The organism is Ruegeria sp. HU-ET01832, from assembly GCF_040371315.1.
GTDB lineage: Bacteria > Pseudomonadota > Alphaproteobacteria > Rhodobacterales > Rhodobacteraceae > Ruegeria > Ruegeria lacuscaerulensis_A.
The window spans coordinates 958,985-1,015,692 of sequence record NZ_BAABWL010000001.1 but is presented as its reverse complement, the minus strand read 5'-3'; the positions used below and the strand labels follow the sequence as shown (position 1 = coordinate 1,015,692).

At 57.7% G+C, this 56,708-nt stretch carries 54 protein-coding genes and 1 riboswitch (1 of these 55 cut by a window edge); of the genes, 28 read left to right on the top strand and 26 right to left on the bottom strand.

Annotated elements, in window-relative coordinates:
• Window positions 1-137 precede the first annotated feature (137 nt).
• On the top strand, window positions 138-3,134 hold the full coding sequence (locus ABWV79_RS05095) for a cyclic nucleotide-binding domain-containing protein (protein ID WP_502949849.1): 2,997 nt from the start codon (window positions 138-140) through the stop codon (window positions 3,132-3,134).
• Here ABWV79_RS05095 and ABWV79_RS05090 read toward each other — a convergent pair.
• The 9 genes from ABWV79_RS05090 to ABWV79_RS05050 all read right to left on the bottom strand — a co-directional run bounded on the left by ABWV79_RS05090 (window position 3,131) and on the right by ABWV79_RS05050 (window position 11,296).
• Window positions 3,131-3,418 carry an ArsR/SmtB family transcription factor gene (locus ABWV79_RS05090; protein ID WP_170355056.1) on the bottom strand — a complete coding sequence of 96 codons (288 nt, stop codon included), beginning with the start codon at window positions 3,416-3,418 and terminating at the stop codon, window positions 3,131-3,133. The genes ABWV79_RS05095 and ABWV79_RS05090 overlap by 4 nt on opposite strands.
• Window positions 3,419-3,527: 109 nt before the next feature.
• Window positions 3,528-4,760: a mandelate racemase/muconate lactonizing enzyme family protein gene (locus ABWV79_RS05085; protein WP_353390720.1), complete on the bottom strand. Its 1,233-nt coding sequence runs from the start codon at window positions 4,758-4,760 to the stop codon at window positions 3,528-3,530.
• A 23-nt stretch (window positions 4,761-4,783) separates the two neighbouring features.
• Complete coding sequence (locus ABWV79_RS05080; RefSeq protein WP_353390719.1) at window positions 4,784-5,878, bottom strand: Zn-dependent alcohol dehydrogenase; 1,095 nt, start codon at window positions 5,876-5,878, stop codon at window positions 4,784-4,786.
• An 81-nt stretch (window positions 5,879-5,959) separates the two neighbouring features.
• Entirely contained in the window at window positions 5,960-7,159 is a 1,200-nt protein-coding gene (locus ABWV79_RS05075) for a TCR/Tet family MFS transporter (RefSeq protein WP_353390718.1), read from the bottom strand.
• Window positions 7,160-7,219: 60 nt separating this feature from the next.
• Complete coding sequence (locus tag ABWV79_RS05070) at window positions 7,220-7,951, bottom strand: alpha/beta fold hydrolase (protein WP_353390717.1); 732 nt, start codon at window positions 7,949-7,951, stop codon at window positions 7,220-7,222.
• A gap of 12 nt (window positions 7,952-7,963) precedes the next feature.
• Complete coding sequence (gene pcaD / locus ABWV79_RS05065) at window positions 7,964-8,752, bottom strand: 3-oxoadipate enol-lactonase (RefSeq protein ID WP_353390715.1); 789 nt, start codon at window positions 8,750-8,752, stop codon at window positions 7,964-7,966.
• 59 nt (window positions 8,753-8,811) lie between these two features.
• Entirely contained in the window at window positions 8,812-9,786 is a 975-nt protein-coding gene (locus tag ABWV79_RS05060; protein WP_353390714.1) for a threonine ammonia-lyase, read from the bottom strand.
• The gene (locus ABWV79_RS05055) at window positions 9,783-10,610 is read right to left on the bottom strand and encodes an alpha/beta fold hydrolase (RefSeq protein ID WP_353390713.1); all 828 of its coding nucleotides are present in this window, start codon (window positions 10,608-10,610) and stop codon (window positions 9,783-9,785) included. Before ABWV79_RS05055 ends, ABWV79_RS05060 begins: the two co-directional genes overlap by 4 nt.
• Window positions 10,610-11,296 (bottom strand): haloacid dehalogenase type II, encoded by a 687-nt coding sequence (locus tag ABWV79_RS05050; protein WP_353390712.1) that lies wholly within the window; start codon window positions 11,294-11,296, stop codon window positions 10,610-10,612. Before ABWV79_RS05050 ends, ABWV79_RS05055 begins: the two co-directional genes overlap by 1 nt.
• A gap of 126 nt (window positions 11,297-11,422) precedes the next feature.
• Between ABWV79_RS05050 and ABWV79_RS05045 the strand changes: the two genes are divergently transcribed.
• Entirely contained in the window at window positions 11,423-11,851 is a 429-nt protein-coding gene (locus ABWV79_RS05045) for an FKBP-type peptidyl-prolyl cis-trans isomerase (RefSeq protein ID WP_170354841.1), read from the top strand.
• 270 nt (window positions 11,852-12,121) lie between these two features.
• On the opposite strand, the gene ABWV79_RS05040 is transcribed toward ABWV79_RS05045, so the two are convergent.
• The 3 genes from ABWV79_RS05040 to fabA are packed head-to-tail and all read right to left on the bottom strand — an operon-like array spanning window position 12,122 to window position 14,689.
• Window positions 12,122-12,913: an enoyl-ACP reductase FabI gene (locus ABWV79_RS05040; RefSeq protein WP_353390711.1), complete on the bottom strand. Its 792-nt coding sequence runs from the start codon at window positions 12,911-12,913 to the stop codon at window positions 12,122-12,124.
• Window positions 12,914-12,918: 5 nt separating this feature from the next.
• Window positions 12,919-14,148: a beta-ketoacyl-ACP synthase I gene (fabB, locus tag ABWV79_RS05035; RefSeq protein WP_170354844.1), complete on the bottom strand. Its 1,230-nt coding sequence runs from the start codon at window positions 14,146-14,148 to the stop codon at window positions 12,919-12,921.
• 31 nt (window positions 14,149-14,179) lie between these two features.
• The gene (fabA, locus tag ABWV79_RS05030) at window positions 14,180-14,689 is read right to left on the bottom strand and encodes a bifunctional 3-hydroxydecanoyl-ACP dehydratase/trans-2-decenoyl-ACP isomerase (RefSeq protein ID WP_170326986.1); all 510 of its coding nucleotides are present in this window, start codon (window positions 14,687-14,689) and stop codon (window positions 14,180-14,182) included.
• Between the two features lie 189 nt (window positions 14,690-14,878).
• Between fabA and irrA the strand changes: the two genes are divergently transcribed.
• On the top strand, window positions 14,879-15,295 hold the full coding sequence (gene irrA, locus ABWV79_RS05025) for an iron response transcriptional regulator IrrA (RefSeq protein WP_170354845.1): 417 nt from the start codon (window positions 14,879-14,881) through the stop codon (window positions 15,293-15,295).
• Between the two features lie 2 nt (window positions 15,296-15,297).
• Here irrA and ABWV79_RS05020 read toward each other — a convergent pair whose 3' ends face one another.
• Both ABWV79_RS05020 and ABWV79_RS05015 read right to left on the bottom strand, forming a co-directional pair.
• Window positions 15,298-15,966, bottom strand: coding sequence for a LysR substrate-binding domain-containing protein (locus ABWV79_RS05020; protein ID WP_353390710.1), 669 nt, complete (start codon window positions 15,964-15,966; stop codon window positions 15,298-15,300).
• Window positions 15,967-15,975: 9 nt separating this feature from the next.
• On the bottom strand, window positions 15,976-16,188 hold the full coding sequence (locus ABWV79_RS05015; RefSeq protein ID WP_353390709.1) for a LysR family transcriptional regulator: 213 nt from the start codon (window positions 16,186-16,188) through the stop codon (window positions 15,976-15,978).
• Window positions 16,189-16,274: 86 nt separating this feature from the next.
• On the opposite strand from ABWV79_RS05015, the gene ABWV79_RS05010 reads away from it, so the two are divergent.
• Window positions 16,275-17,072 carry a phytanoyl-CoA dioxygenase family protein gene (locus ABWV79_RS05010; RefSeq protein WP_353390708.1) on the top strand — a complete coding sequence of 266 codons (798 nt, stop codon included), beginning with the start codon at window positions 16,275-16,277 and terminating at the stop codon, window positions 17,070-17,072.
• A 68-nt stretch (window positions 17,073-17,140) separates the two neighbouring features.
• Here ABWV79_RS05010 and ABWV79_RS05005 read toward each other — a convergent pair whose 3' ends face one another.
• On the bottom strand, window positions 17,141-18,064 hold the full coding sequence (locus tag ABWV79_RS05005; RefSeq protein WP_502949844.1) for a hypothetical protein: 924 nt from the start codon (window positions 18,062-18,064) through the stop codon (window positions 17,141-17,143).
• Between the two features lie 60 nt (window positions 18,065-18,124).
• Here ABWV79_RS05005 and miaB point away from each other — a divergent pair, with 60 nt between their 5' ends.
• The 10 genes from miaB (at window position 18,125) to cmk (ending at window position 28,658) form a co-directional block, all read left to right on the top strand.
• Window positions 18,125-19,444 carry a tRNA (N6-isopentenyl adenosine(37)-C2)-methylthiotransferase MiaB gene (gene miaB, locus ABWV79_RS05000; RefSeq protein WP_353390706.1) on the top strand — a complete coding sequence of 440 codons (1,320 nt, stop codon included), beginning with the start codon at window positions 18,125-18,127 and terminating at the stop codon, window positions 19,442-19,444.
• A 182-nt stretch (window positions 19,445-19,626) separates the two neighbouring features.
• A complete protein-coding gene (locus ABWV79_RS04995) occupies window positions 19,627-20,388 on the top strand; it encodes an outer membrane protein (RefSeq protein ID WP_353390704.1) in 762 nt (253 codons plus the stop codon).
• Between the two features lie 159 nt (window positions 20,389-20,547).
• Window positions 20,548-21,567 (top strand): PhoH family protein, encoded by a 1,020-nt coding sequence (locus ABWV79_RS04990; RefSeq protein WP_353390702.1) that lies wholly within the window; start codon window positions 20,548-20,550, stop codon window positions 21,565-21,567.
• Between the two features lie 41 nt (window positions 21,568-21,608).
• Window positions 21,609-22,100: an rRNA maturation RNase YbeY gene (gene ybeY, locus ABWV79_RS04985; RefSeq protein WP_353390701.1), complete on the top strand. Its 492-nt coding sequence runs from the start codon at window positions 21,609-21,611 to the stop codon at window positions 22,098-22,100.
• Between the two features lie 36 nt (window positions 22,101-22,136).
• The gene (locus tag ABWV79_RS04980; RefSeq protein WP_209193982.1) at window positions 22,137-23,024 is read left to right on the top strand and encodes a hemolysin family protein; all 888 of its coding nucleotides are present in this window, start codon (window positions 22,137-22,139) and stop codon (window positions 23,022-23,024) included.
• Between the two features lie 26 nt (window positions 23,025-23,050).
• Window positions 23,051-24,511, top strand: a complete 1,461-nt coding sequence (lnt, locus tag ABWV79_RS04975; protein ID WP_353390700.1) for an apolipoprotein N-acyltransferase — start codon at window positions 23,051-23,053, stop codon at window positions 24,509-24,511.
• 47 nt (window positions 24,512-24,558) lie between these two features.
• Window positions 24,559-24,607, top strand: a riboswitch (SAM-SAH riboswitch).
• Between the two features lie 5 nt (window positions 24,608-24,612).
• Window positions 24,613-25,794: a methionine adenosyltransferase gene (gene metK, locus ABWV79_RS04970; RefSeq protein ID WP_353390699.1), complete on the top strand. Its 1,182-nt coding sequence runs from the start codon at window positions 24,613-24,615 to the stop codon at window positions 25,792-25,794.
• Between the two features lie 123 nt (window positions 25,795-25,917).
• Window positions 25,918-26,628 (top strand): tRNA (guanine(46)-N(7))-methyltransferase TrmB, encoded by a 711-nt coding sequence (gene trmB / locus ABWV79_RS04965; RefSeq protein ID WP_353390801.1) that lies wholly within the window; start codon window positions 25,918-25,920, stop codon window positions 26,626-26,628.
• A 69-nt stretch (window positions 26,629-26,697) separates the two neighbouring features.
• The gene (gene aroA / locus ABWV79_RS04960; protein ID WP_353390698.1) at window positions 26,698-28,044 is read left to right on the top strand and encodes a 3-phosphoshikimate 1-carboxyvinyltransferase; all 1,347 of its coding nucleotides are present in this window, start codon (window positions 26,698-26,700) and stop codon (window positions 28,042-28,044) included.
• Window positions 28,041-28,658 carry a (d)CMP kinase gene (gene cmk, locus ABWV79_RS04955; RefSeq protein ID WP_353390697.1) on the top strand — a complete coding sequence of 206 codons (618 nt, stop codon included), beginning with the start codon at window positions 28,041-28,043 and terminating at the stop codon, window positions 28,656-28,658. Before aroA ends, cmk begins: the two co-directional genes overlap by 4 nt.
• Window positions 28,659-28,685: 27 nt before the next feature.
• Here cmk and ABWV79_RS04950 read toward each other — a convergent pair whose 3' ends face one another.
• A complete protein-coding gene (locus tag ABWV79_RS04950; RefSeq protein ID WP_353390695.1) occupies window positions 28,686-29,165 on the bottom strand; it encodes a YHS domain-containing (seleno)protein in 480 nt (159 codons plus the stop codon).
• Window positions 29,166-29,383: 218 nt separating this feature from the next.
• Between ABWV79_RS04950 and ABWV79_RS04945 the strand changes: the two genes are divergently transcribed.
• From ABWV79_RS04945 to trpB, 8 genes are all read left to right on the top strand, one after another.
• The gene (locus ABWV79_RS04945; protein ID WP_170354858.1) at window positions 29,384-29,917 is read left to right on the top strand and encodes a hypothetical protein; all 534 of its coding nucleotides are present in this window, start codon (window positions 29,384-29,386) and stop codon (window positions 29,915-29,917) included.
• A gap of 137 nt (window positions 29,918-30,054) precedes the next feature.
• The gene (locus ABWV79_RS04940) at window positions 30,055-31,734 is read left to right on the top strand and encodes a tryptophan halogenase family protein (protein WP_353390694.1); all 1,680 of its coding nucleotides are present in this window, start codon (window positions 30,055-30,057) and stop codon (window positions 31,732-31,734) included.
• A gap of 126 nt (window positions 31,735-31,860) precedes the next feature.
• A complete protein-coding gene (locus tag ABWV79_RS04935) occupies window positions 31,861-32,181 on the top strand; it encodes a DUF6525 family protein (RefSeq protein WP_269149597.1) in 321 nt (106 codons plus the stop codon).
• Between the two features lie 237 nt (window positions 32,182-32,418).
• Window positions 32,419-34,095, top strand: a complete 1,677-nt coding sequence (rpsA, locus tag ABWV79_RS04930) for a 30S ribosomal protein S1 (protein WP_170354861.1) — start codon at window positions 32,419-32,421, stop codon at window positions 34,093-34,095.
• Window positions 34,096-34,365: 270 nt separating this feature from the next.
• Entirely contained in the window at window positions 34,366-34,650 is a 285-nt protein-coding gene (gene ihfB / locus ABWV79_RS04925) for an integration host factor subunit beta (protein ID WP_170354862.1), read from the top strand.
• Between the two features lie 6 nt (window positions 34,651-34,656).
• Window positions 34,657-35,007 (top strand): lipopolysaccharide assembly protein LapA domain-containing protein, encoded by a 351-nt coding sequence (locus tag ABWV79_RS04920; protein ID WP_353390799.1) that lies wholly within the window; start codon window positions 34,657-34,659, stop codon window positions 35,005-35,007.
• Window positions 35,008-35,013: 6 nt separating this feature from the next.
• On the top strand, window positions 35,014-35,664 hold the full coding sequence (locus tag ABWV79_RS04915; protein ID WP_353390691.1) for a phosphoribosylanthranilate isomerase: 651 nt from the start codon (window positions 35,014-35,016) through the stop codon (window positions 35,662-35,664).
• Window positions 35,665-35,756: 92 nt separating this feature from the next.
• Window positions 35,757-37,004: a tryptophan synthase subunit beta gene (trpB, locus tag ABWV79_RS04910; RefSeq protein WP_353390689.1), complete on the top strand. Its 1,248-nt coding sequence runs from the start codon at window positions 35,757-35,759 to the stop codon at window positions 37,002-37,004.
• A 65-nt stretch (window positions 37,005-37,069) separates the two neighbouring features.
• Here trpB and ABWV79_RS04905 read toward each other — a convergent pair whose 3' ends face one another.
• From ABWV79_RS04905 to ABWV79_RS04875, 7 genes are all read right to left on the bottom strand, one after another.
• Window positions 37,070-37,444, bottom strand: a complete 375-nt coding sequence (locus ABWV79_RS04905; protein WP_353390687.1) for a DUF2237 family protein — start codon at window positions 37,442-37,444, stop codon at window positions 37,070-37,072.
• A gap of 9 nt (window positions 37,445-37,453) precedes the next feature.
• Entirely contained in the window at window positions 37,454-38,617 is a 1,164-nt protein-coding gene (locus tag ABWV79_RS04900; RefSeq protein WP_353390685.1) for a serine hydrolase domain-containing protein, read from the bottom strand.
• Window positions 38,618-38,699: 82 nt separating this feature from the next.
• Complete coding sequence (gene pth / locus ABWV79_RS04895; protein ID WP_353390683.1) at window positions 38,700-39,377, bottom strand: aminoacyl-tRNA hydrolase; 678 nt, start codon at window positions 39,375-39,377, stop codon at window positions 38,700-38,702.
• 129 nt (window positions 39,378-39,506) lie between these two features.
• On the bottom strand, window positions 39,507-40,154 hold the full coding sequence (locus tag ABWV79_RS04890; RefSeq protein WP_170354868.1) for a 50S ribosomal protein L25/general stress protein Ctc: 648 nt from the start codon (window positions 40,152-40,154) through the stop codon (window positions 39,507-39,509).
• A gap of 191 nt (window positions 40,155-40,345) precedes the next feature.
• Complete coding sequence (locus ABWV79_RS04885; RefSeq protein ID WP_170354869.1) at window positions 40,346-41,512, bottom strand: alpha-hydroxy acid oxidase; 1,167 nt, start codon at window positions 41,510-41,512, stop codon at window positions 40,346-40,348.
• Between the two features lie 160 nt (window positions 41,513-41,672).
• On the bottom strand, window positions 41,673-42,464 hold the full coding sequence (trpA, locus tag ABWV79_RS04880) for a tryptophan synthase subunit alpha (RefSeq protein ID WP_170753947.1): 792 nt from the start codon (window positions 42,462-42,464) through the stop codon (window positions 41,673-41,675).
• A gap of 78 nt (window positions 42,465-42,542) precedes the next feature.
• A complete protein-coding gene (locus ABWV79_RS04875; RefSeq protein WP_353390680.1) occupies window positions 42,543-43,028 on the bottom strand; it encodes an acyloxyacyl hydrolase in 486 nt (161 codons plus the stop codon).
• A gap of 193 nt (window positions 43,029-43,221) precedes the next feature.
• Between ABWV79_RS04875 and ychF the strand changes: the two genes are divergently transcribed.
• Window positions 43,222-44,319, top strand: a complete 1,098-nt coding sequence (gene ychF, locus ABWV79_RS04870) for a redox-regulated ATPase YchF (protein ID WP_170354871.1) — start codon at window positions 43,222-43,224, stop codon at window positions 44,317-44,319.
• Between the two features lie 22 nt (window positions 44,320-44,341).
• Here the strand turns inward: ychF and ABWV79_RS04865 are convergent, their stop codons facing one another.
• A complete protein-coding gene (locus tag ABWV79_RS04865) occupies window positions 44,342-44,698 on the bottom strand; it encodes a YybH family protein (protein ID WP_353390677.1) in 357 nt (118 codons plus the stop codon).
• A 156-nt stretch (window positions 44,699-44,854) separates the two neighbouring features.
• On the opposite strand from ABWV79_RS04865, the gene ABWV79_RS04860 reads away from it, so the two are divergent.
• The 5 genes from ABWV79_RS04860 (at window position 44,855) to ABWV79_RS04840 (ending at window position 51,725) form a co-directional block, all read left to right on the top strand.
• The gene (locus ABWV79_RS04860) at window positions 44,855-45,736 is read left to right on the top strand and encodes a LysR family transcriptional regulator (RefSeq protein WP_353390676.1); all 882 of its coding nucleotides are present in this window, start codon (window positions 44,855-44,857) and stop codon (window positions 45,734-45,736) included.
• Between the two features lie 85 nt (window positions 45,737-45,821).
• The gene (locus tag ABWV79_RS04855; protein WP_353390674.1) at window positions 45,822-47,525 is read left to right on the top strand and encodes an NAD(P)H-dependent oxidoreductase subunit E; all 1,704 of its coding nucleotides are present in this window, start codon (window positions 45,822-45,824) and stop codon (window positions 47,523-47,525) included.
• 14 nt (window positions 47,526-47,539) lie between these two features.
• The gene (fdhF, locus tag ABWV79_RS04850; protein WP_353390673.1) at window positions 47,540-50,323 is read left to right on the top strand and encodes a formate dehydrogenase subunit alpha; all 2,784 of its coding nucleotides are present in this window, start codon (window positions 47,540-47,542) and stop codon (window positions 50,321-50,323) included.
• Between the two features lie 111 nt (window positions 50,324-50,434).
• A complete protein-coding gene (locus ABWV79_RS04845) occupies window positions 50,435-51,223 on the top strand; it encodes a cyclase family protein (protein ID WP_353390672.1) in 789 nt (262 codons plus the stop codon).
• Complete coding sequence (locus tag ABWV79_RS04840) at window positions 51,216-51,725, top strand: thioesterase family protein (RefSeq protein WP_353390670.1); 510 nt, start codon at window positions 51,216-51,218, stop codon at window positions 51,723-51,725. Before ABWV79_RS04845 ends, ABWV79_RS04840 begins: the two co-directional genes overlap by 8 nt.
• On the opposite strand, the gene ABWV79_RS04835 is transcribed toward ABWV79_RS04840, so the two are convergent.
• Entirely contained in the window at window positions 51,719-55,801 is a 4,083-nt protein-coding gene (locus ABWV79_RS04835; protein ID WP_353390669.1) for a translocation/assembly module TamB domain-containing protein, read from the bottom strand. The two genes, ABWV79_RS04840 and ABWV79_RS04835, sit on opposite strands and share 7 nt — an antisense overlap.
• A protein-coding gene (locus ABWV79_RS04830; protein ID WP_353390668.1) for an autotransporter assembly complex protein TamA crosses the window boundary here: on the bottom strand, window positions 55,798-56,708 show its 3' portion. Its footprint extends 895 nt past the window's final position; 911 of the gene's 1,806 nt are visible here — the last part of the coding sequence; the start codon falls outside the window, past its right edge — the gene reads right to left on this strand; the stop codon is at window positions 55,798-55,800. The genes ABWV79_RS04835 and ABWV79_RS04830 overlap by 4 nt, the downstream gene beginning before the upstream one ends.

Below are 56,708 nucleotides of genomic sequence, written 5' to 3'. Positions count from 1 at the left end.
GGCGAAAATCTGATCAAATTGGAAACTGTTTGCGTCGCTGGCTACGATTGCGGTAAATTCAAACCATTGGATTTGCGACAATGTCGCCAAGATCGGGTCAGTGATCCGCAACAGGGGCAGGTTCCATAGAACGCACGATTTTCCGCTTTATTTGGAAATACTCCAAACGCGATCAGTTGATCTTGCTGGCCGTGACTGCGACGCTGTTTCCTCTGCTTTACCTGACGCTGGAATTGCCAAAACGGATCATCAACGATGCGATCGGGGCCGGAAGCTCGGTGGTGAACGTGATGGGCTATCAGTTGCCGCAGACCACCTTCCTGATCATCCTGTGTTTCGCGTTTCTGGCTGCGGTTCTGGCCCACGGCCTGATGAAAATGCGGATCAACACGATGAAAGGCGTTCTGAGCGAGCGGATGCTGCGTCGTTTCCGGTATCAACTAATCAGTCGCGCGCTGCGCTTTCCCCAACCTTATTTCGAGCGCGTCAGCCAGGGTGAGATGGTCTCGATGATCACTGCCGAAAGCGAGCCGATGGGTGGGCTGATGGGGGACGCGATTAGCCAACCCGTGCTGCAGGCCGGGCAGATGATCACCATCCTGTCTTTCCTGTTTCTGCAAAGTGTCTGGTTCGGCCTTGCCGCGGTTGCCTTAATCCCGGTGCAGGCCTGGTTGATCCCCAAGCTGCAACGCCAGATCAACCTGTTAAACAAAAGCCGGATTCAAGAAGTTCGTATTCTGGCCGCCCAAATCGGGGAAAACGCGGCGGGCGCGTCGACGCTGCGCACGAATGGGGGGTGGCGGTATCGTCGTGCGATGATCTCGGACCAGCTGGGGCGGCTGTTCAGCATCCGTTTCGAGATTTACCAGAAAAAGTTCTTTATGAAGTTCATCAACAACTTCATTTCGCAACTGACGCCGTTCTTGTTTTATCTGGTCGGCGGTTTGCTGGTTCTACAGGGCTCGGTCTCGCTGGGTGCGCTTGTCGCGGCGCTGGCGGCCTACAAGGACCTGAGCTCTCCGTGGAAAGAGCTGCTGACCTACTACAATCAGACTCAGGACATGTCATTGCGCTGGGACGTAGTGGTTGAACGGTTTGCACCCGCGGGGATGGTTGACGAAAAACTGTTTGAAGGCGAACCAGACAGCACGCCGCGCCTGAACGGCGATATAGCACTGGATCACGTCTCGGTCCGGGATATGGACGGCAATCAGGTTCTTGATGACCTGAACCTGACCTTTCCCGGTGGAAAAACCATCGGCGTCGCAGCCCCCAGCGAAGAAGATCGGCGCGCCCTGGCAGAATTGCTGACGCGCGAGATCATGCCTTCGTCCGGGCGGGTTGAAATCGGGGCGGAAAACATGGCCGACCTGCACCAAGGCGTCGTTGCTGCACGAGTTGGATACGCGTCTTCGCGTCCGGTGATGTTTCAAGGCTCGTTGGGCGACAACGTTATGATGCCGATGAGGTTCAAGCCGGTGACAGGCGGGGTCGAAGATCATGACTTTGCAGAGACCCGGCGGGCAGGGAATAGCGACGATCCCTACAGAGCCGAATGGCTTGACCCTTCGCGGGCTGGTGTTGAAAACGCCGAATCTCTGCGCGACTGGTGGCTGCATCTGATCGACGGCATGGGCTCGGGCGCGGCGCTTTTCCAACGTGGTGCAGAACAGGTCTTTGAACCGGACGAACATCAGGATCTGGCCCGGAAGCTTATTGAATTGCGACCCCTCGTACAGCAGGCGGTGCGAGATGCCGGGCTTGAACAGCAGGCCCTGATCTTCGACTGGTGCTGCTACAATCCTGCCTTACCCGTTGCCGAAAACCTGCTGTTCGCGACCCCGCGTGTGCCTGTGACGCAGGACTTGCTGGCCCGCCAACCTGTCTTTTTGGGAGAGCTGCGAGAACTGGGCCTGGACGAGACACTGGTCAACCTGACGCGCGATGTGGTGGATATGCTGCGGCAGATCTTTGGTCTGGACGGCACAGACCATCCGCTGTTTCGAAAGCTGGGCCTTGAAGCACAGACTTATGAAAGCGCGATAGAATTGCTGGAGCAGACGCGGGATGAGGGGGTCTCGGGTCTGAATGACGAACAGCTTGCTAACCTGCTTGCCGTTCCCGTTGTGATTTCGGCCGAGCAAATCGGTCCGGCATTTTCAGATGAACTGAAAAACCGCATCCTTGAACTGCGTCACAGTCATTCGCATAAACTGCTTGAGGCTTTGCACGACGTGTTTGTGCCACTGAATGCCGAAGAATTTGCGCCCGGCCTGACGGTGATGGAGAATGCGCTGTTCGGCAAGGTCAGCCAGATTGGGGGTGCGCGTTCAGATGAGGTGCGCAAACTGATCGTGGATGTTCTTGACCGCAACGGGGCACGGCCACAGGTGGTCGAATTGATCTATGACGTTCCGGTGGCCCTGGGTGGTCAGAATCTGCCGGCGGTTTTTGCCGAGCCGCTCTCGTTCACGCGCGCGACGATAAAGAAACCGGATATCCTGATTTTGGACAATGCGCTGGCCAGCTATGACATGGCCACGCAGGTGGCGGTCTATAAGAATATACGCTCTTTGCTGCCGGAGACGACCGTCATTTATCTGAACGATCAGTATGACAATCCGGATGTATTCGACATGTATGTCGAAATCCGGCAAGGTCGGGTGGTTTCAGATGAAGGACCTGCAGACGTGGAAGAAGACAGTGCAGCCTCGGCCGACTTGGCGCGCAAGCTGCGCGCTCTTGAGCAGACGCCGCTGTTTTCGGGTCTTGACCGTCGTCAGCTGCGCCTTTTGGCCTTTGGTGCCCGCTGGTTTGATGCCAAGCCTGGCGAGGTTGTGTTCCTCAAGGACGACCAACCCACAGATGGGGCCTATGTGGTGTTGGAAGGCGAGGCGGGTCTGTATCTGCCACAACCTGACGGACCGGATCAGTTGATCACAAAAGTTGGTGCAGGAGCGCTGGTCGGAGAGCTGGGCCTGATCCGCAAAGAGCCGCGCGCACTGAGCATGCTTGCCGAGACGAACCTGTCCTGCCTGCGGATCGGGGAAGAAGAGTTCTTGGCCGTTGTCGAAAACGATGCCGCCACGGCCTTTAAGCTGATGCAGGTGATTGCAGGGTATGTGTCAAACTAGTCTTGCGGTTTACAGAACAGGTCGTAAAGCAAACCAATCATTTGGGCTGTGTTTCCGTCCTGCAACGAATAGTAGATCGTTTTCCCCTCGCGCCGGGTCGACACCAGCCCCTCGCCGCGCAATCGCGCCAGCATCTGGCTGACGGCGGCTTGTCGGATATTCAGCAGGTTCTCAAGCTCACCTACTGATTTCTCACCTTCGCCCAAATGGCAAAGGATCATCAGGCGGCCTTCATGGGCCAGAATTTTCAAGAACGCAGCGGCATGCGCGGCGCTCTCTTGCATATCTGAAAGGGCGCTGTCCTGATCCTGAGCGTCTTTTTCCTTAAGTGTCACGTGGGGGCCTGCTTGCGATAGGGGGTCAAGGTAATATGCCCCAAACCGCAGCAGTTTGTCACCCCTCGGTTGCAGGGGCACCGCCCTGAAACGCATTGCCGTCGACGTAATTGCAGGGCTCTTCCTGCATCTGAAGGTGTAATCCGTCACCTGTGAAAGGATGCGCCCGCGCCAAGTCTTCGTCGACATCGATGCCCAAGCCTGCAGCCGTAGGTGCCGTTACAAAGCCGTTTTCAACGCGCAACTTGCTTTTGATCAGGGCGTCGTGAAATGGGGTCTCGATCGTTTCCAGCAAAAGCAGATTTGGGATCGAAGCCGCCAGATGAATATTCGCGGCCCATTCCACCGGCCCCGCGTATAAGTGCGGAGCCATTTGTACGTTAAAGACCTCGGCCATTGCAGCGACTTTCTTCATTTCCCAGATGCCACCGGCACGGCCCAGTGCAGGTTGAAGAATCTCGGCTGCGCCAGCGCGCAGGACGGCTCCGAATTCGGCCTTCGTGGTCATCCGTTCGCCTGTTGCCACAGGAATTCGGACATTGCGGGCAACGCGGGCCATGTCCTCGATCATGTCGGGGGGTGTGGGTTCTTCGAACCACAGTGGCGAATATGTCTCTAGCGCCTGACCCAGGCGGATCGCACCGGCGGTGTTGAATTGGCCATGGGTTCCGAACAGCAGATCTGCCTTGTCGCCCACGGCCTCACGGATGGCCTTGCAGAAGGCGACAGACATCGAGATATCGGACATTGCAGGCATATGCCCGCCGCGTATTGTATAAGGCCCGGCAGGGTCGAACTTGACCGCTGTAAAGCCGCGTCGAACCATTTCAGCAGCGCATTCAGCTGCCTGATCAGGTGCAGTCCAAAAGTCGTTAAGATTATGCTGGGGTAGGGGGTACAGATAGGTATAGGCGCGGATCCGATCATTCACCAGCCCACCCAGCAGAGCGTAGACGGGACGGTCGCGATCTTTGCCCAGAATGTCCCAGCACGCGATCTCGAGCCCCGAAAACGCGCCCATAACTGTCAGATCGGGTCGTTGTGTAAAGCCGCTGGAATAGGCGCGGCGGAACATAAGCTCGATGTTTTCGGGGTTTTCGCCCTGCATGTGACGCTCAAAGACGTCCCGAATGACGTGGCGCATAGCATCAGGGCCTACAGATGAAGCATAGCATTCGCCCCAACCGGTTATGCCTGTGTCGGTCGTGACTTTGACCAATATCCAATAGCGCCCGCCCCAACCGGGTGCCGGCGGAGCGGTCACAATGATGTCGAGGTCCTGCAGCTTCATGGCGTCTCCTCCGGTCGTTTGCCTCAGGCTTTGTCGAACATGATCACGTTTCGCTTGGCCGAACCGGTTTTGGTGTCTGCGATCGCCTCGTTGATCTGCGACAACGACCACCGGCCTGAGATCAGCTCGTCCAGTTTCAGCCGCCCCTGTTCATACAAGTCAATCATCCAGGGAATATCGCGCTGTATGACCACGTCGCCCATCTTCGATCCGATCAGGCCTTGCCCTAGCGCTGCAAGGATAACGGGTTCATAGCTTGACTGATCACCTGAATGAGGCATCCCGATCATGACAGCCTTCCCACCGGGTCCAAGATAGCGGGGTGCCTGATCGTAGGCTGGGATGGCGCCCACCGTGATCAGCACGGCGTCGGCCCCACGCCCGCCCAAGGCTTTGTAGGCGTCCTTCCATGGTGACTTCGACGTCGCCAAGACACCATGCGTCGCACCGAACTCTGCAGCGATGTCCAACTTATCTTCGGTCATGTCGACGGCCACAATGCGCCGCGCTCCGGCGATACGCGCGCCTTGAATGGCGTTTAGCCCCACGCCGCCAGCACCGATCACGACCACGTCCTGCCCTGGACGCAAACCGGCGGCGTTCACCGCGGCACCCACGCCGGTGATCACACCGCAGGACAATAGGCTAGCTACATCCTTGGGCATGTCTGACGGGATTTTCACGATCTGACGGTGGCTGACCACAACTTTTTCGGCAAAGGCACCGCAGGCCATGGCCTGTTCCAGCGGTCCACCGTCGGCTGTGCGCAGCGGCCCTTTAACGGTGTCATATGGCGTTTCGCAAATCGTTGGGTTGCCGCCTGCACAAGACGGGCAGGATCCGCAGGCGCGGATGAGGGTGACGACAACCGGGTCGCCGATGGCAAAGCCCCCAACTGCCGGACCAACCGCAGTAATGACGCCCGCGGCCTCGTGCCCATAAACGGCAGGCAGGAACCCACCCCAAGCACCGCTTGCGTAGGATATATCCGAGTGGCAGATCGCGACCGCGTCCAGAGTGACTTCGACCTCGCCCGTTTGAGGTGGCGCGATTTGGATGTCCTCGATGACCAAGGGGTCACCGAAGGCCCGGCAGACGGCGGCTTTGATTGTTTGCATCTCTTCCCTCATTTCCTTTGGGTCACGGTGGCGCGCCGGATTGCAGGCTGCAAGGTGGAATCCGTCACAGCGGTGTCGCTGTTACACTTTTTTGGGTTTTGCTTTCAGAAAGGCTGCAAAGCCGACGACCATCAAGACCATGGCCAGCAAGAAAGGGGCACCCGGCAGATAAAGTCCCGTATCTGGTCTGGCAAACTGCGCAAAGACGCTGGTCATCAGCAAGGGGGAAATCACCATCGATAGGGCATGCAGTGAGGTAAGGACGCCCTGCAACTCGCCTTGCTGGCTGTCCGGCGTAGCCTTGGACATCATCGCTTGCAAGGCGGGGGTCACAACCGCACCCAACGCGGTGAGAGGGATCATCAGCAATGCGATCAGACCACTTGTCAGAAACGCCAGAATAGCGAAGCTGATAATCTCGATGACCATGCCGTAGATGATCGTTCCTCTTTCGCCCAGATACCGGGTAGCTGGCCGGATCAACCCGCCTTGAACGGCAGCCATGCCAATTCCATAAACACCAAGGGACAAGCCGATCATCTGGGGGGACCACCCAAACCGTTCAGTGGTGAAATAAGCCCAGATGGCAGGGTATACGTAAATTGAGATCGAATAGAGGAAATAGACCCACAGCATCGGGCGAATGCCGGGCAATCCCGCAATGGCGCGGAGGGAATTAATCGGGTTTGCGCGGCGCAGATTGAAAGCTCTGCGCGTTTTGTCGGTCACGGTTTCGGGCATTACGAAAAGACCAATTGCAAAGGTCACCAATGATAATGCAGCGGCTGCCCAGAAGGGCGCACGGGTCCCGTATTCGCTCAGCAGGCCGCCGATCACGGGGCCCAAAACGAACCCGACGCCGAAAGCTGCGCCGAGCAGACCGAAATTGGCCGCCTTTTCTGCGGGTTTGGAAACATCTGCCATAAAGGCTGCTGCAGTGGCGTGGGTGGCCGCTGTGACTCCGCCGACAATCCGCCCAACCAATAGCAGCCAAATACTGCCCGCCAATGCCATCACCACATAGTCCAACGACATAACGAACAATGACACCAGCAGAACTGCCCTGCGCCCATAGGCGTCTGAAAGATTGCCGAGGATGGGGCCGAAGACGAATTGCATTGCCGCAAAGGCAGTGCTGAGAACACCTCCCCAAACTGCTGCACCGGCCAGCGTACCGCCCTGAACTTCGACGATGAGTTCGGGCATGATCGGCAGAACCAGCCCAATGCCCATTGCGTCGATCATGACTGTGAGCAGGACAAAGAGAAAGGGAAGACGCATGGAAACCGCTGAGTGAATACTCCGGCACTCTAGCCACAGAGTTTATCGCTGAAAAGTGGCTTACGTCCCGCCCTCGTGGGGCAAGTCAATTGCGATACTGTCCAATATTTCGGCCAGCTGACCCGGATGGGAAAAGAACGGAGAGTGAGAGCTGTCGATGCTATGCCGCATGGCTTCGGGAACGCCGAAACTCATCTGCTTTTGATACTCGGGCGGGATCGTGCGGTCGTCGGTGGCTTGGATATAAGCCTTGGATACGCGCGCGAATGCATCGCTGAGCGGCAGGGGCGCATCTTGCGGCGCAATGGCCTGAGGACATAGCCGCGAAAGCGCATAGGGTACGGTTTCAGCCGGGCAGTCGTGATAAAACAGATCCTGAACCCGCTCGGGCTTGACCGTGTAGGATAGACCATCTGCCGATTTATCCACTGCATCTCCGATGGTCTGACGAGGGGACTGTCGGCGCATCTCGATCATCGACATCCCGTCCTTGGGAAGGTAGGCGCACAAATACACCAAGGCGCGCATCCTTGTCGGCTGGGCCTCGGCCGCGGCGCTGATCGGGTAGCCGCCCCATGAATGCCCGACGACAATCGTCTGCGGCGAACACGCCTTGAGTACCGCGTCGCGGCATCCCTGCAATGTCACCTCGGAAACCGGTGTCGGATCCGCACCGTGGCTAGGCATGTCGATTGCGCGTGCCGTATGCCCCAAGGCGGCAAGTTCGGGGATCAGATCGCGCCAGCACCACGCACCGTGGCATGAGCCATGGACCAAAAGGAAATCTGCCAATGCTGTTCTCCTTCAGATATGCCCGATATCCGCCAGGAAACGGCTTAGAATCGCTGCGTATTCCTGGGGTTGCTCGACACAGGGCAGATGCCCGGCTCGGCGCATTAGTTCAAAACGAGAGCCGGGGACAAGATCAATGGTTTCTCGTACCAGATCAGGCGGAGTTGAGCCATCCTCGCTGCCGGCAATGCCCAGTGTAGGCAACCTTAAGCCGCTGGTTGGCGTATAGAAATCCGTGCCTGAAATCGCCGCGCAGCATCCCAAATATCCGTCCTCGGGTTGTCGCGCCATCATGTTGCGCCATAACAGGTGATCTGGCGTCGCCCGAAAGCCTTTTGAGAACCAGCGTTCCATTGTGGCGTCTGCCAGCGCTTCGATCCCACCTTCACGAATAACGTCCATACGCTGGTGCCACATCGCTGGTGTGCCGATTTTGGCCGCGGTGTTCGACAAGACCAAGCCCCGGATCAAGTCCAACCGTTTGACGGCCAAGCCTTGTGCGATCAGCCCGCCAATCGAAAGGCCCACGAACACACAGTCCCGGATTTCGAGGTGATCCAGCAGGGATTCTGCATCTCGAACCAGCGCCCCCATAGAATACGGAGCGGGTGGTGCAGAAGACAGCCCGTGCCCCCGTTTGTCATACCGGATCAGACGAAGCCCGGCCGGCAGATGAGGCAATACGGCGTCCCAAAGCCGCATATCCGTGCCCAGCGAATTGGCGAATACGACCGGTGGCCCGCTTGGATCGCCATCCTCGCGGTAGTGGAGCTTTATGTCCCCGAAATCTGCAATTTGCATGACATAATCCCCGTTCGTCATACGTTAAGCCAGCACCTTGCCTTATCGGTCCTGTGTTGTCAGGTCAGGAATTCCAGCGCTTTTCCAAAGACTTCCGGGTCAGCGTTGCCGCCAGATGCCACTACGATAACAGAGTCGCCTTCAATTTCGGTACCACGGTACAAAGCGGCAGCCAACGACACAGCGCCGCCTGGCTCCAACACTATTTTCAATCGCAAAAATGCTAGGGCCATGGCGCGAAGGGCTTCCTCTTCCGTGACCGAAAGGCCCGGACCGCACAAACGGTTCAGGATGGGAAAGGTGAGGTCGCCGGGCTGCGGTGTAAGGATCGCATCGCAAAGATTGCCGGATGTCGCCTTGTTCGTCTGAATATGCCCGGTCGCCAATGAGCGTTTCACATCGTCAAATCCTTCGGGCTCACACGGGCGGGGGCGAAGCCCCGGAGCGTGACCCTCCAATGCCAGCGCGATTCCAGACGTCAGCCCGCCTCCGCCGCAGCAGACAAGAACGTCGGCTTGGGTGACACCAAGGGCAGTGGCTTGCCGGGCGATCTCCAATCCCGTCGTGCCCTGACCCGCTATAACCTGTGGTTCGTCATAGGGTCGGATCAGCGTCAAGCCACGCTCGGCTGCAAGGGCTTCGCCGATCTCTTCACGGCTTTCATTGGCACGATCGTACAACACCACTTCTCCGCCCAAAGCGCGGGTGTTGTTGATTTTCAACTGCGGCGCGTCCGAGGGCATGATGATGACGGAGGATATGCCGTGTTGTGCGGCGGCATACGCTACCCCCTGTGCGTGGTTGCCCGACGAATAGGCGATCACACCGCTCTCGCGCTCGGCTTCACCCAATGCGGAGATGGCCGACCAAGCCCCCCGAACCTTGAAACTGCCCGTGTGCTGCAGGCATTCGGGTTTAACCAGAACCCGACGGCCAGCAAGTTCATCAATGAACGGAGAGGATAGCAGTGGCGTTTCCCGCACATGTCCTTTCAGCCGTTCAGCGGCAGCTTCGATCATTTGCAATGTGCTCATAGGGCGTCCAGTGTTTTTCGGATCAGATCAAGCGATTCAGGTTCATCCAGAAAAGGCGCATGGCCCCGGTCTGGAACCGAGACAGAGACCAGCCCCGGATGTCGATCATGCATCTCGGCCAGGGTCTGCTCGCTTAGCACGTCCGAGTTTTCGCCGCGAATAACACCGGTCGGGATGTTTCGCAGAGCTTCAAAGAACAGCCACATGTCCGGTATCGCGCCTGCCGCTGCCTGATCCAGAAGAGCGGTGCGCAGGTTTGGGTCGTAGCGCAGTTTCAAACCTTGCGGGGTTTCCTCGTTCTGGAATTCAGCCATTTGTCGCCACCTTTGCAGTGGGACACCGGGAAAATGCGCCTGCATCATGTGCTGAAGGGCACGCGCCGCGTCGTCATAGGTCTTTGATACGGGTTGTATGCCGACATAGTCCATGATCTTGGCGATACCCGACGTATCGATGACAGGGCCAATATCGTTAAGCACAACTGCGGCCAGACGCTCCGGGTGGCTGGCAGCCAGTGCCATGGCGATCAGACCCCCGCGTGACGTTCCGATCACTGATACCCGCTCAAGGCCAAGGTGATCCAGCAATTCAATGGCGTCATGCGCTTCGCGCAAGACGTTGTAGTTTCCATGGTCGGGGTCATAATCCGATTGTCCCCGCCCCCGGTAATCCATCGCGATCATTCGATGATCGGCCATATGTGGCGCCAGAAACGAAAAATCCTGCGTGTTACGGGTCAGCCCTGCAAGACAGAAAACAGGCGCGCCGGACCCGGTGTCCTCGAAATATAGTTTCTTGCCGTCAGTGGTCGTGAAAAAGGGCATTACAGTCCTGCGATTTGGGGAATGGTCGTCAGGTCGGACAGTACATGCGCAGGCTTCCATGGCAAGCGATCCATCGGCTCCTGTGCCCGGTTGACCCAAGTGGTCACGAAGCCGTACCCGCTGGCCCCCGCGGCGTCCCACCCGTTTGAACTGACAAACAGAACCTCGTCCCGCGCGCATCCGAAACGTTGTTGAACCAGATCATAGACTTTGGAATGCGGTTTGAAGACGCCGACACTTTCGACCGACAGAACATCGTCCAGTACATCGCCGATGCCGGCCGATTGGACCGCTCCGTCAAGCATCGGAGGGGAGCCGTTCGACAGTATTGCAGTCTGAAGGCCGCCAGCTTTCAGAGCGGCTAGCATGGCGGGAACCTCGGGGTAAGTCTGCAATTCCCAATACAGGTCCAGCAAGCGCTGTCGCAAGGTCGCGTTGCCGTCCAGACCAGTGGCCTCCAGCGCCCAGTCCAACCCATCTTGGGTCACGTCCCAAAAATCAGCATGAGCGTCGGCAACGGCGCGCAGCCATGTGTATTGCAACTGTTTCAGCCGCCAGTAATTCGCCAGATCGGGCCACTTTTCCTGCAGTGATTCAAAGCCCGGTTCTGCCGCGGCCTGTCGTGCCGCAGCCGCAACATCAAAAAGCGTGCCATAGGCGTCGAAAACGCATGTTGTGATCGGCATCGTGTCCCCTCCATCCATCCGGCGCAGGTTTGCACAACAGGTGGTCGCTTGAAAGGGGGAAGGGTTTACAATGACGTGTCAGCCCCTAGGGTTGGCCGTTCAACTCTTTAACGGCCGGAGGCCAGAATGACCGCAATCAAACAGGGCGACACTGTTCGCATTCACTACACCGGTACGCTGTTGGACGGAAACGTCTTTGACAGTTCGGACGGGCGCGACCCGTTGGAGTTCGTGGTGGGCTCGGGCCAGATCATCCCGGGTCTGGACAGTGCGATGCCGGGTCTGACGGTTGGCGAAAAGAAGCGAGTCGAGATTGCCTGCGTTGATGCCTATGGACCGATTAATCCAGAAATGCGGCAAAGTATCCCCCGCGAAGGTATCCCGGATGACATTCCCCTGACACCAGGATCACAATTGCAGATGCAGACGCCTGAAGGTCAGGTGCTGCCGGTCACCGTGGTCGAGGCTGACGACGCGACAGTGACGCTGGATGCAAATCATCCATTGGCTGGTCAGGATCTGATTTTCGACGTCGAGGTTATTTCGGTCAACTGACCTATCGTAGAAGGGAGGATCAGCCTGTAATCAGGCTGGTCCAGGATTCGAACTCTGCACGAACCTGCGGCTGCGTGAAAAACACAAACAACATTAACAATGTTGTTAGGCCCAGCAATGCAATCCGCCCGCGTACCCCTAGAAAACCCGATTTACGACGGGACCTAGAGGAGCGCGCGTTGCTTGCAACAATATGATCAGCTTTGCTCATGCCGCCTGTTTTGCCGGTGAAAGATGGTCAAATCTTGGCACCGGCAGGGAAAACTCGGGTCACATAAAGTCTGGCTGCGGCATGCCCAGTACGTGGAACCCGCCATCTACCTTTATAATCTCGCCCGAGGTGCAGGCTCCGGCTTCTGATGCCAAGTACACAGCAGTGCCGCCCACGGCCTCCAGCGTCGCGTTCGCGCGCATGGGCGCATTCTGGTCGCAGAACTTGTAGGTCTTGCGTGCGCCACCGATGGCCGCACCGGCCAGTGTTTTCATCGGACCGGGCGAGATGGCGTTCACGCGAATGCCTTCGGGGCCTAGATCATTGGCCAGATAGCGTGTAGCCGATTCCAGCGCCGCCTTGGCGACACCCATCACGTTGTAGTTCGGAACCACGCGGTTCGAGCCCTGATAGGTCAGCGTCAGTAAAGTGCCACCATTGTCCTTCATCATGGGATAGGCGCGGCGGGCGACCTCGATAAAGGAGTAGGCCGATACATCCATCGAATGTTTAAAGTTCGCCCGCGTTGTGTTCAGGAACCGGCCGGTCAGTTCCGACTTGTCCGAATAGGCGATTGCGTGGACCACGAAATCAATCGTCGGCCAACGCTGAGCTAGTTCGTTAAAGGCGCGATCCAGCGATTCGTCGTCGGTCACATCCGCGTCGACCATGAAGTCGCTGCCGAGGCTTTGCGCCAAGGGCTCCAGCCGCTTTCCGAATGCTTCGCCCTGATAGGTGAAGGCCAGTTCGGCGCCCGCTTCGTGCATGGCCTTGGCGATGCCCCACGCGATCGAGCGGTCATTGGCCACGCCCATGATAAGGCCGCGTTTGCCTTTAAGAAGATCCGACATCACATTCACCCGTTATACTTTGAAAGAACCATGGATCCGTTGGTGCCGCCAAAGCCGAAGCTGTTGGTCATCACCGAGTCGAGTCCCGCATTTTCAACGACTTGCGTTGCAATTTCACCGGGCTGGATGCCTTCGGCGAGCGTTTCGACATTGATCGACGGTGTAATGAAATCATTGTCCAGCATCAGCAGGCAGAAGATCGCCTCCAATGCGCCCGCAGCGCCTTGCGCGTGGCCGGTCATCGACTTGGTCGACGAAATAGGCGGCACGTTGCCTTCGCCAAAGATGCGGCGCACGGCTTCAACCTCGCCCACATCGCCGACCGGGGTCGAGGTTCCGTGGGCGTTGATGTATCCAACCTTGCGGCCTTCGGGCAGCGTGGACAGGGCCAGACGCATCGCGCGTTCGCCGCCTTCACCCGAAGGGGCCACCATGTCATGCCCGTCCGAGGTTGCGGCATAGCCGGTCACTTCGGCATAGATCTTGGCACCGCGCGCCAATGCGTGATCAAGGTCTTCCAGCACGACGATGCCGCCGCCACCGGAAATCACGAACCCGTCGCGATTCTGATCAAAGGCGCGCGAGGCTTTGTCCGGCGTGTCGTTGTATTTCGACGACATCGCGCCCATCGCGTCGAACAGGCAGGACAGCGTCCAGTCCAGCTCTTCACCGCCGCCTGCAAACATCACGTCCTGCTTGCCCAGCATGATCTGTTCCGCCGCGTTGCCGATGCAATGCAGTGAGGTCGAGCAAGCCGAGGTGATCGAGTAGTTAATGCCCTTGATCTTGAACGCGGTCGCAAGGTTGGCCGAAATCGTTGAGCACATGCATTTCGGCACTGCAAACGGCCCGATCCGCTTGGTCGCGCCATTCTTCAGTACGGTTTGGTGCGCAGTCAGCATCGCACTGGTCGAGGGGCCACCCGAGCCGGCCACCAGACCTGTGCGCGGGTTCACCACCTGATCTTCGGTCAGACCGGAATCTGCGATCGCCTGGCTCATCGCGATATGGGCATAAGCCGCGCCGGGACCCATGAAACGCAAGGTGCGCTTGTCCACATACTCGGTCACGTCGATCTTCAGCGACCCTGCAATCTGGCTGCGGAAACCGTGTTCGACCATCTGGTCGTTGGCCTCAATGCCGGATTTGCCAGCTTTGAGTGAGGCCAGAACCTCTTGGGCATTGTTCCCGATGGAGGAGACAATCCCCAAACCGGTGACAACTACTCGACGCATATGCGTGCTCCTTATTTCGGGCCGATCAGGCTCAGGCTTCGGACAGGACGACTTTCATGTCCTTGACGTCGTAAATCATTTCACCGTCCGCTTCGACGATACCATCCGCCACACCCATGGTCAGGCGGCGCGTCTGGATCGCTTTTTTGAAATCAATTTTGTAAGTCAGCATCTTGCGGTCGGGGCGGACCATGCCGGTCAGCTTGACCTCGCCCACGCCAACAGCCATGCCACGCCCCTGCCAGCCGCGCCAGCCCAGGTTAAAGCCGGTCAGCTGCCACAGGCCATCCAGCCCCAGACAACCGGGCATAATCGGGTTGCCGGGGAAGTGGCAGTCAAAGAACCACAGGTCCGGAGTAATGTCGAATTCCGCCAAAACATGACCTTTGCCATGCGCGCCACCATCGGCTGAGATATCGGTAATCCGGTCCATCATCAGCATCGGCGGGGCGGGCAACTGCGCGTTACCGGGGCCGAATAATTCGCCACGGGCGCATTTCAGCAGATCATCCTTGTCAAAGCTGCTCGGGAATTGGGCCATTCTTGCCGCCTCTCCTGCCAGGGGTCTGTTCATTCAATCTGGCCTCGTCTAGCACCCGTATGCAAGGTCCTGCAAGAGCGGTGGCCAACATCATGCGGTGTTCTGTCCGTTCTTTGCGAATGAATTTCATTTGAAATTACCTGACTTCAGCACCTATATATACTTCAGCAACAAAACGGTATCGGATTCATGACACCAGAAAGCCAGAGCATAGCCACGAACTGGTTGGTTCACGCCGGACTGCGCCCGACGCGTCAGCGTGTGGCCCTGGCCGAGCTTTTGGTCGGGGACGGAAAGCACCGTCATGTGACGGCGGAAAGTCTGTTTGAATCAGCTAAAAAGAACGGCGATGCCGTGTCTTTAGCGACTGTATACAACACTCTGCGGGCATTCTGCGACGCGGGCGTTCTGCAGGAAATCACCGTCGACGGGTCGAAAAGCTATTTCGACACCAACACGCATGATCACCCGCATTTTTTCTGGGAGGATGAAGGGCGCCTGAGCGATGCACCATCCGAACAGCTTGTGATCCAGCGCCTGCCCGAAGCACCCGAAGGGGTCGAGATCGCTTCGGTCGATGTCGTGATCCGGTTGCGAAAGAAGTAACCTTACGTCGTTAATTCCGACAGGATATCTTGCGCTCGGTCCAAGAGGGTGTCCATTGGACCCGTTCCATGCCGTGCGAGCACGACGGGCTCGGCTGCGAAATCATCGGTGACAGGTCGACTTACCAGTGGCATCCCATCGTAGCTAACTGCAGCAGGGATATTCGCATAGGTCATAGCGACTCCTTCATTGTTTGCGGCCAGGCTGCGTTGGATTTCAAGTGATGCAGCGCGGTGTGCGACATTGGGTGTCTGCCCAGCTTTGCGAAACAAAGTCAGAAAGTGTTGGGCAGAAAGTCCTTCGTCCGACAGGATCAAGGGATACGCCGCGATTCCCTTCAACGAGAGATGCCTGTGCTTTGCAAGCGGATGATCCGGAGACATCACCGCGTTCGGGCATGTGATGCAGAGCGACTTGGTCGTGAACCCGGCATCCAGCGTCAGCCCATAGGTAATCGCAAAGTCGATGTCACCCTGAACTAAGCCTGAGATTAAACCTTGGAAATTATCTACCCGGTAAGTCACATGGACATCTGGAAGGCCCTCTCGCAACAGGCGCAAGGCGCGGGCGAGCAGGAAGGGGGCAAGATCGTCGAAACATCCCAATCGCAAACGAGCCGCTGCTGGCCCCGTGGAGGTTGCGTTTTCCAGTTTCGCGGCGCGCGACAGCAATGCCTCGGCCTATTCGATGAATGAGCGCCCTTGCGGGGTCAGGGTCATCGCAGCACCGCGCTTTCGTGTAAATAGCGGGTACCCCAGCTGGTCTTCGACCCGTGTTAGCGCGTTGGACAAAGCCGGTTGCGAAACATTCAGATGTTGGGCTGCTGCGGACAGGCCGCCGTATCGTCCAATGGCGCAGACATATTCGTATTGTCTAAGTGAAAGGTATAACATGACTTTATATTTAGCTTCAAAAGATATGACTTGAACAGAGACCAAGGCCATGCGCAGATCACAACGCAATCGGCACGGAGACTGACATGACCCATCCCCTTGTGACGCAAGACATGATCGACACCTATCAGCGCGACGGTGTTGTTCTGATCCGGAGACTGTTTGCCGATTATGTGGACACCTTGCGCGATGGGGTTGCGGCGAACATGGCTGAGCCTGGCCCATACGCTTCGGACAATAAGAAACAGGGCGAGACCGGACTGTTTTTTGACGATTATTGCAATTGGACGAGGGTCGAACAGTTTCAAGATGTGATCCACAATTCTCCGGCAGCTGAGGTTGCCGCCGATCTGATGCAGTCACAAACTGTTCAGATGTTTCACGACCACGTTCTGGTGAAGGAACCGGGCACCTCAATGGCAACGCCGTGGCATCAGGATGGGCCGTATTATTTTGTTGAAGGTCAGCAGACGATCAGTTTCTGGTCGCCGCTTGATCCGGTGACAAAAGCGACCTTGCGCTGCGTGGCCGGATCGCACCAGTGGGAGAAAGAGGTTCTACCGACTCGCTGGGTGTCCGAAGAAGGATTCTTTCCCGATGAAGGTCAGTACATTCCTGTCCCTGACCCGGATGCTGAAGGGATGCGCGTGGTCGAGTTCGAGATGCAGCCAGGTGACGCGGTAGCGTTCAACTATCGCACGCTGCACGGCGCGCGCGGGAATCACTCTGACAGCCGCCGTCGTGCGTTTTCACTGCGTCTGGTGGGCGATGACGCGCGCTATGTAGAGCGACCCGGTCGAACCTCACCGCCGTTTCCGGGCCATGACATGGTGCCCGGGCAGCGTCTGCGTGAGGATTGGTTTCCGATGGTATGGCCACGATAGGAGGCTTTGCCCCCGGCGCGGCAGCGCCGCACCTCTCCAGGGATAATTTTGGCCAGATGAAGGTTGGATCAGAACCACTGACCGGGTTCGATCAGGCCCAAATCCAGCAATTGGGTCGAGTTCCATTCGAACGCGACCGAGTTCCGCCACTTGAAGCTTGGGATGTCGAAGGTCGACCCGGCGTTTGATTTCAGTGCTTTAGCCGCACGGAATGAGCAGATCGCTGCGGTCAGGTTGTGGTGCCAGGGGCAAGAATACGTGTTATATTCTGGTTCGTTAAAGGTGTGATCGGGCAACAAGCGCAGATTTTTGCGGGGCTTGAATAGGCCAATCCTGTCGATGCGGCGGCGTTCATAGGGGATGTGGTCTTCGAACCTCCAGCGCAAACCACCGGACATGTCCAACTGGCGCTCTAGCGGCTGACCGTCAGGAGTGTGGCGAGTGTGGGCATAGTATCCAATGCGGTCCAGCATAGCACGATCCGGAGCCACTCCGTTGGGGAAAGCCGTAAGGTCATCGGCATACAGATCGACCACATGGGTCAACATCGCATCGCGGCGTTCTTCGGTGTGAAAGGCTAGCATCTCGCCGATGGTGCGGGTCTCGCAGAAGGGGAAGAACAGGTATTCGGCGTTGTAGCAGTAATACATCCAATTGGATGGAGCGGCTTCAATCACCTTGTTGATCGTGTCGAAAACGACGGTCCGCGGTGCGCAGGTCAACGCAACCCGGTGGATACGTTTTGTCAATTCCTCCGGCAGTGTGAATTCTGCGGGCATGAAGGCGATCAGATTGGCAAACCCAAGTTTCAGGTGATGGCGTGTTGTACTTTCGAGTTCGACATCGTCCTCGGCAAAGATCAGGGCAATCGGCCCCTTTTTCAGCGCATCCGTGCCGGATTGCAGGAAAGAGTTTACAGAGTCGTACTGCATGGCCTGTTCGCGCTCGTCTTGCTGGTGTTTTGGGTCAAAATCGGGTAATCGCGCGGGCATTGCAAGCGGCGTTCGTAAGGTATAGACGACGCCGATCCCGCGAACGCAAAGGCCTTACCCATGTCGGAACCCAAAAAGCTGTACATCAAGACCTATGGTTGTCAGATGAACGTCTATGACAGCGAGCGTATGGCCGAAACGCTGGGCGGTCAGGGATATGTAGAGACAAAAAGCCCCGATGACGCTGATATGATCTTGTTGAACACCTGCCACATTCGTGAAAAGGCTGCCGAAAAGGTCTATTCCGAGTTGGGTCGCTTCAAAGGTCTGAAAGCGGAAAAGCCCGATTTGAAGATCGGGGTGGCCGGTTGTGTTGCACAGGCCGAGGGTGAAGAGATCATGCGCCGCCAGCCTCTGGTCGATCTGGTGGTCGGCCCGCAAAGCTATCACCGTCTGCCCGAGATGGAAGCCAAGACCCGCGAGGGTGCCAAGGCGCTGGACACCGATTTCCCGGAAGAAGACAAGTTCGAAAAGCTCAAGAACCGACCCAAAGCCAAGCGCGGCCCCACGGCGTTTTTGACCGTTCAGGAAGGTTGCGACAAGTTCTGTGCCTTCTGCGTTGTGCCCTATACCCGCGGGGCCGAAGTCAGCCGCCCGGCGGATCGCATCATCCGCGAGGCGCAGGATCTGGTCGAACGCGGCGTGCGCGAAATCACTTTGCTGGGTCAGAACGTCAACGCCTATCACGGGGCTGGCCCGAACGGTGACATGACGCTGGCCGGGCTGATCTGGGAGTTGAACAAGGTTGACGGGCTGGAACGTATCCGATTCACCACGTCGCACCCCAACGACATGGCCGATGACTTGATCGAAGCGCACGGAACCTGCGACAAGCTGATGCCTTATTTGCACCTGCCGGTTCAGTCGGGCTCGGACCGAATTCTGAAACGGATGAATCGCAGCCACACGGCTGACAGCTATCTGCGCCTGATCGAACGCATCCGTGAAGCACGGCCCGATATCATGATGTCGGGCGACTTCATCGTGGGCTTCCCCGAGGAGACAGAAGAGGACTTTCAGGCCACGTTGGATCTGGTGGAGCAGGTCAGATACGGGTACGCGTATTCGTTCAAGTATTCGACGCGACCGGGAACGCCGGCGGCCGAGCGGTCTCAGGTTGATCCTGAGGCGGCGGATGACCGCCTACAACGTTTGCAAGCTGTGATCACCCGCCATCAGCGCGAAATTCAGGATGCCATGGTAGGCCGGAATGTCCGTGTTCTGTTCGAAAAGCCCGGTCGCCTGCCTGGCCAAATGGTCGGAAAATCCGAGTATCTTCATTCGGTTCACGTCTCGGGCGCCAATGTCGAGGTGGGTGAGTTGCGCGACGTTCGCATCACCGCGTCGGGGGCAAATTCGCTTGCGGGCGAGCTGCTCTGAACCTGGCTGAAACTGTGGTGAAAACACCAACGCCTGATTCTGAACCGAAAATTAACACTTGATTTATGACTTCGATCTATGCTCGGAGAAATGCTAGATTTTTTAGGGGTCTAGGGTTCCATACGTATCAGGAGTTCTAGTCTCCTAGGCAGATCAGTGTGTCGAGATGTCGGAGAGTGCGAGTGTTTGAATTGACGGTTCTGAAAAGCTCTGGTTTGCGTCTGTTCTGGGGGCTACTTACTTCCATTGTCTTCGGGTCCTGCGCTTTGGCCGGGAATCCAGAACCTAGTCTCACCGATCCGCCAGTAGTCAACCCCAAGCGTTCTAACGGCGACATAAGTGCATTTTACCTAGGCGTTACCGGTGGATATTCTCTCGGAGGAACAGATGAGTTTGGGTTGGCAACGCCCGGGGCCACATTTCCCGTTGGAGACTTGGATCTGAAGGGGTCATTCGGTGGTGTTCGCGCAGGTTGGCGTGGAGTGCTTCCTGCGCGAAGTGGGCGCGACTACGTATATGGGCTAGAGATTGGGTACGAGTTCGGCTCGATAGATGATGAAGTCACCACCACGGTCAATGGCGTGTCTGTTACCGGCGGCTCCGAGGTGTCTGATATATTTTCTGTACGGTTTCGCAGTGGCCTGACGAACAAAAGCGGCAGTATTTTGTATTTTGTGTCTGCTGGTTATGTTCGCGGAGATGTCGAAACGACGAACAGCCTTACGTTTGGCCCGACAGCCCAGTCCTTCCAGGAATCCGACAGCAGGAATGGTTTTTCTGTCAGTATCGGAGCTGAGCATAGACTGAACGACGATTGGTCGATCACTGGTGAATACGAGTATGTTCAGTTCGAGGGCAAGGATGTCGAGTTTGGCAGCGGGTTTTCGACTCGTTCAACGCCTGAGTATCGCAGTCTTCGGTTTGGCTTGAACTACACCTTCTGATCTCCTTAAGACTAGTGGCCTTTGGGCCTGCAGTCGGTTCGATATACTCGAGTGCAATCGGCGGTTTTGTCATTCGTTTGCGAAAATTTGAATCTGTGGCTTGCGCCCACCGGCAATTGTTGTCACGCTCGGGGAGAAACGCCAAGACAGGAGAACGGATTGGCCATCGGTGCCCTTACCCCACCGCAAGATGAAATGCCCCAGCGTGAGGCGTTTGTTGAATTTCCCGACAACCGGTTGTTGATTGATTTGTGCGGCGAATATGACCGTAATCTGACCGACATCGAACAAAAACTCTCGGTGCAGATTGTGCGCCGTGGCAACCAGCTTGTGGTCATGGGCGACGAAGACGCCCAGAAACAAGCGATCGAAGTGTTGCAGGCGCTTTATGCAAGGCTGGAAACCGGCAAGGATGTCGAAGCCGCCGACGTGGATCGCGAATTGCGCATGGGTGGGTCCGAGAAGGGAACGGGAAGTCGCGAAGGTGATCAGCTCGAGATGTTCAAGGGCGGAACGGTCGAGATCAAAACCAGAAAAAAATTGGTCGAACCGCGCACAGATGCCCAAAAAGCCTATGTCCAGTCGCTGTTCAACAATGAACTGGCCTTTGGCATCGGGCCAGCGGGTACGGGCAAAACCTATCTGGCTGTCGCTGTTGGTGTGTCGATGTTTATCGGCGGACATGTGGACCGTATCATCCTAAGCCGCCCTGCGGTCGAAGCCGGTGAAAAACTGGGCTATCTGCCGGGTGACATGAAGGACAAGGTCGATCCTTATATGCAACCGCTGTACGATGCGCTGAATGATTTCCTTCCGGGCAAACAGTTGGCCAAACTGATCGAGGAAAAGCGAATCGAAATTGCGCCCTTGGCCTTTATGCGCGGTCGAACTTTGGCAAATGCGTTTGTTGTCTTGGATGAGGCACAGAATGCCACGACTATGCAGATGAAGATGTTCCTGACGCGTTTGGGCGAGGGTAGCCGAATGGTGATCACCGGTGACCGCTCGCAGGTGGATTTGCCGCGCGGGGTTCAGTCAGGTCTGGCCGATGCGGAACGGTTGCTTAAGACGATCCCGAATATCAGCTTCAACTATTTCACGTCGAAAGACGTCGTGCGCCATCCGCTTGTCGCCGCGATCATCGAGGCGTATGAGGCCGACGCGGGCCGTGAAACCTGAGAGGTTTCAGGCTACGATGCCCGGGGCTTTGGACGACAGACATGAACCTTGAACTGACGGTGGAAGACACCCGCTGGCAGGGGCTGGAGCCCTTGGCACGCCGCGCCATTCAGGCGGTTATGGACCATTTCCACCTTCAAGAAGATTGTGAAATCAGCCTGTTGGCCTGCGACGATGTCCGTATCGCGGATCTGAACGCTGAATTCCGGGAAAAACCCTCTGCGACTAATGTACTGAGTTGGCCTGCCGAAGATTTGGCCGCGGACATTGCAGGTCAGCCACCGTTATCTCCTACCCCGGATTTTACCGGAGAGACGGCTTTGGGCGATATCGCGATCTCATTTGACACCTGTGCGCGTGAAGCGGCTGAGGCAGGAAAAGCCATGGATGATCATGTCTCACATCTGATCATTCACGGAATGTTGCATTTGTTGGGGTATGATCACATCCGTGACCCGGACGCCACTTTGATGGAGCGGGTCGAAGTCGAGATACTTGGCAAATTGGGTATTGATGACCCATATACTGTTTAATACGGGCCATTTTGGCCGATCATTTGGAATGGGATAATGGGCGATACAGACGGCAGTTCTATGGCAGCGCAAAGCGCGCAACCAAAGGAAGGCACAGAAAACACCAAAGAGAAAGCTGGGTTTTTCTCTCGAATAGTGGATGCATTCTCGTCGCAAGATGATGAGCAGGTTTCGGGCGCCAATGGGCATGAAACCGACAAAACGCAACCACGTGGCATGATAAATCTGCGCAGAATGCGAGTCGAGGATGTTGCGATCCCGACAGCAGAAATCGTGTCGGTCCCATCAACCATAACCAAGGACGAACTTGCGCAGGTGTTTCGCGAAAGCGGCCTGTCACGTATCCCGGTCTATGACGGCACTCTGGATACGCCTTTAGGGTTTGTGCATCTCAAGGATTTCGCGCTGACCCATGGGTTTAACGGAACCTCATCCACATTCGACCTAATCTCGATGTTACGCACTTTGCTGTTCGTGCCACCCTCGATGCCAATCGGCGTTCTGATGACAAAAATGCAGACCGAGCGCAGACACATGGCGTTGGTGATCGACGAATATGGGGGCGTCGACGGTTTGGTAACGATCGAAGATTTGATCGAACAGGTTGTAGGCGAAATTGCGGATGAGCATGACGCCGATGAAAGCCAGCTTTGGCTACAGGAAAAGCCGGGTTGCTATATCGTTCAGGCCCGCGTACCGCTCGAGGATTTCGAGGCCGAGATCGGACGTTCCCTGACCAGCCATGAGGACGTCGACGAAGAGGAAATCGATACCCTGGGCGGGCTTGTCTTCATGCTCTCGGGGCGCGTTCCTGCCCGTGGCGAAGTTGTCTTGCATCCCGAGGGGCCCGAGTTCGAAGTCATAGATGCCGATCCGCGCCGGATCAAAAGACTGCGGGTCATGTTGCCGGATCTCGTTGCATGAGCCCTGCCGCGAGGTGGCCATTCTGGATGACTTTTGGTTTGGCAGCGTTTTTGGGCGCCATTGCGGCGTTTGGGCTAGCGCCATTCGGTTATTGGTTCGCAACTGTGGCCGCGCTGCTTGGTCTTGGGCCGTTGTTCGTCACTGCGCCTTCTCGGTCACGCGCGGCCTGGATCGGCTGGGCATTTGCCACCGGGTATTTCGCGCATGCTCTCAGCTGGATTGTCGAGCCCTTTCTGGTCGATGCCGAGCGTCACGCCTGGATGGCGCCCTTTGCGCTGATTTTTATGGCCGGAGGGCTCGCGCTATTCTGGGCCTGCGCTTTTTGGGTGGTGCGCCGTCCGGGCGCGTCTGCACTTGGTCAGGCTGTTTTGCTTGCTTTGGCGGTTTCGCTTGCCGAGGGGGCGCGGGGGTATGTTCTGACGGGATTTCCATGGGCTGGATTGGCGCAAGTATGGGTTGACACTCCGGTGGTCCATGTTCTGGCGTTGATCGGCCCTTATGGGTTGAGCACCGTGACGTTGTTTGCAACGTTACCTCTCGGGGCGGCGTTGGCGCAGCGCTCAAGGATCGGGGTGGCAGCCACGTTGTCTGTTGGTGCTATCGGGCTGGTGGTGGTTAGTGCGTTGTCTGTGCCTGCAGTGACCTATACCGGTAATATTGTCCGGATTGTGCAGCCCAATGCGCCGCAACACCAGAAATGGGACCCTGACTACGCCCCACTTTTCTTTGCACGACAGTTGGAGTTTTCAGCAGCGCAGCCCCGACCGGATATGATTGTTTGGCCTGAAACCTCTGTCCCGGCTTGGTTGGGTAGCGCACAACCCTATCTGGATGCAATCGCGGATGCAGCCAAGGGTGTGCCAGTTGTCTTTGGGATACAAAGAGGCGAGGGGCCTCGGATCTACAACTCATTGGTCTATCTGGGCGAAAATGGCCAGCAAGACGCGTTGTATGACAAACATCACCTTGCCCCGTTTGGCGAGTATGTTCCTTTTGGCGATTTAATGGCGCGTTTCGGGGTTTACGGGATGGCGACTACAACGGGACATGGATTCAGTGCAGGACCAGGGGCCGCACTGTTCGAGGCGGGCAAGCTGGGCAAAGCACTGCCATTGATTTGTTATGAGGCCGTCTTTACGCAAGATGTTCTATCGGCTCCGGCGCGGGCTGATTTTTTGCTTCAGATCACAAATGATGCCTGGTTTGGAACCCGTTCGGGACCATATCAGCACCTTGCGCAGGCGCAGATGCGCGCTGTTGAACAGGGTCTTCCGATGATGCGTGCCGCTAATACTGGTGTGTCCGCCATGATCGACCCGCTGGGTCAGGTGACGCAGTCTTTGGCGCTGGGCAACGCGGGTTTCATAGACGCCGAGCTTCCTGCGCCATTGGCAGCGCCCCTTTATTCCAGGCTTGGCGACTATCCTCTTTTCCTTGCACTGTTTTTCGCCATGATCGCACTGTGGCGACCTGCCCGACGGACGTGATAGCAATTACTGATTGACGCTTTCACACTCTGAGCGTATCCCCCATGTGCCCGTCACAACGGCTTCCTGGCGTGATGGGGAAATCTTAATGGAGCACTTTTATGTCCCGACAGAACTATACTTTCACTTCGGAGTCCGTATCCGAAGGGCACCCCGACAAGGTCTGTGACCGGATTTCGGATGCGGTACTTGACGCATTTCTGAACGAAGAACCTGAAGCGCGCGTGGCGTGTGAAACTTTTGCCACGACCAACCGGGTTGTTATTGGTGGCGAAGTCGGTTTGTCGGATCAAGACAAACTTCACGATTACATGGGTCGCATCGACGAGATCGCGCGCGCCTGTATCAAGGATATTGGCTACGAGCAGGACAAGTTCCACCACGAAACCGTCGAGGTGACAAACCTGCTGCACGAGCAATCTGCCCACATCGCACAGGGCGTTGATGCCTCGGGCGACAAGGACGAAGGCGCGGGCGACCAGGGGATCATGTTCGGCTACGCCACGACCGAAACGTCTGCGCTGATGCCGGCCCCGATTCAGTATTCCCACGCGATCCTGCGCCGTCTGGCCGAGGTCCGTAAAAACGGCACCGAGCCCGCGCTGGGCCCTGACGCGAAATCGCAACTGTCGGTCGTGTACCGCGATGGCAAGCCTGTGGGGGTCAGCTCGATCGTGTTGTCGACCCAGCACCTGGATGCAGCGCTGTCTTCGGATGATATCCGCGCCATTGTCGAGCCTTATATCCGCGAAACCCTGCCCGAAGGCTGGCTTTCGGCCGAGACCGAGTGGCACGTGAACCCAACCGGTAAATTCGTGATTGGCGGCCCCGACGGGGATGCGGGCCTGACCGGCCGTAAAATCATCGTCGACACCTATGGCGGTGCCGCACCTCATGGAGGCGGCGCGTTCTCGGGCAAAGACCCGACCAAAGTGGACCGTTCGGCGGCCTATGCGGCGCGCTATCTGGCCAAGAACGTAGTCGCTGCTGGCATGGCGGAACGCTGCACCATTCAGCTGAGCTATGCGATTGGTGTTTCCAAGCCGCTTTCGATCTATGCCGAGACCTATGGCACAGGTCAGGTTTCCGACGCCGAAATCGAAAAGGCCGTTGGACAGGCGATGGACCTGACACCGCGCGGTATTCGTGAACATCTGCAGATGAACAAGCCGATCTACCAGCGCACTGCAGCTTATGGTCACTTTGGCCGTGAACCCGATGCGGATGGCGGTTTCAGCTGGGAGCGCACTGACCTTGTGGACGCGCTGAAAGCGGCGGTCTGATCGGTATCCAAAGGTGCGCCCTTGCGGGCGCGCTATATTCTGGTGTCTTTGGGGGCGGCGGGTCTGTTGAGTGGACCGGCCGCCCTCTTGCGTCTGTGGTGTCTGCGCAGTATGGGCACGGCCATGAGCACCGAGACACCCCAACGCCCCCGCAGGAACTTTTATGGCCGCTTCAAGGGCAAAACCCTGAAGCCCAGTCAAAAGACGTATCTGAGCGAAGACCTCGATGCGCTGTCCCCCGGTGCGGTCGATTGGGAGAGTAACCCCGAACGCACCCCGTTGGACCTGCAGGCGCTGTTTGGCGAGCGGGATGTCTGGCTTGAGGTCGGCTTTGGCGGGGGTGAGCATCTGGTACATCAAGCCGCCAGTAATCCCGATATCGGGATCATCGGGGCCGAGCCTTACATCAACGGTGTGGCCATGCTGCTCGGTAAGATCCGGCAGGCTGGGGTCGAGAACCTCGCTGTGCATCCTGGCGATGCGCGCGACCTGTTCGATGTTTTGCCCGAGGCCAGTATCTCGCGCGCGTTCCTGCTGTATCCCGACCCGTGGCCTAAGACGCGGCACCATCGTCGCCGCTTTGTGACGCCTGAGCATCTGGAGCCGCTGGCGCGGGCGCTGAAACCGGGTTCGATCTTTCGGGTCGCGACGGACATTCCCGACTATGTTCGCCAAACGCTTGAGGAAGTGCCACGCGCCGGGTTCGAGTGGCTGGCCGAGGGCCCGGCTGACTGGCGCGAACCATGGGACGATTGGATTTCCACCCGTTACGAACAGAAGGCTCTGCGCGAAGGGCGCACGCCGCATTACCTGACCTTCCGCCGCAAGGACTGATTGCCGCTGGACCATCTGGCCCCAATTCGCTAATCGGCTAAGGCACTGATAGCGAAAACAGGAGCCCCCATGTCCGGACACGGCACGCCCATCCCGATGACCTCATATCCCTGCGGTCCGCTGACTGGAACGGCAGAGGTGCCCGGCGACAAGTCGATCTCGCACCGATCGCTGATCTTGGGCGCGATGGCGGTGGGTGAGACGAAGATTTCCGGCCTGCTTGAGGGCGAAGATGTTTTGGACACCGCCAAGGCCATGCGCGCTTTTGGGGCCGAGGTCACGGATCACGGCGGAGGGGAATGGACCGTGCATGGCGTCGGCGTCGGTGGCTTTGCCGAGCCGGATCAGGTGATTGATTGCGGCAATTCGGGCACGGGTGTGCGGCTGATCATGGGTGCGATGGCGACCTGTCCGATTTCGGCCACGTTTACCGGCGATGCCAGCCTGAACAAACGCCCCATGGCGCGGGTCACGGACCCGCTGGCGTTGTTTGGGGCGCAGGCCGTTGGCCGCTCGGGTGGGCGTTTACCGATGACCATCGTGGGCGCGGCCGAACCCGTTCCGGTACGCTATGAGGTGCCGGTGCCGTCAGCGCAGGTGAAATCTGCTGTGCTGCTGGCAGGTCTGAACGCACCGGGCAAAACTGTTGTCGTTGAAAAAGAGGCAACCCGCGACCATTCGGAACGGATGCTGGCCGGGTTCGGCGCAGAGATCACCGTTGAGGATACAGATGAGGGCCGGGTGATCACCCTGACCGGTCGCCCCGAGTTGAAACCCCAGGTTATTGCCGTTCCGCGCGACCCGTCCAGCGCGGCGTTTCCGGTTTGCGCAGCGCTGATCACGCCCGGTTCGGATGTGTTGGTGCCGGGCATTGGCCTGAACCCGACCCGCGCGGGGCTGTTTACCACGCTGCGCGAGATGGGCGCGGACCTGACTTATGAAAACGAGCGCGAAGAAGGCGGCGAGCCCGTTGCCGATCTGCGCGCGAAATACTCGCCCAATATGAAGGGCATCAATGTGCCGCCGGAACGGGCGGCCTCGATGATTGACGAATACCCTGTGCTGTCCGTGGTTGCGGCCAATGCCACCGGCACCACGATGATGGGCGGCGTGAAAGAGCTGCGCGTCAAGGAAAGCGACCGGATCGACGCAATGGCCCGCGGGTTACGCGCCAATGGTGTGACCGTGGAAGAGGGTGAAGAATGGTGGTCGGTTGACGGTCTGGGCATCGGAAATGTTCCCGGCGGCGGTACCTGCGAGAGCTTTTTGGATCACCGCATCGCCATGTCGTTCATGGTTATGGGAATGGGAGCGAAAATGCCTGTGTCGGTTGATGATGGCGGACCGATTGCGACCTCGTTCCCGATCTTTGAACCGCTGATGGCGACGCTGGGCGCCAAGGTCGAACGCGCGTGAGTTTCACGGTTGCCATAGACGGGCCAGCGGCTGCAGGGAAGGGCACGATCTCTAAGGCCGTCGCGGCGCATTTCGGCTTTGCCCATCTGGATACCGGGTTGCTCTACCGCGCGGTGGGGCGGCGCACGCTTGAGGGGATGGGCCCGATCGCAGCGGCGCAGGCCCTGACAGCCGAAGAATTGCAACAGGGTGACCTGCGTACGGCCGAGATCGCGCAGGCGGCCTCGAAAGTGGCGGTGATCCCCGAGGTCCGCGCGGCTCTGGTCGATTTCCAGCGCGCCTTTGCGCGGCGGGTCGGGGGTGCAGTTCTGGACGGGCGCGATATTGGCACTGTCATTTGCCCCAATGCCGAGGCGAAGTTGTTCGTAACCGCCAGCGCCGAGGTCCGGGCCGAGCGGCGTTACCTTGAGCTGAGTGCCAAGGGCGCGGACGTCACCCGCGATCAGGTTTTGGCCGATGTGCGCGAACGCGATGCGCGGGATGCAGAACGCAGCACGGCCCCGATGAAACCGGCCGAGGATGCGGTGCAGTTGGACACATCGCATCTGAGCATCGAGGACGCTTTGGCGCAGGCCATCGAGCTAATCGAACAGAAAAAGCCCGCGACGCCGTAACGCCGCGAGCTTTCGCTTGGAGGTGGGTTAAAGCTCGCCGACTGCGACGCTTTTGATCTTCGACCATTGGCCATCAGCGATTTTTGCCGTGCCAGGCACGTCTTTCAAAAACGCGGCACGGGTTTCGGCGTTCAGGAAAAGGTACAGTTTGCCGTCTGCGACCAGATACTGATTTGGGTCACCGTCGAATTTCTTGCCAACCGACACCCCGAACGAGCAGAACCCACCATGCTGCGGCAGATAGGCGGCAGGGTTGGCCTCGAACGCGGCAAGGTTCTCGGCGGTGGTGAAATAGTAGGAGGCACCGTCAAAGGTGGCCGAATGGGTGGCAAAACCATCGACCGGATTGCCGTCATTGACCAGTGCCACCAGATCGACCCCATGTGCGGCCAGCGGAGCGCCCGCCGCCGAGATACCGTTGGAGACGTTGATTTCATCTGCGGCAAAGGCCGGGGCGGCGATCAGTGGCAGGGTGGCGATCAGAGTGGTCAGAACCAGGGATTTCATTGCGTTTCCTTTCATCATTTAAGCTGGGCGCGGCCGGTTTGCCCGCCGCTGAAACAAACCTAGGCGTCAGGAGTTGAACGGACTATGTTTGATGGGCTTAAAAACATTGCAGATCGTCCGATACTCGGATCGTTTGGAAGGTTCTCCTCACCAAGCTTTGTTTGGCCAGTGTCGTTTGATCCACATATGCTCAATGGGCAACCTGCAGGAGCGATGCGATGATCCGACTAGCCCTTTTTCTGATAGTTCTGGCCACAGGTCTGGCCGCTCAAGAGGCGCAGGACGCTCCTGAGTTGGAACCGCCCATGACCTATGAGCGGCTAGGAAAAATTCTGTTCGCTTTGGACCCGGAGGCGCTGCCGCAGGGGCCTGGTTTTCAGCTGACGGTCGGGGATACTCCGGTTCTGGTCATCACGGATGTGAACGCTGATCGGATGCGGGCCATGGTGTCGATTAGCAGCGCGGCTGATCTGTCACCCGCGGACCTGCAGCGCATGATGCAGGCGAATTTCGACAGTACGCTGGATGCGCGTTATGCGATCGCCAACGGTACCTTGTGGGCGGCCTATATTCATCCGTTGTCCACGTTGGAAAAAGACCAGCTGATCTCGGGGCTGGCCCAAACGGTTAACATCGCCAAGACATACGGCACCCTCTATTCCGGCGGTGCTGCTGAATTCGGTGGTGGTGACAGTCAGGGCCTGCAGCGCGAATTGATTGATGAGCTTTTGAAGAAAGGCGAAGAGATTTGAGGCAGGCGCAATTATGCGCGTTCTGATGCTTGTCTGACACGCCGTTTTGGCGCGCTCAACGCCTATGTCATAGGCTCTGGCCCGGTGCGGGAAAACTGTTATAGTTCCCCAAAACAAAAAGGGGGGAGCAGAGCAGAATGAACAATCGATTGCGCAAAATCACCATTGTGGGTGGCGGTACAGCCGGATGGATGACCGCACTTATCCTTGGGATGGTGATGTCCCGGACATCGGCTCCAAAAGATCGACCGCGGATATGTCTGATCGAAAGCCCGAATATTTCGACTGTGGGTGTAGGCGAAGCAACGGTTCCTCGTATGCCGGTGACGCTCCGGCAGGCTGGAATAGCTGAACGGGATTTCTTTCGCGAAACCAACGCTTCCTTCAAGCTGGGTGTGAAGTTCTGCAACTGGAACAAGGACGCCAAAGGTAACCGTATCGATTATATGAACCCGTTTGCTCATGGCCAAATGCTGGAAGGGCTTGAAGCGGCCGAGTATTACTTGCGATTTGGCAATGGGGATCGGGATTTCACACAATCGATCGCTCCGCATGACGATTTGGCCCGTCTCTGCAAAGGCGCGCGACCGCTGGGCGCACCGGAATTCGAGCAGCGGTTTGGCTATGCGTATCATCTGGATGCGGTGAAATTCGCAGGGATGCTGACCAGGGTTTGCACCCAGCGCGGTGTCGAGCACATTCAGGATGAGGTCCAGTCGGTTGAATTGGACGAACAAGGCAGTGTCAGCCACCTGATGTTAGAGCGTAAAGGTCGCCATGACGTCGAGATGGTTGTGGATTGCACCGGGTTCCGTGGGTTAATCATCAATCAGGCTCTGGGTGAGCCGTTCATGGATTACTCGGACTATCTGCCAAATGACCGGGCGATGGCATTGCAGATCGAACATCCTGATCCGGACAAGATCGAGAGTGCAACACGGTCCACGGCCCTGGGGGCCGGTTGGACGTGGCGCGTGCCTTTGTTTAACCGAGTGGGCACCGGCTATGTGTATTCCTCGGCGCATCGAACGGATGATCAGGCGGCGGACGAGTATCTTGAATGGTTGGGCGACAGCGGCAAGGGACTGACGCCGCGCGTTATCCCGATGCGCGTTGGGCGGGTGCGAAACGCCTGGGTAAAGAACTGCGTCGCCATCGGCCTGTCTGGCGGTTTCATCGAGCCGTTGGAGAGCACTGCGATCCACATGATTGACCATGCGATCCGCTGGTTTGCCGAACACCTGCCGACGCGTGATATCGAGCCGTCACTGCGCGCGCGCTACAACCGGCAGATGGACAAGCTCTATGATGAGGTGCTCGAATTCATTTGTCTGCATTACCGGCTGGGCAACCGCACGGATGATCAATATTGGATCGATGCACGGACCGAGATGAAAATTCCTGACCGGTTGGCTGAGAACCTTGAGCTTTGGCAGCACCGTTTGCCTCTGCAGCACGATGTCGAGTTTGCCACTCTGTTCGACCATCGCGTTTTCCAAACAGTGTTACTAGGCAAACAGGTCTACGACACCGGCTATGGAACTGGTATTCGCGACCGCGTTCGTCCGTTGAAAAAACCGATTTGGTTCCAATGGTGGAAGGGCGCGAAGGTGGATCTGGTTCAGATTCTTAAGTCCATGCCAGATCATAAGACATTGCTACGCGACATTCGCGGTGAATTGGAAAAACCGGCCTTCGGTAAGCCGGCAAGGCCGACAGTGGCGATGCCAGGCGTAAAACCGGCGCCTTTGGCCGTTCAGAACATGCCGAACTTTGCTGAAATTCAAAGCGGCGCAAAGGATTTGCAACTCTTTTAGCAGCACCTTGCGCGGTGCAAAAAAATGTTCAGACCAAACTTGGGGGCAGGGCAAAATCCTGCCCCTTTTCTTTGAAGGGAACTCTTGTTGGTCGCAACGTGGTATGTAATAACATCACAAATTGCGATGAGGCCAACGGTGCATTTTGAAGATGATACACATTTTAAGCGCGGGACGGTCAGGCGAAGCGGCCGTAACCTGCGCAGTAATCTGAAACGCCGGCGGCGGTGCACGTGCCCGATGCAGGCATACGACTCGTTGCCCTCTGAATTACGCGCCTGGCTGGCAGAAGCGTGCTTGCCCTGGAGCCCTTCCTCGGCCCTGAAAATCTGGAATCGTTCGGGTGGATCGGCAAATGCCGCCGAGGCCTTGTCCCGGCTTGATGCAATCGAGCAGTCCATGTTGAGAAGGGACTCGGTTGTCTGGACGGGCAAAGAATGCGCGTAAGCTGGCAATTAAGGGCTTTGCTCTTGCGCATTGTCTGAAATCGGCCTATACGCGCGCTGTCTTAACACGGGCGGTCAACGTCCGGATGACGTATCTGAGCAGGGCCGGGTTACCTCGGCCCTTTGTGTTTGTGTAGTCAGATGCGCACCGGATTACGCTTGCAAGGCACCATGAAACAAGACCGGCGGAGACAACCGCTCGGCCAGAAAAAACACTTGTAAAGGAAAACACTGCCACATGGCTGATACATCCATGGAGGAATTCGAAGCCCTCCTGAACGAAAGCTTCGAAATGGACACGCCCGAAGAGGGTTCTGTTGTCAAAGGCAAGGTTCTGGCGATCGAAGCCGGCCAAGCCATCATCGACGTAGGCTACAAAATGGAAGGCCGCGTTGATCTGAAAGAATTCGCAAATCCTGGCGAAGCCCCTGAAATCGCTGTTGGTGACGAGGTAGAAGTCTACCTGCGCGCCGCAGAAAACGCCCGTGGCGAAGCCGTCATCTCGCGCGAGATGGCCCGCCGTGAAGAGGCATGGGACCGTCTGGAAAAAGCATATGCCGACGACCAGCGTGTCGAAGGTGCTATCTTTGGCCGCGTTAAAGGTGGCTTCACCGTCGATCTGGGTGGCGCAGTTGCGTTCCTGCCCGGCAGCCAGGTTGATGTTCGCCCCGTGCGCGACGCTGGCCCGCTGATGGGTCTGAAGCAGCCGTTCCAGATTCTGAAAATGGACCGCCGTCGTGGCAACATCGTTGTGTCGCGTCGCGCCATTCTGGAAGAATCGCGTGCCGAACAGCGCGCCGAAGTTATCGGCAACCTCTCCGAAGGTCAGACCGTCGAGGGTGTTGTCAAAAACATCACCGAATACGGTGCATTTGTTGACCTGGGCGGCGTTGACGGCCTGCTGCACGTCACCGACATGGCATGGCGTCGTGTGAACCACCCGTCCGAGATCCTGACGATCGGCGAAACCATCAAGGTTCAGGTCATCAAGATCAACAAAGAGACCCACCGCATCAGCCTGGGCATGAAGCAGCTGCAGGAAGATCCGTGGGATCTGGTTGCTGCGAAATACCCGCTGGGCTCGGTCCATCAGGGTCGCGTCACCAACATCACTGACTACGGCGCGTTCGTCGAGCTGGAAGCCGGTGTCGAAGGTCTGGTGCACGTCTCCGAGATGTCATGGACCAAGAAAAACGTCCACCCCGGCAAGATCGTTTCGACCAGCCAGGAAGTCGACGTCATGGTTCTGGAAATCGACGGCGCCAAGCGTCGCGTATCTCTGGGCCTGAAGCAGACTCAGCGCAACCCATGGGAAGTGTTTGCAGAAACACACCCCGAGGGCACCGAGGTCGAAGGCGAAGTCAAGAACATCACCGAATTCGGTCTGTTCATTGGCCTCGAAGGCGACATCGACGGCATGGTTCACCTGTCCGACCTGTCCTGGGACGAGCGTGGCGAGGATGCGATCCAGAACTACCGCAAAGGCGACATGGTTTCGGCCGTTGTCTCGGAAGTTGACGTGGAAAAAGAGCGTATCTCGCTGTCGATCAAAGCCCTGGGCGGTGACAAGTTCGCCGAAGCCGTGGGCGGCGTGAAGCGTGGTTCGGTCATCACCGTTGAGGTCACCGCGATCGAAGATGGTGGTATCGAGGTGGAGTACGAAGGCATGAAGTCCTTCATCCGCCGTTCGGACCTGTCGCGTGACCGTGCCGAGCAGCGCCCCGAGCGTTTCAACACTGGCGACAAGGTTGACGTCCGCGTAACCAACGTCGACAGCAAGACTCGCCGTCTGGGCCTGTCGATCAAAGCACGCGAAATCGCCGAAGAGAAAGAGGCCGTGGAACAGTACGGTTCTTCCGACTCGGGCGCGTCGCTGGGCGATATCCTGGGCGCAGCGCTTAAGTCGGGCGACTAAGTCCGGACCTCAGTCCAAACAGTTTTACGGCCCCGTACAAGAGTGCGGGGCCGTTTTTGTTGCGAATCAATATGTTCTGAATTTTGAGCTATATTCACCTGCTGTTCATGCTTTAGGGGGTCAATTCCCGTGAACGGGCAAAAAATCGCGTGACTTTGAGGCAGAATCAAGGCTCAGCAGACAGAGTCAACGTTCCCCCGAACTAAGTTTTTTCCTATACTGTTCAGAATAATAGACATGGTAATCCGGTCGCCTGGGAGGGTAACGCACATGATCCGTTCAGAACTGATTCAGAAAATCGCCGACGAGAACCCGCATCTTTACCAACGCGATGTCGAGCGGATCGTGAATACTGTGTTCGAAGAAGTGACCGATGCCATGGCCCGTGGTGATCGGGTTGAACTGCGTGGCTTTGGAGCGTTTTCGGTCAAACAGCGCGACGCGCGGGTGGGCCGAAACCCCCGTACTGGCGAGACCGTTCAGGTCGAAGAAAAAAGTGTTCCGTTTTTCAAGACTGGCAAGTTGCTAAGGGACCGTTTGAACGGTAAAGCCTAAGGCATGATGCGCTACGTTAGATATGCTTTTTTGGCGATCCTCGCGATCGTTCTGATCTCGGTTTCGCTGGCCAACCGCGAAGCCGTTGAGCTGACACTGATGCCTCAGGCGATTGCCGATCTGATTGGGTTCAATATCAGCACCTCTCTGCCCTTGTTCCTTGTGGTTCTGGGCAGCGTTGTTGCGGGCCTGATTATCGGGTTCCTCTGGGAATGGCTGCGTGAGCATAAGCACCGTGCAGATGCGTCGGCCAAAACCGGTGAAGTTCGCAAACTTGAACGCGAAGTCAAAAAGCTCAAGAAAAAGCAGAACGAAGGCAAGGATGAGGTCCTCGCCATTCTGGACGAGGCCAGCTAAGCTAACATGTCCGATGTAGCGGTCAAAATTTGCGGCCTGACCGCCGCTGACCACGTGCGCGCCGCAGCGGACGCAGGCGCGCGGTATCTAGGGTTCAACTTCTTTCCGAAATCACCGCGCTATGTCTCGCCGGAGCAAGCCGCCCAACTAACGGATCACGTCCCTGTCGGTGTGGCAAAAGTGGCCTTGGTGGTGAACGCATCTGATACGTTGCTGGACAGCATTACCGCAGCTGCCCCGTTCGACATGTTACAGCTACACGGGTCGGAAAGCGTAGAACGTGTGCAAGAAGTCAAAGCGCGTTACGGTCTGCCCGTCATAAAGGTGGTTGGCGTGGCCGATGCCAAAGACCTGCAAGCAATAGACACCTACAGTGATGTTGCCGACCAGTTGCTGGTTGATGCCAAGGCCCCTAAAAACGCGGTCTTGCCAGGTGGAAACGGGTTGGCCTTTGATTGGCGTTTGCTGGCTGGGCGTAAATACTGGCGCAAGCCTTGGATGCTGGCCGGTGGCTTGAACCCCGATAACGTGGCCGAAGCGATCCGGATGACCGGTGCACGTCAGGTGGACGTTGCCTCGGGTGTGGAAAGCGCGCCGGGTATCAAGGATGCCGATCTGATGCGGGCCTTTATCGCTGCGGCAAACGCGACCGGTTGACGCGTCTGGCAAAGCATCGAGCGAGTGCGTTTTGCCATGGCAAATCCCGCCGCTACCTCCTATGAACGACAGGTAAGATGACGGAGACAGCCATGGCCAACGATCTTTTCAATTCCTTCATGTCCGGTCCCGATGAGCAGGGCCGTTTTGGCATCTTCGGCGGACGGTTTGTCAGCGAGACCCTGATGCCGCTGATCCTGTCGCTGGAAGAGGAATACGAGAAGGCCAAAGACGATCCGACTTTCTGGGCCGAGATGGATGATCTGTGGGCGAACTATGTGGGCCGCCCCTCGCCGCTGTATTACGCGGAACGTCTGACCGAACACTTGGGCGGCGCGAAGATTTACCTGAAACGTGATGAGCTGAACCACACCGGTGCGCATAAGATCAACAACGTGCTGGGGCAGATCATTCTGGCCCGCCGTATGGGCAAGACCCGGATCATTGCCGAGACCGGGGCAGGGCAGCACGGTGTGGCCACAGCCACCGTCTGCGCCAAGTTCGGCCTGAAATGCATCGTCTATATGGGCGCCCATGATGTGCAGCGCCAGGCCCCCAACGTGTTCCGTATGCGCCTGCTGGGGGCCGAGGTGATTCCGGTGACCTCGGGCCGCGGTACGCTGAAAGACGCGATGAATGACGCGCTGCGCGACTGGGTGACCAATGTACGCGACACGTTCTACTGCATCGGCACGGTGGCCGGGCCACACCCGTACCCGGCGATGGTCCGCGATTTCCAGTCGATCATCGGCAAGGAAGCGAAAGAGCAGATGCAAAAGGCCGAAGGCCGTCTGCCCGACACGATCATTGCCGCCATCGGTGGTGGTTCAAACGCGATGGGCCTGTTCTACCCGTTCCTTGACGACAAATCGGTGAATATCATCGGTGTCGAGGCCGGTGGTAAAGGTGTGAACGAGAAGATGGAGCATTGCGCATCATTGACCGGCGGGCGACCCGGCGTGTTGCACGGTAACCGCACCTATCTGCTGCAGGATGATGATGGGCAGATTCTTGAGGGCTACTCGATCTCTGCCGGTCTGGACTATCCGGGCATCGGGCCCGAGCATTCTTGGCTGCACGACATCGGCCGCGCGCAATATGTCTCGATCACCGACAAAGAGGCGCTGGAGGCGTTCCAGCTGTGCTGCGCCACCGAAGGCATCATCCCCGCGCTGGAGCCCAGCCACGCACTGGCTCACGTTATGAAAATTGCGCCCGAACTTCCCAAAGATCATGTGATCTGTATGAACATGTGTGGACGGGGCGATAAGGACGTGCAGACCGTAGCCAAGTATCTGAACTTTGACATGTCGGATACAGAAGGCCGCAGCGCCGACTAAACTCGATTGCGAAAACCACAAAAGGCGCGCCTGCTTGAGCGCGCTTTTTTTGTCCGCCCACCTGCTTAATCTGCGTTGGAATGCTCTGTCAGAATCGTCAGAGAGACGATGTCCAAAGCGCGCTGATGGGTTGCTTCAAGGTGCACTTTGGGCGCACACCCTTCGTCATGGGCCTGTAGAAAACGGCTGGCGCAAAGGCACCAACTGTCTCCGGGGTTTAGACCGGGAAAGTTGAACTCGGGGCGCGGTGTGCTGAGGTCGTTGCCGACATACTTGGAAAAGCCCAGAAACTCGGCCGTCATCACGGCGCAGACCGTATGGCTGCCCTGATCTTCGGGGCACGTATTGCAGGCCCCGTCACGAAAGAACCCGGTCAGAGGGTCTTGGGAGCAGGGGGCCAAAACGCCCCCCAGCACGTTGATGCTGTCCTGTTTTTGCATGGCGACACCCTACAGGCTTTGCGCAATACTGCGAAACATTTCGACATTGGCTTCGTTTACGCCATCGTCGCGGAACTTGCGATCCGCGCCAGTCGTCACGATCAAAACGCCGCGGGGTTGGTCGAAATAGATATACTGACCATAAACGCCCCGTGCGAGAAACTCGCCCTCATGCGCACCTACCGGAATCCACCATTGGTAGCCATAGCCGATCTTCCCGGCCTCGGTCGGAGCGCTGGGCAGGACGGATTCGGCGACCCAATCCGCAGGTACGAGTTGCTGATCGTTGTGCTGCCCATTCTGCAGGATCATTTGACCGAACCGGGCAAAATCCCGAGTTGTGAAGTTCAAGCCACCTAGAACAAAGGCAATCCCGGTACCGTCAGTCACGTAATAGCCGTCGTATTCCAGACCCAGCGGCTGAATGATCTTTTCGGTCAGCAAATCAGTGACGCTGCGCCCGGTTGCGCCTCGGATCACCATTCCAATCACATGGGTGTCGATCGAGACATACTGCCAGGTCTCACCCGGTTTTGTGAAATTGTCCTGCAGCGAGGCTGCAAAATCGTCCAGCTTTCCACCCAACGCCACGACACGCCCCATACGGTTGATGTCTGACTTGGGGTCAAAATAATCCTCGTTGAATGTGACGCCGCTGGCCATATTCAGCACATTGCGCAGGGTCGCGCCGTCATAGGCTGTGCCCTTCAGTTGAGGGGCGTATTGAACCACCTGATCATCCAACGAGGTGATCGCGCCTTCCTCCAGTAGGATGCCGAACAGAGCCGAAAGGTAGCTTTTGGCGACCGACCAGGAAATCCGACGGTCTTCCGGCGCGGTGCCCAGGTAATACTCCTCGAACCGGATCTGACCATCCTGCATCACCAGAAGAGACGTCACAGCCCGGTCTTCGATCCACTGATCGGTGCCTTCGGGTAGATCAAAGCCAATGCCATAGGGCAGGTCCCAGGTGGGGCCGTCACCGCGCGGCAGGTCGACCGTCAGGAACGCCTGATCCATATGCGAGAAGTTATGGACAATCTTGTCTTCGCTGAATAGCGAATTCACTGCCATAAGTCGCTGAATTTCTTCGCGTTTCCAGAAGCCAACAACCACGGCGGCCAGTACCAGCATCAATGTGATGCGCAGCACCCACTTCAACAGCGTTCTCATATGTCTCCTCCCATATGCGTGCTGTATTGGACCGCGCCCCGATGCGATCTGCAATCAGGACGTTACGGCAAGACCTATGAGTCTATTTGAACTTATCCAGCAGTTTTTGCATGGCCGATCGGTCATCGACCTCGGGCTCAGGCGCCGGCTTTGGTGCCGATTGGGACGGTTGAGGCGTTTTTGACGATCTCGGTGGCGCAGTCCGTAGGGCAACCGCATTCATGAACTTGCCGCTTTCGTTATCGGCAAGATGCGCGGCCCCATCTGATACGCCGCGCAGCACGTCCTCCAACCAGTCCGAGTCAGCCTTGGCAAAGTCGCCCAGAACGTAAGGAGAGACCATCTCTTTGCGCCCCGGATGCCCGATCCCTAGTCGCACACGATCATAGGCGGGGCTGATATGTTCGTGGATGGATCGCAGCCCATTGTGACCGGCGTGACCTCCGCCCGCCTTGACCCGGACCTTACCGGGGGCGAGGTCAAGCTCATCATGAAAGACGGTCACATCAGTCGAGTCTAATTTGTAGAACCGCATCGCTTCGCCGACAGATTGACCCGAGCGGTTCATGAAAGTCTGCGGCTTGATCAACAGCACTTTTTCGCGACCCAACCGCCCTTCGGCGATCTCGGCCTGAAACTTGGACCTCCAAGGGCCAAAGCTGTGATCTTGGGAGATCCTGTCTACAGCCATAAAGCCGATATTGTGGCGGTTGCGGGCATATTTTGCCCCCGGATTCCCCAAACCGACGAACAGCTTCATGATCTCGTCCCCGTTGCTTTGCACAAGGTTGATGGCACGGATCGCGACCGGTTTTCCACCCCAACCCTGCAAAAGAAAACGGGGCCCATCCGGACCCCGTTTCCAATCCAGTCACTCAAGCGTCTGGACTTATTCTTCTTCCTGACCGACGACTTCAACCTCGTCTGCGGCCACTTCTTCACCTTCTTCGTCGTCGCTGGTCGACAGACCGGTCGGTGCCGAGATGTTCGCGATCACGAAGTCACGGTCGATGGTGGGCTTGGTGCCTGCAGGCAGATCCACGGCCGAGATGGTGACAACATCGTTGATGTTCAGACCGGTCAGATCAATTGTGATCTTCTCGGGGATGTCACCGGCGGTGCAGACCAGCTCAACCTCAGGACGTACAACAGTCAGAACGCCACCCTTCTTGATGCCGGGGGCTGCTTCTTCGTTGACGAACTCAACGGGGATGAACAGCGCAATCTTGGTGGTCCGACGCAGGCGCATCAGGTCCAGGTGGGTCGGCAGGTCTTTGACAACGTCACGCTGAACGTCGCGGCAGATGACGCGGACGTCCTCGTGGCCTTCAACCTTCAGGTTCCACAGAGTGGACTTGAATCGGCCTGCTTTCAGACGCTTGAACAGTTCGTTGAACGGGATCTTGATTGCCAGTGGGTCTTTGTCGCCACCGAATACAACGCCCGGGACCATGCCTTCGCGGCGGGTCTGACGAGCGGCGCCCTTGCCTGTCCCCGTCCGTTCCAGAGCTACGAGATCAGGAATCTCTCCAGCCATGATAATTCTCCAAATGTTAGGGCGGGCATCCTCCAAGGCTGTATGCCCGCGTGAAGCCGCGTCCTTAGCTTGATTCATCTGTTTTGGAAAGGGGTTTTTACAGGTTCAACCATTTGCGAAGCTCTGCCTCGCGCTCCGAGGTATTTTCAGCCAGATGAAGTGCGAATCCCTTGCTTCATCTGACCCCCTGATCACTTGCGCCAACGTCCGCCGAAATCTTCGGGAACCAATAGATTGTGCCGGCCCAGGTCGGTGACTTTTCTTTCACCACACAGTGCCATGGTTGTGTCGAATTCCTTTTGGATGACGTCCAGCGCGGTGGTCACACCTTTTTGTCCCATCGCCCCCAGACCATAGACAAACGCACGGCCGATATAGGTGCCTTGCGCACCCAAGGCCACTGCTTTCAAAACGTCCTGACCGGACCGGATGCCGCTGTCCAGATGGACCTCAATATCGCCTCCGACCGCGTCCATGATCTCGGGCAGAACACGGATCGAGCTGAGAGCACCGTCCAGTTGCCGTCCACCGTGATTGGATACCACGATGGCATCAGCCCCAAGTTTGGCCGCCATCCGGGCGTCGTCTGCATCCAGGATACCCTTGAGGATGACCTTGCCGCCCCATTGTTCCATCAGCTTTTCGACTTTTTTCCAGTCGAGGCTGGGGTCGAATTGTTCGGCCGTCCACGCGCCCAGCGACGACGCGTCCGAGATACCGTCCACATGGCCAACGATATTGCCGAATTCCCGCCGTTTGGCGCGCAGCATCTCGATCCCCCAAGACCATTTGGTCATCAGGTTCGCGATGGTTTTGGGGGTCAGCTTTGGCGGTGCGGACAGGCCGTTTTTCAGGTCCTTGTGGCGCTGCCCCAGAATCTGCAGGTCCAGCGTGATGACCAAAGCGGAACACTTGGCGTCTTTGGCCCGTTGGATCAGTCGGCTGACGTAATCCTGATCCTTCATGGTGTAAAGCTGGAACCAGAATGGTGCCGAAGTGTGTTCTGCCACATCTTCGATCGAGTTGATGGACATGGTGGACAGAGTGAAAGGCACTCCGAAATCTTCGGCGGCTTTGGCGGCCTTCATCTCTCCGTCTGCGTGTTGCATACCGGTCAGGCCAACCGGAGCCAGCGCGACGGGCATTGTCACATCCTGCCCGATCATTTTGGACGCAGTTGACCGCCCAGACATGTCAACAGCCACCCGTTGGCGTAGCCGAATATCTTCGAAATCCGAGCTGTTGTCGCGAAAGGTCTGTTCGGTCCAGCTTCCGCTTTCTGCGTAGTCATAGAACATGCGCGGGACACGCCGTTCATAGATACGTTTGAGATCTTCAATATTCGTGATGACGGGCATGAGGTCAGCTTTCGAAGGATTGGTATAAATTGTTTACCAATACCTGGCCCGCGTCGCAACGCTGCATTTGGAGCTGGTAGGTGACTGGATTGTTCAAAGAAAAACCGCAGCGGCATAGGCCAACTGCGGTTTCAAAGCGATTAAGTGGTCGCAAGCCGTCTCAGGCGGAATGTGCCCCATCTGAGAGCGTCTTGACGAAGTCGAGTACCTCGGCGACAGGCTGGCCCTTTGCGATCTGACTGACGATAGCCGAGCCGACCACTGCACCGTCTGCCACGCTGGCGATGGCCTTCGATTTTTCGGGTGTATTGATCCCAAACCCAACGATGACCGGCAGGTCGGTGGCGGCCTTAATGCGGGCGACTTCGGGGCCGACATTGGTGGCTTGCGCCTCGGCCGCGCCGGTAATTCCGGTAATCGATACGTAGTAGACAAAGCCCGAGGTGTTCTGCAGCACACGGGGCAGGCGTTTGTCATCGGTCGTCGGTGTGGCCAAACGAATGAAATTCAATCCGGCGGCTTGCGCGGGCAGGCACAGCTCGTCATCTTCTTCTGGTGGCAGGTCGACAACGATCAAGCCATCAATGCCTGCGGATTTTGCGTCCTTTAGGAAGCTGTCGACGCCGCGGCTGTAAATCGGATTGTAATATCCCATCAGAACGATCGGTGTCGTGTCGTCGGTTTCGCGAAAGCTGCGGGCCAAATCCAGCGTGCGCTGCAAGGTCATACCGCCATCCAACGCGCGTTGTCCGGCGGCCTGAATGGTTGGCCCGTCGGCCATTGGGTCGGTAAAGGGCAAGCCAAGCTCGATCACGTCGACGCCCGCTGCCGGAAGGCCCTTAACGATCTCAAGCGAGGTGTCGAAATCTGGATCTCCGGCCATGATATAGGCAACGAATGCCTTTTTACCTTCGGCCTTGAGGGCGGCGAATTTGGCGTCGATACGGGTCATCTGTGATCCTTGCATTCAGGTTTGATCCTGATGTGCAGAAACTTTGGCCGGAAATCAATCCCGACTGACCAGATTGACCTAGAACCCCAGGTGATAGCGTAAGAGCAGCGCATTCACGCCGGGGTTAAAGCTGTCGGTACTGGCGTTCGATTTGTGAGTGACAGCCAGCGAAATGGCGTTGCCGCTGTCCAATGTATAGCCAACACCCAGAAGGCTGCGAATCTGAAAGCCACCACCCAAGTCATTGTCGCCGTTAGAGGCGTTAAAGTAGCCTGGCATCACACTCAACTCAGCGAACCAGCGATCCGAGAAGGAATAGATGCCCACCAAACCTGCACCGATATGCGTGTCACCGTCGGTGTCGGCGGTCAGAGCCGCACCCAGACCAGCGCTGAAGCGCGTTGCTTCGTGAAACGGACGGTGCTGGTATTCCAGTGAAAACACGCCCTGATCGTCGCCGTTGCCGTTAGAAAAATCCGCAAAACCCGCGCCAAAGATGACAGATTGGGCCTGTACCGAGGTCGCAGCCACGAGCAAGGCGACAGAAGTAAATAACGCTTTCATTGGGTTCTTCGTCAATTATTTTTGTGTGAATTCCTACGTGGGGACCATGACCCGCGCGGTTCAACTCACGCAAGTACAAATACCGTAACGGTTTAGTGAAGCTACGGTGGCCATCTGCCGGTTGCACCGGTTGGGTTGCGCATTTTCCACAACCTGCCTAGAAGACGCCGTCACATCGCTTCAGGAGGCCGCAATGGGCTTTAAAATGGGAATCGTGGGTCTGCCGAATGTAGGCAAGTCGACTCTGTTCAACGCGCTGACCAAGACTGCGGCGGCACAAGCGGCGAATTTCCCGTTCTGCACCATCGAGCCGAATGTGGGCGACGTGGCCGTGCCGGACGAGCGTTTAGACAAGCTGGCGGCAATTGCGTCCTCGAAGCAAATCATCCCGACGCGCATGACCTTCGTGGACATCGCCGGTCTGGTGAAGGGGGCGTCAAAGGGCGAGGGGCTGGGCAATCAGTTTCTTGCCAATATCCGGGAAACCGATGCCATCGCCCATGTGTTGCGCTGTTTCGAAGATGGCGACGTGACTCATGTGGATGGCCGCGTCGACCCGGTGGCTGATGCTGACACGATCGAGACCGAACTGATGCTGGCCGATCTGGAAAGCATCGAAAAGCGCCGCGCCAATCTGGTGCGCAAGCTGAAGGGCAACGACAAAGAGGCGCAGCAACAAGACCGCCTGCTGGCCGAAGCGCAAGCTATGCTGGAAAGCGGTAAACCCGCGCGGCTGGTTGAGGTTACGGCCGAGGACGCCAAGGCGTGGAAGATGCTGCAACTGCTGACCACCAAACCGGTTCTGTATGTCTGCAACGTGTCCGAAGAAGAAGCCGCCGAGGGCAATGAATATTCCGCCAAGGTCGCTGAAATGGCTGCCGCGCAGGGCAATTCTCACGTCATCATCAGCGCCAAGATCGAAGAAGAGATTAGCCTGCTGGAAGCGGACGAAGCCGAAATGTTCTTGAGCGAGATGGGCCTGGAAGAACCCGGCCTCGACCGTCTAATCCGCGCGGGCTACGACCTGTTGAAATTGGAAACCTATTTCACCGTTGGCCCGAAAGAAGCCCGCGCCTGGACCATCCGTACCGGCACCGCCGCGCCGCAAGCCGCAGGCGTGATCCATGGCGACTTCGAAAAAGGCTTCATCCGCGCCGAAACCATCGCCTATGACGACTACATCGCCGCCAATGGCGAGCAGGGCGCAAAAGAGGCGGGTAAAATGCGGGCTGAGGGCAAGGGGTACATCGTCAAAGATGGCGATGTGATGCACTTCTTGTTTAACAACTAAGCACGTCTGGTAAACGTTTGTATCAGAGCTTTTCGTTCAGGCTGCAATGGCTGATCAGCCACCCGCCGTCAGGTTGCCGGTGCAAAACGTTAAGGGATGTCCCGTGACCGGTCGTCCCTTCACTAAAGTGGACAAGGCACCAGCCGATTTGACCGTCGATGCCGGCCTGAACAACCGTAACGATTTTGTCCTCGCCACCTTCCCCTAACCATTCGGCATGGGTCGCTTCGATAGCATTTCGGCCTTTGGCTGCAGGTCCGTAGGGTGAAAACAATTCTGCGTTATCCAGGAAGAACGACGCGCAACCAGTTGCATCTTTTGACCGATAGCAATCAACATACCTGTCATACAATTTCTGAAAAACTTCTACAGCGGTCATCCGAAGCCTCTCCGTGTTGCCCTTGCCATGTATTAGAGGCGAGTTTCTTGAGTGAGACAAGAATGCGTTCAAAGGTATGCTCGCCTGCAAACGGTGCTTTTCCCGCAAGTTAATACGGCTAAAGTGGTCGTCGGCCCGTTATTGGAAAACTCGAATATGATCGAAATCCGCGACCTCCAACTCCTTAGCGCCCTTGCGCGGCACCAACATTTCGCCAAGGCAGCTGAGGAATGCGGGATATCGCAGCCCGCGTTCTCGATGCGCATCCGCAATCTTGAGGACCGGTTGGGTGTCTCGATCGTCCGTCGTGCCAACCGGTTTCAGGGCCTCACCGAAGAAGGCGAGATGATCGTCCAGCGGGCGCGGCGTATTCTGGATGAGACCAAGGCGCTGGAACAGCAGGTGCAGGCGTCCAAGGGTGAGATCACGGGGACGCTGATCCTGGGCGTGATCCCCACCGCAATTGCCTTTACCGGACGTTTGATCAAACGGTTGCAGCAGGCCCACCCGCGCATCCTGTCGCGGATCGAAACCATGTCGGCCACCGCCATACAGCACCGGCTGGATGAGGGTAGTCTGGATGCGGGCATAACCTATGGCGACAGCATCGGCACCGATCTGCGGCAGGTTCAGCCCCTGTACGAAGAAACCTATGTGCTGCTGGTTCCTGCGCATATGACTGATGAAACCGGGCCGCTCCCGTGGGCGCAGGTGGCCGAGTTTCCGATCAGCCTGCTTGAGCCGCAGATGCAGAATCGGCGTATTCTGGACCGGATTTTCGCTGAACAGGGCCTGCACCCGCATGTGGTGGCCGAAACCAGCGGCTTCACCGCTTCGATGGTTATGGCGCGCGAGGGGTTGGCGGCCACGGTTGTTCCCCGTGTGCTGGTGCGGGCGCTGGGCGAGTTGAAGGGAACGAAAGTGCTGCCTCTGGTCGATCCGGTCGTCAGCAAGCCGATCTGTCTTGCCACGCTCAGCCGTGATCCGGAATTGCCAACGGTCGAAGCGCTACGGGCGGTTGTCGCCTCCTTACGGTGATAAGGTGTCGCTATCGTGCGATTGAAATATGCGATTTGACGATATGCTGATCTGATGAGACACGGAGCCTTAATCGGAGGGCATCATGGCACCATTAGATACCAAGCCAGCAGGCGCACCCAAGGGCGTCTGGAAGTCAGGTAAAGGCAAAGGGCGGCACACGCCCAAAGGCCGTCAGTTCACGGATGAGGCACAGGCCGAGATCGCGCGCCTGCTGGGCGACCGCCCGCGCCGCCGTGATCTGCTGATCGAATTCCTGCATTTGATTCAGGACGAACACGGCCATATCAGCGCCGACCACATCGCCGCTCTGGCGGTCGAGATGCGCATCGGTCAGGCCGAGATCTATGAAACCGCTACCTTTTATGCCCATTTCGACGTGGTGAAAGAGGGCGAGACGCCTCCACCCGCGCTGACGATCCGTGTCTGTGATTCCCTGTCCTGTGAAATGGCCGGTGCCCAGCAGCTGCAAAAGGCGCTGGAGGACGGTCTGGATGCGTCGGAGGTTCGCGTCGTGCGTGCGCCCTGCATGGGCCGCTGCGATACTGCGCCGGTGCTTGAGATCGGTCACAACCATATCGATCATGCGACCCCCGAAAAGGTGCAGGCCGCGATTGCGGCTGATGACACCCACGCGCATTTGCCCGACTACGAAGCCTTTGCTTCTTATGAGGCTAACGGCGGCTATACCAAGCTGAAAGAACTGCGCGATGGCGGCGATTGGGAACAAGTGCAGGAAGACATCTTGTCCTCGGGCCTGCGTGGTCTGGGTGGTGCGGGCTTCCCGTCGGGCAAGAAATGGGGCTTTGTTCGCATGAACGAAGGCACCCGCTATCTGGCCGTGAACGGGGACGAGGGCGAGCCCGGCACGTTCAAAGACCGCTACTATCTGGAGCGCACGCCGCATGTCTTCCTTGAGGGCATGCTGATCGCCGCATGGGCGGTTGAGGCCGAGACCTGCTTTATCTACATGCGCGACGAATACCCAGCGGTTCTGGAAATTCTGCGCCGTGAGATTGCCGCGCTGGAACGGGCCGGGATCGTCGCGCCCGGCTATATCGACCTGCGCCGGGGGGCCGGTGCCTATATCTGCGGCGAAGAATCCGCGATGATTGAATCGATCGAGGGCAAAAAGGGCCTGCCGCGTCACCGTCCTCCGTTTGTGGCGCAGGTCGGCGTGTTTAACCGCCCGACGTTGGTGCACAATGTTGAGACGCTGTATTGGGTCACCAAGGTGTGTCGCGAGGGGCCGGATTGCCTCAACAGCACCGAAAAGAACGGCCGCAAGGGCCTACGCAGCTATTCGGTCTCGGGGCGTGTGGCAAAGCCGGGCGTCTATCTACTGCCCGCCGGTTCGACCATTCTGGACGTGATCGAAGCGGCCGGAGGGATGGCCGAAGGTCAGACCTTCAAGGCCTACCAGCCGGGCGGTCCGTCTTCGGGGCTGTTGCCCGCATCTATGGATGATATCCCGCTGGATTTCGATACGCTGCAACCGCATGGCACCTTCATCGGGTCCGCTGCCGTGGTCGTTTTGTCCGATCAGGACACGGCGCGAGATGCGGCGCTGAATATGCTGCGGTTTTTCGAGGATGAAAGCTGCGGCCAGTGTACGCCGTGTCGTGCTGGCTGCGAAAAAGCGGTTAAGCTGATGCAGGCCGACAAGTGGGACACCGATCTGCTGGAAGATCTGTGCCAGGTCATGGGCGATGCCTCGATCTGCGGTCTGGGGCAGGCGGCCCCGAACCCGATCCGCCTGGTCATGAAACACTTCGCTGACGAAATCTGAGGGGAGACAGAGCCATGCTAGACGCAAGCCCAAACAAGACCGTCACCTTCAACCTGAACGGCGAAGATGTCACCGTGCCCGAGGGCTGGACCATCTGGGAAGCCGCCAAAGGCCAAGGGTTCACCATTCCGCACCTGTGCCACAAGCCCCAACCGGGCTACAAACCCGACGGCAACTGCCGCGCCTGTATGGTCGAGGTGGAGGGCGAACGCACACTGGTCGCTTCGTGCATCCGACCCGCAGCGGATGGTATGGTAGTCAAGACAGACAGCGACCGCGCCGAGAAATCGCGCGCCATGGTCATGGAACTGCTGGTCGCTGACCAGCCGGAGGAGGCACATGACGCGTCCAGCCACTTCTGGGACATGGCCAAGCTGAACGACGTCAGCGACAGCCGTTTCCCGGCCAAAGAAGCCGAGAAAATCCCGCTGCTGGATGACAGCCACGTTGCGATGCGCGTCAATCTGGACGCCTGCATCAACTGCAATCTCTGCGTGCGCGCCTGCCGCGACGTGCAGGTGAACGATGTAATTGGCATGGCTGGTCGTGGTCACACAGCGCAGGTGGTTTTCGACCAGAACGACCCGATGGGCGATTCAACTTGTGTCGCCTGTGGTGAATGCGTTCAGGCTTGCCCGACCGGCGCGCTGATGCCTGCGACCGTGCTGGATGACCAGCAGAAGGGTGACAGCAAAGACTATGACTCTGAGACCAAAAGCGTCTGCCCGTTCTGCGGCGTGGGCTGTAAAGTTTCGCTGAAGGTCAAGGACGGCAAGGTTAAGTATGTCGAAGGCATCAACGGCCCGGCTAACGAAGGTCGCCTGTGCGTCAAAGGCCGGTTCGGCTTTGACTACATCCACCACCCGCACCGTTTGACCAAGCCGCTGATCCGGCGCGAGGACGCACCTGCCAAGGGCTTAAACGTCGATCCTTCGAACCTGTCGACCCATTTCCGCGAAGCGACTTGGGAAGAGGCGATGGATCTGGCCGCGACCAAGCTGAAGGAACTGCGCGACGATGATCCGCGCAATGTCGCGGGTTTTGGCTCGGCCAAGTGCACGAATGAAGAAGCCTATCTATTCCAGAAGTTCATCCGTCAGGGCTTCCGTCACAACAACGTCGACCACTGCACCCGTCTGTGCCACGCGTCGTCGGTGGCCGCGCTGATTGAAAACGTTGGATCGGGTGCGGTTACGGCTGCGTTCAACGACATCAAAGACGCGGATGTGGCGATCATCATCGGGGCCAACCCGATCGAGAACCACCCGGTTGCCGCGACCTATTTCAAGCAGTTTACCAAACGCGGTGGCAAGCTGATCGTAATGGACCCGCGCGGTGTCGGGATGCGCAAGTTCGCCGATGAAATGCTGCAGTTCCGACCGGGAGCGGATGTGTCGATGTTGAACGCGATCATGAACGTGATCGTCGAAGAGGAGCTCTATGACAGCCAGTACATCCACCGCTGGACCGAGAACTGGGAGGCCGAGAAAGAACACCTGCGCCAGTTCACGCCCGAAGCGATGGCTCCAATCTGCGGTATTGAACCGGATCAGATCCGCCGGGTGGCCCGTACCTTTGCACAGGCCAAGGCCGGCCTGATCTTCTGGGGCATGGGTGTCAGTCAGCACATCCATGGAACGGATAACTCGCGTTGTCTGATCAGCCTCGCGCTGATGACCGGGAATGTTGGTAAACCGGGCGCGGGTCTGCACCCGTTGCGTGGTCAGAACAACGTTCAGGGCGCCTCGGATGCTGGTCTGATCCCGATGTTCCTGCCGGACTACAAAACGGTCACAGACGACAACATCCGGGCGAAGTTCGCCGATGTTTGGGGATCAGAGGATTTCTCGAACGAAAAGGGCCTGACGGTCACCGAAATCATCGACCAGATTTATGCCGGAAACATCAAGGGCATGTATATTTTGGGCGAAAATCCGGCCATGTCTGACCCGGATGTGAACCATGCCCGCGCAGCGCTGGCAAAGCTGGACCTGATGATCGTTCAGGACATTTTCCTGACCGAGACGGCAAACTACGCCGATATCATTCTGCCGGCCTCGGCGCTGTATGAAAAGAACGGCACCGTGTCGAACACCAACCGTCAGGTGCAGCGTGTGCGCCCGGCCGTGCCGCCTCCGGGTGAGGCGCGTGAAGACTGGGCGATCACTGTGGAATTGGCGCAGCGCATCGGTCTCAACTGGGATTACACGGATGTGTCTCAGGTCTTTGCTGAAATGAAGCTGACCATGGAGTCGCTGGACAACATCACGTGGGAACGTCTGGAAAACGAGACGATCACCTACCCGTCCCTGTCCGAAACCGATCCGGGTCAGTCCATCGTGTTCGGCGACGGATTCCCCCGTGCGGATGGTAAAGCCAAATTCACACCCGCCAGCGTCATCCCGCCGGATGAGGCCCCGGATGCCGAATATCCGATGATCGCCACAACAGGTCGTCAGCTGGAGCATTGGCACACCGGGTCGATGACCCGCCGGTCCAACGTTCTGGATGCGGTTGAGCCCGAGGCGAACTGTTCGATGAACCCGCGTACCCTCAAACTGATGGGGATTGAGCCGGGTGACACGATCCGCTTGACCACCCGGCGCGGCTCGATCGACATTATGGTGCGCGCCGACCGGGCGATTGCCGAGGATATGGTGTTCATTCCGTTTGCCTATGTTGAGGCAGCAGCAAATATCCTGACCAACTCGGCCATCGACCCGTATGGCAAGATCCCCGAGTTCAAGTTCTCGGCCATCAGGGTTGAAAAGATAGAAGACGCCATCGCGGCGGAATAACCGACCACCACTCATGTTGGAAAGGCGGCCCTTGCGGGTCGCCTTTTTCTTTTCTTGACAGAGATTTATTGACGGCCAAACCTGTCACCGCTTTTGGTGGTGGAGGGTTCCATGGCGCGCCGCTTTGTCGATTTGTCCGTTCCGCTGGAAACCGGGATCATATCCGACCCGCCGATCATGCTGCCTGAAATCGAATACTTGACCCATGACCAGACTGCAGAACAGGTCATGTCTTTCTTTCCCGGTTTGACAAAGGATGATCTTCCGGGCGGTGAGGGCTGGGCCATAGAACGTTTGCAGATCGCGACCCATAACGGCACTCATCTGGATGCGCCGTACCATCATCACTCGACCATGAATCGAGGAGAACGCGCGATCACGATCGACGAGGTGCCGCTGGAATGGTGCATGAATCCCGGTGTGAAACTGGATTTCCGCCATTTTGATGATGGCTATGTGGTGACGGCCGCAGATGTCGAGGCCGAATTGAAACGCATCGGCCATACGTTGCGGCCATTGGACATCGTGGTCGTCAACACGTCCGCAGGCACGCATTATGGGCAACCTGATTATCTGATGAAAGGTTGCGGCATGGGCCGCGCAGCAACGCTGTATCTGACCGAGCGCGGTGTACGCGTCACCGGCACCGACGCCTGGAGCTGGGATGCACCTTTTGCCCTGACCGCTCAGGAATACGCCGAGACACAGGATGCCTCAATTATCTGGGAAGGCCACCGTGCTTCGATAGACATTGGGTATTGCCACATGGAAAAACTGACCAATCTGGAAAGCCTGCCGCCGACCGGTTTCGAAATCTCGTGTTTTCCGTTCAAGATCAAAGGCGCTTCGGCGGGATTCACGCGCGCCGTCGCCATATTCGAGGATGATGCAGATGACTGAACCATTGGGCGGCCATGATGGCCCCTATGACGCACCTATCGAAATTCACGGATTCAAGGTTCTGCCGGAATGGATCGACTATAATGGCCACATGAATGTGGGCTATTACGGAGTGGCATTTGATATGGCGCTGGAACGGTTGATGGTTGATCATCTGGGACTGGGCGAAGTTCAGGTCAGCGCGTTGGGGCAGGGGCCTTACGTCCTGCAATCGCAAATGTCTTTCCTGCGCGAAGTTCTCGAAGGTCAGTCGTTGACCTTTCGCTTTCGCATGTTGGATGCCGATCACAAACGCGGGCATTATTTTGCCCAGATGCTTTCGGCTTCAGGCGAGGTGTGCGCTACCCAAGAAGCGCTTTTCATGAATGTCAGTCATACAACAGGTCGATCTGTTGCGTATCCAGATTGGGCTGCAGCCCGGTTGGCGCGGATGGCGCGTGATCATGCAGAGCTTGAGCCGGAGCCTCAGATCGGTCAACCGATTGCGATCCGGCGTCAGTAATTGCGTTCAAAGAACACACCCAGCCCAGTCTCGCCCCGGCCATCGACAGTGCCCCGGACGGTGAAGTTGTCGGTGACGTCAAGGTTCAGGTTCACTTCGGTGTCGCCTTCTGTGTTGACGGTGAAATCGGTGTAGAGGTTGTCGCTCAGGTAAGCGCCCGCGCCCAAGCGTCCCGCTCCGCCTTCCGTCGCGCCTATATCGACCGTGTCTACCCCTGTGCTGTCACGCAGCCCCTTGGTGGCATCACCACCTGCGCCGCTAAGTTGTGCCAGCGACGCCGCCATCTGGGCAATCACAAAGGGCGACAGTTCCGAGAACCGGTTGCCGAACAACAACATGGCCAGAGCCTCTTCGGCGGGGCGTTCCGGGTCAGAGAATACGTCGACTTCGGGTGAATCCAGCGGCCCGGCGATTTCGATCGTAGCAGTACCGTCCGAGGTGCTGGTCGAAGATTCGAACTCGATATACGGTGTGAGGTCGCCTTGCAGCGTTACGATACCCTTGGTCAACGCCAATCGACGCCCCAGAATATCAAAGTGACCGCGGATCAATTCTATCTGCCCTGACGGGATGACGGATGATGTGGTCCCGCCGATAAACAGCCGCCCACCCAGTTCCGCGTTTACGCCGCGACCGCGCACAAAGACCTCTTTCGGGGCCAGCAATGCGATATCCAAAGCAATGCGCGAGTCGCTTTGTGTGGTCTCTTCGTCCTTAACCAGACCGGCGCGTTCCCGTGTCAGCAGTTCTGCAGCACTTTCGCCAACATGCTGGATGTCGGGGATCGCCGCCGCCCCTACCGCGCCAGAGGCGGCTGCTAGGTTGATGTTTGTTTCAACGAAATTGATCTGCCCTGAAACCGAGCTGTTTCCTGCCAACGCTCCGGTCATCGCAATTTGTCCAGCCAGTGTGGTCTCATACAAAAGCTGGTCCGTCAGAACCAGGTTATTCAAAGTCGTTACGATATTCGCGTTGAAGGGCGGGGTCAGGTCAACCGGCCCGGCGACCGAGAACGATCCGCCGGCGCGGGTGCCGCCGGAAATGGAAACCGTTGCTCGGCTTTGCGACAGATCGACTGACCCGCTGATGCCAGTGATTGTTTGCCCGGCGCCCGGAATGGCCAGCGATGTGCCAGAGGTGGTGATCGACCCGCTAAGGGCATCAAGCGCTGGCTTGCCCTTAAGAGTAACGTCATACCGGGCAGTTCCGTCGATTTTATTGGGTGAAATGAACAGGTTGGCAATTCCTATGTTCAAACCGCCCACAGCCTTCAGATCCGCTTCACCCGTACTTTCATCAAACGTACCCGAAACGTCGCTGTTGATCTGCGCGGGGCCTTCGGCGCTGGTGTCGATGGTCCAGATGCCACTTTTGCGTTGCGCAGTTCCCGTGGCAGCGATGGTGCCGGGGAAGTCGGGTGCAAATCGTTCAATGCGATTGAACTTGGCGTCAAATTCCACATCTGCGTCGCCGTCTGTTTCGACTGTCCCTTTGAGATTGGCATAAGAACTGTCAGGCCCGCTTAAATTTGCAGTTCCTTCCAACCCGGTCCGAGTTGGTGCCACGTTGCCTGCCAAAGTCATGGGGCCAGACAGAGTCCGGGTCACACGGGCGACGTCGTCCAGTGTCACCGAGTAATCCAGCCCTCCGGCCTCGCGCGAGACCTTGCCCGAGGCGTTTGCAGAGATTGCCGTTCCTGTCAGTCGGAACGTGCGAACATCCAGGCCCTCGTCGCCATTTTCAGCGTCTAGGGTCAGGGTTGTACGCCCCTCAATCAGTTTGTCGAGCACCTCGATCCCGGCCCGAATGTTGTTGGCGTCCACGTTCCCTTGAACGTCAAAAGCGCGCGTGGCGAGGTCGCCGCTGCCCTGTAGGTTGGCGTTCACCGATCCGGCCAGATCTTGCCCGGCCAGTCCCGAAAAAAGCGACAGGTCAGGCACGGTCAAACGCGCCTGACCCTGGCCCGAGGGTTCTTCGGTCGGGTCATTTATCGTGGCCTGAACCTGCGCGCTCAGGGCTTGGGCGTTGATTGTTGCGCTTCGTATATCAATGGCATCTGCGGTCCGAGCACCATCCCACTGGATTGTAGTCTGACCGGTCAACAGGGGATCAATATCCGCCATGCCCGTTCGTATGTTCCGACCGACGACATTGGCGGTGCCGTCAAACTCCAACGTTTGTACTGTCCCCGTGCCGCTGACTTCTGCCCGTACAGAGCCCCCCAGCTCACGCTGGGCCAAGCCCGAGAACACCGACAAGTCCGCCGCATTTACCCGCGCTTGCCCGTCGATGGTCAGATTGCCATCGGGTGTGGTCACATCGCCGCTTGCCTGAGCCTGCGCAGCTTCGCTGTTCAGATCGAAGGCGCGGATAGTAATGCCGTCTGAATCACGTTTGGCATCCAGCGTGATTGTCGTTTCGCCAGTGATGACCGGGTCGATGTCGTCGCGCCCGGTTGACAGGTCGCTGCCCTCGACAGCCAGCTTGCCGTCAAAGCTGCCTTCCAGTGGCGATCCCGACCCATCAATTCTGGCCGAGACCCGCCCCTCAAGGTCCATTTGTGCGAGGTCCGAAAATCGGGCCAAGTCAGACGCTTCGAGCGTAGCTGAACCGTCCACGTTCAAACCACTGTTCAGGCCATCGACCAAAGCATCCAGCGCAAGCGTATAATCCGATCCGACCAGTTCGAACCCCGATAGGTTCAGCGACTGATCACTGCCATAGTCAAACTGGCCGTCCAGCGTGATGCGTTGGCCGATGGCCGAGTTCAAAGCAGGATCAGTCAAATCAACACCGGTGACGCTGGCTTGAAGGTCGCCACTTACTGACAGGGTTTCGGCCTGATCCAGAACTCCTTGCGCCGTAATCCGGGCGTTTTGCAGGTTGGCTTGAGGGGATTTAAAGCCGTTCGCCGTCAGGCTCAGGTCCCAAAGGTTGCCGTTTTTCTGATCGAAAAGTGCGGAAATTTGTGCGGCCTGAAGGGATGTATCCCCGCCAGCCACAGGCAGGATCACAGCCTGACCGTCTGGAGGCGTGATACGTCCCTGCAAAGCCGCAAGTGCCAGTGTTCCACCTTGGGCCAGTTGCAACTCGCCCTTCAAGTCCAACGCTTGCGTGGTCAGTTCCAGGTCCGAGACATCCAGCGCCCCTTCGGGTTTGGTTTGGCCGTTTACGAAAAGTCGTGTCTGGGTGCCAAAGAACGGATCGATATCGGCTGATAGAAATGGGGTCAGATCACCACTGAGGTCGGTGGTAAACGCAATGCCTTCTGATGCTCCTTCGGTGGCCGCGCGCAGGCGAACCTGACCGGTCACGCGTTGCTGGTTGTCGCTGCTCAGGCCGATATCGGCGCTGAAATCCGTCAGCGGGCCGGACCCTTTGGCGGATAATCCGATAGGTGGGCTGTCGGGAATGTTCAGGGCGGTAGAAATCAGACCGCCGGATGCTTCGGTCACATTCAGATCAAGGGTGATCTCGCTGGTGGCGTTCTGGAACCCGGCGGTCAGAGTGATTTCGTCGCCCGCGCGGTCCAGCCGGGTGATATCGAGATTGGTGTCCAACGTTCCGTCGGCCAGGGAAAGATTGCCGGTAACCGACAGGTCTGCGGCCACGCCTATCAACGGCTCGCCCAGGGAAATCTCGTCTATACGAATTTCGCCGATCTCGATGGAAACGGGCAGTTCAGGAAGTTGAAATGGCTGAGTTTCGGCAGAAGGTGCAGGTTCGCCCGGTGCGGTTGTCGCGCCGGGCGCGCGAGCGATGTCGATTTCCTGCGCTGTCAGCGCGTTAACCGAGAATCTGCCTCGGATCAGCGCCAGGCGGTTCCAGTCCAGTTGCGCGTCCTTGATGGTCAACCAGACGCCTTCATCATCCGCGACTGTGATTTCCTCGATGGTGGCGCGCGCGCTCAGGGCGCCTTGCAGACCCTTGACCGTAACGTTCTGATTGTCACCCGACAGCGTATCTTGCAGGAAATTCTCAAGCATACTGCCACCGCTGTCTTCCTGCGCGGCCAGAGGAGGGGCATAGAGGACCAGCGTAGCGGTCAGGACTGTATATGAATATCGCCTTATCAAAATGCCTGTCCGATCCCGATGTAGAACTGCAGTCCATCGCCGGTGTCGCCCTGAACGGGAACGGCGAGGTCAAGACGCAATGGGCCAAAGCCACCCAAATCGTATCTGACGCCTAGACCTGCGCCAGAATGGGACGCCGCGGCGCTGGTGACGAATGAGGACGAATCCACCACGCCGTAATCATAGAACCCGACCAGCGATATCGCATCGTTTATCTTGCCCCTGACTTCTCCGGAGAGGCCAAGGAAGGATTTGCCGCCGGCAATTTCGTCTCCGACCGGAATGCCGAGGCTTTCGAACGGTTGCCCACGTACGGTGCCGGCGCCACCGGAAAAAAACAGGAAGTCTGGGGTAACTGCGTTCAGTGACGGCCCCAGGACTGAACCCGCTTGCACCCGCCCAGCAAGTACAATGCGCCCGCCAGTTCCCAGGCTGGTATAGGTGCGCGCGTCAGCAAAGAACCTGATGCCGGTCTCAGTTTCTGAAATTCCCAGAAAGGGCATGATCTGTGCGTCCAGATAAAACCCTTTCGTCGCACTGACCTTGCTGTCGCGCTGATCCCACTCGGTGCGGGTGGGGACAATAAAGTATCGGAACTTGCGCCCGTCGCCGAACGCGTCATCCGCGTCGGACCATTGAAACCCGGCCGAAGCTTCGGCGTATAGCCGATCCGAGAAAGTACGTCGCGCACCATACGCCAGCGATGTTATAGTAACGTTGTAATTGTCGGTGTTGCGGCGTTCCAGCAGGGCGTTCCAGAACGTGTTGTCATCTGGTCCCAGCCGATCTGGCTGGTCCAGTCGAAGACCGATGCGCCCGTCCAGATCCTCGGCGCCGCCGATATTGCGCAGCGCTGCTTCGAACCGCAGCCGTTCTGCCCGCCGAAACACGTTGCGATGGGTCCAGG

What these genes read in the sequence shown, in the direction of transcription:
- ABWV79_RS04885 (WP_170354869.1), bottom strand. Translation starts at nt 41,512, where the DNA reads ATGCCCGTCATCACGAATATTGAAGATCTCAAACGTATCTATGAACGG.
- fabB (WP_170354844.1), bottom strand. Translation starts at nt 14,148, where the DNA reads ATGCGTCGAGTAGTTGTCACCGGTTTGGGGATTGTCTCCTCCATCGGG.
- ABWV79_RS05055 (WP_353390713.1), bottom strand. Translation starts at nt 10,610, where the DNA reads ATGCCCTTTTTCACGACCACTGACGGCAAGAAACTATATTTCGAGGAC.
- ABWV79_RS04940 (WP_353390694.1), top strand. Translation starts at nt 30,055, where the DNA reads ATGAACAATCGATTGCGCAAAATCACCATTGTGGGTGGCGGTACAGCC.
- ABWV79_RS04920 (WP_353390799.1), top strand. Translation starts at nt 34,657, where the DNA reads ATGCGCTACGTTAGATATGCTTTTTTGGCGATCCTCGCGATCGTTCTG.
- pth (WP_353390683.1), bottom strand. Translation starts at nt 39,377, where the DNA reads ATGAAGCTGTTCGTCGGTTTGGGGAATCCGGGGGCAAAATATGCCCGC.
- ABWV79_RS05075 (WP_353390718.1), bottom strand. Translation starts at nt 7,159, where the DNA reads ATGCGTCTTCCCTTTCTCTTTGTCCTGCTCACAGTCATGATCGACGCA.
- trmB (WP_353390801.1), top strand. Translation starts at nt 25,918, where the DNA reads ATGAGCACCGAGACACCCCAACGCCCCCGCAGGAACTTTTATGGCCGC.
- ABWV79_RS05010 (WP_353390708.1), top strand. Translation starts at nt 16,275, where the DNA reads ATGACCCATCCCCTTGTGACGCAAGACATGATCGACACCTATCAGCGC.
- fdhF (WP_353390673.1), top strand. Translation starts at nt 47,540, where the DNA reads ATGCTAGACGCAAGCCCAAACAAGACCGTCACCTTCAACCTGAACGGC.
- ABWV79_RS04890 (WP_170354868.1), bottom strand. Translation starts at nt 40,154, where the DNA reads ATGGCTGGAGAGATTCCTGATCTCGTAGCTCTGGAACGGACGGGGACA.
- aroA (WP_353390698.1), top strand. Translation starts at nt 26,698, where the DNA reads ATGTCCGGACACGGCACGCCCATCCCGATGACCTCATATCCCTGCGGT.
- ABWV79_RS04845 (WP_353390672.1), top strand. Translation starts at nt 50,435, where the DNA reads ATGGCGCGCCGCTTTGTCGATTTGTCCGTTCCGCTGGAAACCGGGATC.
- ABWV79_RS04865 (WP_353390677.1), bottom strand. Translation starts at nt 44,698, where the DNA reads ATGACCGCTGTAGAAGTTTTTCAGAAATTGTATGACAGGTATGTTGAT.
- ABWV79_RS05005 (WP_502949844.1), bottom strand. Translation starts at nt 18,064, where the DNA reads ATGCCCGCGCGATTACCCGATTTTGACCCAAAACACCAGCAAGACGAG.
- ABWV79_RS05050 (WP_353390712.1), bottom strand. Translation starts at nt 11,296, where the DNA reads ATGCCGATCACAACATGCGTTTTCGACGCCTATGGCACGCTTTTTGAT.
- ABWV79_RS05060 (WP_353390714.1), bottom strand. Translation starts at nt 9,786, where the DNA reads ATGAGCACATTGCAAATGATCGAAGCTGCCGCTGAACGGCTGAAAGGA.
- irrA (WP_170354845.1), top strand. Translation starts at nt 14,879, where the DNA reads ATGACACCAGAAAGCCAGAGCATAGCCACGAACTGGTTGGTTCACGCC.
- metK (WP_353390699.1), top strand. Translation starts at nt 24,613, where the DNA reads ATGTCCCGACAGAACTATACTTTCACTTCGGAGTCCGTATCCGAAGGG.
- fabA (WP_170326986.1), bottom strand. Translation starts at nt 14,689, where the DNA reads ATGGCCCAATTCCCGAGCAGCTTTGACAAGGATGATCTGCTGAAATGC.
- ABWV79_RS04860 (WP_353390676.1), top strand. Translation starts at nt 44,855, where the DNA reads ATGATCGAAATCCGCGACCTCCAACTCCTTAGCGCCCTTGCGCGGCAC.
- ABWV79_RS04875 (WP_353390680.1), bottom strand. Translation starts at nt 43,028, where the DNA reads ATGAAAGCGTTATTTACTTCTGTCGCCTTGCTCGTGGCTGCGACCTCG.
- ABWV79_RS05040 (WP_353390711.1), bottom strand. Translation starts at nt 12,913, where the DNA reads ATGTCGGATCTTCTTAAAGGCAAACGCGGCCTTATCATGGGCGTGGCC.
- pcaD (WP_353390715.1), bottom strand. Translation starts at nt 8,752, where the DNA reads ATGCAAATTGCAGATTTCGGGGACATAAAGCTCCACTACCGCGAGGAT.
- miaB (WP_353390706.1), top strand. Translation starts at nt 18,125, where the DNA reads ATGTCGGAACCCAAAAAGCTGTACATCAAGACCTATGGTTGTCAGATG.
- trpB (WP_353390689.1), top strand. Translation starts at nt 35,757, where the DNA reads ATGGCCAACGATCTTTTCAATTCCTTCATGTCCGGTCCCGATGAGCAG.
- rpsA (WP_170354861.1), top strand. Translation starts at nt 32,419, where the DNA reads ATGGCTGATACATCCATGGAGGAATTCGAAGCCCTCCTGAACGAAAGC.
- ybeY (WP_353390701.1), top strand. Translation starts at nt 21,609, where the DNA reads ATGAACCTTGAACTGACGGTGGAAGACACCCGCTGGCAGGGGCTGGAG.
- ABWV79_RS04950 (WP_353390695.1), bottom strand. Translation starts at nt 29,165, where the DNA reads ATGAAATCCCTGGTTCTGACCACTCTGATCGCCACCCTGCCACTGATC.
- ABWV79_RS05045 (WP_170354841.1), top strand. Translation starts at nt 11,423, where the DNA reads ATGACCGCAATCAAACAGGGCGACACTGTTCGCATTCACTACACCGGT.
- ABWV79_RS04935 (WP_269149597.1), top strand. Translation starts at nt 31,861, where the DNA reads ATGAGGCCAACGGTGCATTTTGAAGATGATACACATTTTAAGCGCGGG.
- ABWV79_RS04980 (WP_209193982.1), top strand. Translation starts at nt 22,137, where the DNA reads ATGGGCGATACAGACGGCAGTTCTATGGCAGCGCAAAGCGCGCAACCA.
- ABWV79_RS05080 (WP_353390719.1), bottom strand. Translation starts at nt 5,878, where the DNA reads ATGCAAACAATCAAAGCCGCCGTCTGCCGGGCCTTCGGTGACCCCTTG.
- ABWV79_RS04900 (WP_353390685.1), bottom strand. Translation starts at nt 38,617, where the DNA reads ATGAGAACGCTGTTGAAGTGGGTGCTGCGCATCACATTGATGCTGGTA.
- ychF (WP_170354871.1), top strand. Translation starts at nt 43,222, where the DNA reads ATGGGCTTTAAAATGGGAATCGTGGGTCTGCCGAATGTAGGCAAGTCG.
- ihfB (WP_170354862.1), top strand. Translation starts at nt 34,366, where the DNA reads ATGATCCGTTCAGAACTGATTCAGAAAATCGCCGACGAGAACCCGCAT.
- ABWV79_RS04855 (WP_353390674.1), top strand. Translation starts at nt 45,822, where the DNA reads ATGGCACCATTAGATACCAAGCCAGCAGGCGCACCCAAGGGCGTCTGG.
- trpA (WP_170753947.1), bottom strand. Translation starts at nt 42,464, where the DNA reads ATGACCCGTATCGACGCCAAATTCGCCGCCCTCAAGGCCGAAGGTAAA.
- ABWV79_RS05085 (WP_353390720.1), bottom strand. Translation starts at nt 4,760, where the DNA reads ATGAAGCTGCAGGACCTCGACATCATTGTGACCGCTCCGCCGGCACCC.
- ABWV79_RS04915 (WP_353390691.1), top strand. Translation starts at nt 35,014, where the DNA reads ATGTCCGATGTAGCGGTCAAAATTTGCGGCCTGACCGCCGCTGACCAC.
- ABWV79_RS04905 (WP_353390687.1), bottom strand. Translation starts at nt 37,444, where the DNA reads ATGCAAAAACAGGACAGCATCAACGTGCTGGGGGGCGTTTTGGCCCCC.
- ABWV79_RS04945 (WP_170354858.1), top strand. Translation starts at nt 29,384, where the DNA reads ATGATCCGACTAGCCCTTTTTCTGATAGTTCTGGCCACAGGTCTGGCC.
- lnt (WP_353390700.1), top strand. Translation starts at nt 23,051, where the DNA reads ATGACTTTTGGTTTGGCAGCGTTTTTGGGCGCCATTGCGGCGTTTGGG.
- ABWV79_RS04840 (WP_353390670.1), top strand. Translation starts at nt 51,216, where the DNA reads ATGACTGAACCATTGGGCGGCCATGATGGCCCCTATGACGCACCTATC.
- ABWV79_RS05015 (WP_353390709.1), bottom strand. Translation starts at nt 16,188, where the DNA reads ATGTTATACCTTTCACTTAGACAATACGAATATGTCTGCGCCATTGGA.
- ABWV79_RS05090 (WP_170355056.1), bottom strand. Translation starts at nt 3,418, where the DNA reads ATGCAAGAGAGCGCCGCGCATGCCGCTGCGTTCTTGAAAATTCTGGCC.